Raw genomic sequence first — 57,671 nt, 5'->3', positions numbered from 1 at the left:
CGGTAGGCCGGAAATATCTCGGGTCTATTTCGATGACCGGCTTCCCGGAATTCGTATCGATCGCTTTCTCATTCACTCCGTCGCCTCTCCACGCGATCTCCATCCCTGCTGCGCGGAACGCCTTCTCGCAGAACTCGCGCACGGTGTGTGTTTCCCCGGTTGCAAGGACAAAGTCGTCGGGGGTATCCTGCTGCAGCATAAGCCACATACCTTCGATGAAATCTTTCGCATAGCCCCAGTCCCGCTTTGCATCGAGATTGCCGAGGAATATCTTATCTTGTTTACCCTTCTTGATACGTGCGACCGCGGTCGTTATTTTCCTCGTAACGAACGTCTTACCGCGCCGGGGGGATTCGTGATTGAACAGTATGCCGTTACAGGCGTACATATTGTATGCCTCGCGGTAATTCACCGTTACCCAGTAGGCATAAAGCTTTGCCACCGCATACGGAGAACGGGGATAGAACGGTGTCGTCTCTTTCTGCGGAGTTTCCTGCACCTTGCCGTAAAGCTCGGATGTGGATGCCTGATAGAATTTCGTCTTTATGCCGACCTCTTTTATCGCGTCCAGAAGCCGTAATGTCCCGACAGCATCGACCTCGGCCGTGTATTCAGGCACTTCGAAGGAAACCTGCACATGGGACTGTGCGCCGAGATTATATATCTCATTTGGCTCGACCTTCTCTATGATCCGGTTCAAATTGCTCGAATCGGTCAGGTCTCCGTAATGAAGCTTCATCACTACATTCTTATTATGCGGGTCCCGGTACAGATGCTCTATCCGTTCAGTGTTGAATACCGATGCACGGCGGACTATGCCGTGAACCTCATAGCCCTTTTCGATGAGAAGTTCCGCGAGATATGAGCCGTCCTGCCCCGTTATTCCGGTTATAAGTGCTTTCTTCATTGCAGCTCCTTCGGCATCATATTATAAGTAAATGTGTACTGTGTCAATTGGAACGGGATTTTGATGTGATGATCCGTTCGAATACTGCCCTGTACGAGGAAAGCATGGTGCGGACATCAAGCTCGGATACCGCCAGCGCTCTTGCGCATGCACGCATCAAAGTGCGCCGATCCGCATCGTTCATGATGGAGCGTATCGCATTGATGAAACCATTTGTGTCTTCTGCATCGCAGAGAATGCCGTTCTCACCGTCATGGATCATTTCCGGTACACCGCCAATGCGCGATGCGACGACGGGAACCCCCATGGAGAGCGCTTCAAGCACGATATTCGGTCTGCCGTCTATACGCGATGGAAGCACCAATATATCGGTGACTGCAAGTGCGCTTTTTACATCGATGAACCCGGGCAGATGCAGCCGATTATGCAGGCCATATTTCTCTCTCAGCGCTGCGATATGATCTGCGAGCGGGCCTTCGCCGCCCATGAGGAATGCGTATTCCGCTTCTTTCGAAAGGCTCCGCGCGATCGTGACGAATTGATCAGGGGCTTTCTCTTCTGAAAATCGCCCTAAGAATGAGATGACGAATTTATCCTTCAGGTAGGGGAACTTCGTTGCGATGACATTCGCTCGATCGAACAAAGCCGGGGAAAACGAATCGGCATCAACGCCATTGGGAATAAGGAGCACCTTCTCTTTGGTCTCATGATACCGTTCAAGGAGCGTTCGCTCTATCGTCCTGTTCTCAACGATGTTTATATCGATCAGATGAGAGTATTTCCGGTTGTTCGTTATATGTCCGTAGTCATTGTAGAGCTGGTCGACAATGGCGATATCGGGGAAGCGCGTTCTGATCTCGGGAAGGATATGATACATGAACTCGCACCCAACGATATAGATCACTTTGATCTGCCGTGTCTCAAGGAGGTACAGCACGAAATCCCGCCACATCTCCTCGTGCGCAAGCAGTGTATGAAGGTCATAGATCGCGCGGGTTATCGTCTTGTAAGAACCGCTCGTATCGGTACAGCCGGGTTCGATCGGTTGAGTGGTGATGATAGTAAGCCCAAACCCGTTCGACGAAAGATGCTCTGCGATCGTATGGAGAACGGTATCTGCACCGCCTTTGACGCAGTAGGGAAGCGCGAACAATATTCCCCGTGTGCCGGTGCTCGGCGGCTTATTCGCCGCCGTGATATTCATATTGGGATTATGCACTCGGTACTGCGCGCGCTGCTTCCTCTGTATCGCATTTGCCAAGGAACGGTCGCTGAAAAGCATCCCATGATTCTCCTTGAGCATGCCGAAAACGATATCGTGCTTTTTCTGGGATTCATCGATCATCGATACGCCGTGCTTGCGGTAGAGAAAAAGGTCCTCGTCGATCTTCGCCCCCCGTGCACCTGCTTCGCATAACTTCAGCCAGAAGTCCCAATCCTCATACCCCATGACCATATGCTCATTATACCCGCCGACCGCCTCCCATACGCTGCGGCGAAATACCGATGCAACGGTCGCCGCATTCGCACGCATGAGGGTCTTTACCAGGAAACGGTCGCTTGTCCGCCAGACGGCATCATCGTCGCCGAACATTTTGAGGTTCGAATAGCATACATCAAGATGTTCGTACTCCATCTTCACGATGCATTTTTCAAGATAACTCGGCGCAAGGATGTCATCTGCGTCAAGGCAGCAGATATATTTTCCGGCAGCAGTTTTTATTCCGTTATTCCGGGCCGCCGGCAGTTTTTTATTCTGCTGATAGATGATCCTTGTTTTCGGACGGTCCAACCGCGAGAGCACATCACGGGTATGCGCATCGGTCGAACCGTCGTCGACGATAATGATCTCAAGATCCATCCACGTCTGGGCGAGAACGGAATCGACCGCCTCCTCGATGTACTTGCCGTAGTTGAAGCAGGGGATGATAACGCTCATCAATGGATGCGTTCTGTCCCAAGGCTCGCTCTCTGTTTCTTGTAAGGTTATTGCTTTGATCGCCTTATTGAACTGTTTCAACCCCCGCAGCACCACGACGCGGCGTGCAGTGCCTCGTGGGAAGAGCGATTTGCCCAAGCGCATCAGCGGGTGGGCGCTGGAACGGTTCGCGGCATCGTTCTTTCGTACCGATCGCATCGCATTCCAGATGTTTTCTGCGATCGCATACCGCAGACTCCCCTGCGGCGCCAGCACGCCTGCCATTTTCTTGATCACGTTCGCGAGCTTCCAGTATGGTGATGCATGTATCGCCGCGATCTCTTTCGCCATTGCCTGTGCATCGGCATACGTTGAATGGAACAGCCGGCTTGTCTGTTCATACAATTCCCAATCGATCGGCAATTCCTGCCCCATGGCGAAGAACCACCGCTTGTAATCATCCATTGTTAACCGCGCTGCCAGCCTGTCGTTCTGGGCGATGACGGCGAAGGCAGCGGCAAGACGCTTCTGCCATGTATGGTCGCTCTGCGCGCGTTCGTATCCGGCCTTCCGGATCCGCTCTCGCTCGCTTTCATGGGCGAGGTAGTATTTCACTTTTTCAATAAGATCGTCGGTTCCGCGGTAGCAGACGATCTCTGTGCCGATCTTAAAGAATTCCTCCAGGTCCTCCATGTATTCCACCATGTAGAACCCGCCGCTCATCGGTATCTCAAAATCCCTGAGCCGTATCTGCAGAATGCGCTGTGGAAGGCTCTGCGTCTCCCCGCAGGTTGAGAAACCGACGTTCACCTTTGAACGGCTGTATACTTTTACCATATCTTCATCAGAGAGCACGCCGCCATAAGCGGATGCCGGGATGATGTTCGAATGATGGTTCCATCCTGGACCGAATACCGTTACGTTGACCCCTGCCGACCTCATCGTTTGAATTATCGAAGGGCGATCGCCGTATGCCTGACCAACGAAGGAAACGTCCAAGTCCTTCGCGGCATTATAAGGTTTATAGATGGCGGGGTTTGCCGCTTCCTGACAATAGAGGGGATTAGCCCCGATGGCTATATAGTCTTTAATGCGGAATTTCTCCGGGAACAGGAACCAGTCATAATGCGGCGCTATCTCCCGGACGAGCCGGAGCTGGTACGAACTGTTGCAGAACCAGTTCACGGTCACTATGCCCATGGATTTTATCTCATCTACGACTTCAGGCGTTATGCACGCATCGTAGAAATAGCTGAAGAACATATCAAGCGGCTTTGCCGAATGAGCTGCCCGGATCTGCCGCAGAAGTTCTGCCGACAGCACTGGACGATTCTTTTCGATGAACGCCTTTTGCAGATGATGCGCGGTGTCAAGATGCGCGAACGTCGCTGTGAGATCATAGGCGAACTCGATCACATCATGCCCGAGATCCACGAGCGGAAGATAGAGATTGTTCCGCCAGACGTTCGACGCTATGCCGGGAATAGCGGTCGTATCGGAGGCGTAGAATATCCTCATGCAGGCTGCCTGTGCTCGCTCGTCATTACTTTTTCCCGGTACCGGCCGTGCCGCGTACATAGTAGATGGGCTTTTCCTGCGACTCATGATAGATTCGCATGAGTATCTCCGCGAGGAGTCCGGTGAGGAGCGTCTGGAAACCGATCACGAATATTATCGCGGTGAGCAGGAGGAGCGGTGAACGGACGAACGACGCATCGAAATAGAATTTGTGTACGAGAAGTCCCGCGAACGAGCATGTTCCGAGCACAAAGAATGCGGTTGCCAGTTTGCCGAAGAAGTATATCGGCTTCGTCGCATAATCGAGCAGATATTTCAATGTTATCAGGTCAAGAAGCACCTTGAATATCCGGTTCAGCCCGTACTTCGACACGCCGTATTTTCGGGCATGATGCGTCACCTCCACCTCATCGACGCGCCCTCCGATCATACTGGCATAGATGGCGATGAACCGGTGCATCTCCCCGTAGAGACGTACGCTCTTTATCACATCACGGCGGTACGCCTTCAGTGAACAGCCGAGATCATGTATCTTAAGGCCAGAAACCTTCTTGATGAGACGATTGGCCACCCAGGAGGGGAGATTACGCACGATGGCATTATCCTTCCTTTGCTTCCGCCAGCCGCTCACCACATCGGCGCCATCCTGTATCTTCCCAATGAGCTTTGGGATATCGTTCGGATCGTTCTGCAGATCGCTGTCCATGATAACGATGATGTCGCCCAACGCCCTGTCGATCCCTGCAGCTGTCGCTGCGCTCTGCCCGAAATTCCTGCGCAGGAAAACGCCTTTTACATGCTTGTTCTTTTCCGCAAGCGATGTTATCACCTTTGCCGACCCATCACTTGAACCGTCATCGATATAGATCACCTCATAGTGATAGTTATGCTTTTTCAGCACGCGCACTATGCTTTCGTTCAGTACGGGGAGCGATTCCTCCTCATTGTATACCGGCAGTACAATAGAGATCGTATCCATGGCAATACCTCCATCAGGCATGTTCTTTCTTCACAATACCGTTCGTTTATAAATATCTTCAATGTCGTCCTTGCGCTGGGCTACGATCAGGAAATTATACGAGAATAATGTCGGCCATATCGCAGCAAGGAATGAACTGAGAGAGTCGATAATGGATAATATCCAGTTCCCCCCTATCATGTCGACGATCGGCGGTCCAAAATGCGCCTTTCGCTTTATGATGAATCCATTTTGGGTCAATAATTTACAGAATGAATATCGAGTGAACAAACGCTTATGCGTCATATCCAGAATGCCGCGTTTCCCATAATTGAACATGCCGGCCATGTGCGAGAATCTGTTCACAAAATATCCGATATTCGCCGTACTTGCATAGAGATAGCCCCCCGGCTTCACTATGGTGAATATTTTCTTTATGCCGCTTTCAGGGGATTTCAGATGTTCTATCACATCGAGTGCCAGCACAAGATCGAATGCTTCTCTCTTCAATGCAGCATCAAATGGGCCGTCGAGATCAAGCGCTTTCGCCTTCGCCCTGCCGGCATGCTTCGGCATGTGAATATCCACAGCGGTCACGTGGCCGACCTTTTCTGCAAGTGCGGCGCTCAATACGCCGTCATTCGCGCCGAGATCCGCCAACGATGCATGCTTTGGGAGTTTTTCCCGCAGAATATACTGATGGAGCGAATTGTGAGCTTTCTTAAAATTATACGCGGATGTCTCGAAAAGCTTGAAATCGAAATTCGGTTCGTAAAAAAGCCCCCATTGCGTGAGCCGGTACTTTATCACTGACTTCGTACAGTTCATGGCATACTGCACGCCGTTCACATGACAGGTTTCGTCCCCGTAGAACGTCGGAATGGCTATCTCCTTCATATGCTGTTTCGTCGCGATCGCCTGTATCAATATCTCCGTGTCAAAATGAAAGTCATCGCTGTTCAATTCAAAGGGAACGGACCGCAGGAATTGTACTGCATACCCGCGGTATCCGGTGTGGAATTCCGACAGCCGTGTCTTAAGTATCGCATTCTCAAAAGCGGTCAACACCTGATTTCCCACCCATTTATACAACGGCATACCGCCCTTGAGGGCGTTTGTTTTCACCAGCATCCGAGACCCCAGCACGACCGAAACGCTCGTATCGGCGAATGCGTTCACCATATGAGGCAGATGTTCAGGCGCATACTGCCCGTCGCCATGGAGCAGTATTACCGCATCGAATTTTTTTCTCACGGCATACAGATAACCAAGCTTCTGATTCCCGCCGTATCCGCGATTGAACGGGGTGCGCATAACACGCAGATTTTTATACCCCAGTTCCGTTCCGGCACGCATGGCTTCCTGAAAGCTGGTATCACGCGAAGAATCATCGATGATATATATTTCAGCGAATTTATTCCTGAGGGCATCGGGTATCCGTGCCAGGACCCGTGCGATATACTTCTCGGCATTGTACATCACGATGAAGACCGCGATCTTTTTTTTCAAAAGCAATGCCGCAGCTTTCTCGATAGCGGCATTGTCCGGGGCGATAATCGTAGATCTCTTCGTCTTCACATCACACCATCTCAATTCTTATTGCTATAGATACGTTCATCGAGCAGTACCGGCGGTGCCGTGCTGAAGCGGTACAATGACACCTTATACGCATCCGCCGGCAGTACCTTCTTTAATATGATCGAATACGTCGTTACCGCCCCGCTGTCACGATGGGGCAGACTGATCGGTACGATCGCGGTCCTATCGATGAGAGAATAGACATTGATATCATTCGTCCGAAAAGGCACCGGTGCTGAAAAGACCCGAAAGCTCGCTCCTTTATCATGCGATTCACATAACAGAATACCCAGTTGCTCGCCCTTATTGCTTATGCACCCTGTTGTATCGATCGAAATGTGAAGAACGGGCAGGGTGTTCACTGTGGAGAAACTGCCAGCATGCAGGCGGGTATTCCTTGCGGAAGAGTCTCGGGGTCCCGTGCCTGTTTCGCTGACGGCATAGTAATTATCGGCATAGAAATTATATGATGCAGCAGCATCGGTCAATGGAAAATAGCTGAAATGATATCGGTCCTTGTATCCGGCAAAGATCAATTTCAGTACTTTGCCCTTTTCAAAATAGCGTATCCCGCTGATGCCGTGTTTCCACTCGGAGATGAATGCATAATGCCCGGTCTTGGTGTCAAGTGAACAGGTCTCAAATCCCAAGGGAAGTATATCCCGTCCCGTAAAATAGCGTATGGCATCACCGTTCTCATAATCAAAGAGCGGGACGTTCTTATGCACCCGCGGAAAATTATGGAGTGCCAGGAAATCGATATGGGCAAGGTCATAATGCGATGCTATATCGGTGTATAAATTCTTTTTCAGCTGATATGCCTCAATCCATTCATTCTTATGCGTATATGTCTGAATGAAAAAGTAGGACATCAGTAACGATAGAATGACCGTAAGCCCATATTGTGCTGCATAATAGGCAATGTGCCCGACAGATCTTGCGGCATGGTGTATCAAAGCGGCGATCGATGCGAGAATGATCGTAATGCCGAGTGATGGTAAGTAATTATGGCGGGGTGCTATGGACCAGAACAAATTCGGCAGATAGGCCAGAATGCATATACACGCCCCCAGCGCAGCAATGAAGACAAAGCGAAGGACGGTGTTCTTGCTGCGTTCACTCGGCACAGGACCATCGTTCTTTTGAAGCAGCATCATAACAATGGACAGGACCACTGACGCAGCAAGAATAGTACAGGCGGCGAGCACATGCTTCGGGTCCGCCCAGAAATCTGCCCGGAATAAACGCGCATTGGCTTCGGTAAATGGCTGGAACATATTGTTGAGCGCAACGAACAGATTTGTCCGCACGGTATGAAAACTGAATTGTATCGACGGCCCCGTGACCACAGCCATGGCCGAGACGTTCATTTTTAAGAATACATAACCGGCGGCAACGAATGAATACGGTACTGCAGCGATAATGAGCGTTCCTCGGGGGGTGTTGACGCGAAGCAGCGCAAATTGAAGGATACAGATGGAAAAAATAAGGAAGAACATCTGTTCATAAGTAAAAAGCGCGCAGAAGAACAGTACGAATTGAATACCAAGCAGCACCCGGAACGCTGCGTTGTTCTTCACCATGTTCCCCGCTGAGATTATTTTCATGCTGAGCAGCAGGAAAGCGAGGAAGAACATGGTCGAAACAAGGTTCATTGGCAGCGACGAGATCCAGAAATGTGTCTCCATGTGATTCGGGAAAAAAGCAAAAACAAATGACAGCAATACCGACCAAAGCCGCGGAATGCTTGCTGTGCGCAGCACCCCGAAGACGAGGACTACGTTCATAGCATCGACTATGGCCTGAAGGAAATGGATATTCCCTAAGGCTCGCGGCTCGCTCCCCCCGCAGATGAAAAAAACGAGCTGCTGCCAGACGATATGGAGATTCCTCCCCGGAACATAAGAAAATGCCTTTTCGACCATTTGAGGGATGCTATAGCTGCCTTGCAGGAACGCTACGTCATCACTGTAAAACCCTAGGGATCTGCTGCCCCATGAAAAGACCAGCAGCACGGAGAGAAACATGAAAATTCCTAAGCCATGGTCGATTGTTGTTCTTTTTCTAAGCGCAGAAAAAAGAACAGGAACAGATCTCATTCTTGTTTCTCTCAATGGATATGCATTCATACTACAGGAGCAGTAGTGCTTTGTCAAGACAACGCATTACTGCTGTGTTCCCATCACAAAAACACGATCATCGAGCAATACCGGTGGATCGGGGCCGAATCGATAAAGAGATAATCTGTATTTCTTCATCTGAGTACGATCTTTCACTATCAATGAATAATGAATGACTGGGCTGGTCGCTAACGGTGGCAATTGTATCGGAAGGATAGCCTTTCTATCGATCTCTGCGTATATCCCGATATCATTTGTCCTCAGGGGAACATCAGCCGAATGAACAGTACCATATCCGTTCGGTGTATCATAGTCCCATAATATCATCCCCAGCACTTCACCAGGTCGCATGCGTATGCTGTTCACGTCGACGGATAACCGTAATTCCATGCCGCCGCGGGCATGATGAACGGAGCTCTGCAGAATATGTCTATTGGTCATCGAAGCAGTTCGTTCTCCTGCAGCGATGGAAAGCACCGTATAATAATGTCCCGAATAGAAGTTCTGCGGCTCTGAAAAGTTCGTCACTCGGTAATATGAGAAATGGAACCGGTCCTTGTATCCGGTAAAAAAGAGCTTGAGCACCGAACCCCTCGGTAGATAGCGGATCCGTCCAAGCCCGTCTTTCCATTGCGATATGCAGAAAAAGTGCCCCTCCGGTGTATCGAGTGAACAAGTCTCAAATCCGTCGGGGAGTATATTCGTCTGCATCAAATAGTTTATTGCATTACCGTTTTCATAATCAAAGAACGGAACGTGCTTATAGCCCCGGGGGAAATTGTGAATGGCGGCGAATCGTACTGCGCTGATAGTGTAATTCGTCGCTATATCGGTATAAAGATTTTTTTTCAGCTGATACGCTTCTATCCACTCCTGTTTCTGCTCATTCGTTCTCATGAAAAAGAATACTATCACGGGGAATACAAGTATCAAAAGTGCGCCATTCGTCACTATGAAGAGCATGCGCCGCTTTGAATGTATAATGGCATACGGGATCGACATGAGCGCAGCAAAGAATAGGAATAACCCGACCGATGGAAGATAATTATGCCGAGGCGCCAGCCCCCAAAGATAATTCGGCAGATATCCTGAAAAGCATAGGAAAAGAGAAACAAGAACGAGCAGTATCGATCTGCGCCAACCATGAAAAGCCAAGTCGCCGGTCGTTTCTTCCTTACGGGAATTGAAGGCGGAATACACAAGCGATGCTATGCTGCCGCAGCACACGAGACTTGCGGCGATGACCGACACCGCATGGTCGATACCAGGAACAAACAATGTCCCTGAAAAAAAAGCACTATAAGCATCGGTGAATGGATTCAGCATGTACTGCAATGAATTTAAGAATTGTATAGCGATATTCTTTGATGAAAAAATGGCGGATGGACCGCCGGCGGACCCGCCGCGGGCAAGGGCCAATTTCATGAATGCGTATGCAAGACCGATGATCAGGAACGGCACAACCGCGAGAACACATTTTTTCAGCGGAAAGCCATTTCGGAACAGAATGTACAGCTGCAGTGCAAGTACAAGGAATAGGATAAAAAATGTCTGATCATAGGTGAACAATGCACCGAGAAAGCACAGAAATTGCGAAGCAAAGAAAAGTATGGTCGAACGCGCCCCTGTTATACGCGTACTGTTCTTAATTGCAACGACAGCCAGCAGCATGAATATGAGCAGGAACATCGTCGATATGATGTTCATCGGCGCCGATGAGAGCCAAAAATGCGTCTCGGCATGGTTCGGGAACGCCCCGAACAGCATTGCTGCAATGAATGCCCAGAGAAGCGGCACTTTCAGCGAACGCATGATAATAAAGACCAGAGTTACATTCAGCGCATCGAGGATCGATTGGATGAGATGAAGACTGGCAATATGTTCAGGTGTGCTCCCGCCGCAGATGAAGAACAGCAATTGCTGCCAGATGATATGCAGATTCCTGCCGGGTACATAACGCAGGGCGGATGAAATGATCTGAGGAAGTGTCTGGTTCTGATACAGGAACGCGACATCATCACTGTAAAACCCGAGGGAGCCGAAATCCCATGCATACGCAACAAGTAACGCGATGAACACAAATACGCCGAATACATGGTCTTGCGTGATTTTCGCTGCAACGAGAGCGAACTTTGAGATGATCGTCTTGATCGTTTTATCCATCTGCTGGAATATCATTGTATAGTGCGGTCAATATATTTTCAACGCAACGACGGTTTTTTCCGCATGGCCGCCGTTACCTCGGCTGGAGGATCGAATGAATTCCCTTTTGGCAGCCGCTCAAGAATCTTCTTTACGGCGATCGGGGTATGATCGACATTGAAACCGTTCCTTTTTAGGAATCCCCATAATGCATCATCCGTCGGTCGTACGCCATCAAATACGATCACCTTGGACTCGTTTTCTTTCAGCATCTTTACGAACGACCACATATTGCCGACATAGGTGTCTCCATACCAATCGACGATGAATCCGTGCTTATCAACTCCATAACGCCCAAGGTTCATCATGTCAGTTTTTGATGGAAGTTCGATGGGCCTGAAAAAGTAGTACTTCGTCCGAGGGAAATTCAGCCAGATTATGATCGGATCTGCTGATATAACGACCGTATCACGATCTATCACCCGTGCAAGTTTATCGATCTGTCCCTGTATTTCCTTTTTCGGCTGAAGATACAGAAAGCCCGGGATTTGATCGATCTTTTCGCGATAGCAATAGGAAAAAGCTACGAGCGCCGCAAAAAATAAACCCGTTTTTTTCAATGGGATCGTTGGCAGCCGCTCAGATAGGAATTGTACAAAATTCGAGAGCAGAACTGCCGCGATAATAAGCCAGCCTACATGGAAGAAAAACGTATACCTCGTGGGATGTGAAAGCGTGGTTTCTCCACCGCTTATCGACAGTACGGCAAGTGCAGTAGTCACAAAGCCGACCGCAGTCAGAAGCAGTCCCCTTTCATACGGATCCATCCTCTTAGCTCGAAATACAGCGGCAGCAATGAGTAAAGCAACGGCTATGAGGCTTTTTACGCCGTTATTTATGCTCCATTGAAAGAAATGAGGGATGACCTTCATATTATTGATGTTGATGTACAAATGTCCGCCAAGAATATTTTTTCCTATTACAAATTTAAGGATCAGGAATCCGGCACCTGCAGTAAGCAATGTTGCGCCTGCTGCAATGGCGATCCCTTTTAACAATGCCTGTATGCCATTCTGTTGATATGCTGCCCGTAACCGGCGCAGTGAGATGAATATTATCCAAAAAACCAGATAGGTTGCGTTCAATAAGTTAAACAGTAACGGGATGGCCGCGACAAGGATGATCAATATGTCCTTTTTTGTATCACTCGCCTTTGAATGCGTCATGATGTAGTTTGCATAAAAATGACATACAACAATGCTGATGACAGTAAAAGAGTAGTGTCGGATATAGTGGAACGACTGCCCTGACCAGCGCCAGAGGAATACTATACAGATAAGAAAGCCCACAGAAAGCGGGGACAAACTCATGCTTCGGGAACGTGCGTAATATATGATGAGCGCAATGAGCAGCATGAATACCGGGACCAGATTCGATGCTACCGACCAGTTCCAGCCCATAGGATCATTTTGTCCGAGAATTTTCGAGAAGAAAAAGTATACCGGGTAACGGAACAGGTACAATTCTGCCGAATATTCCCAGTATACATACGGCTTCATAGGAAGCTTCTTGTAATTAGGACTATACGTCCCGGGAGCGTAGAGCGGGATAATGTTCTTATCGAGATATTTTACAGTAACGATGTTTGATAGCTCATCAGATACTGGAGCAAATTGAGCAAGTTCATTGACTCGCGTATAAAGAAAGAATACCCCGAGCACAATTGCTGCGAAAATGGCCGCTTTCCGGTCGATCTTTTCTACTACATGTGCCCATGCGCTCTTCTTCTCAGCCATTATTCTGTCCCTTTGGTTTAGGAATCTATTGCAGCATTCTGCGGACCGTGTTTATTACAAATAACTGTTCGCTGTCATTCATTGGTACATACAACGGCAAAACAATACTGCGATCAGCAAGGTCCTCGCTTCGCGGCAGAGGTGCGCATGGTCGTCCTGCATATGCTTTTTCACGATGTGCTGTCATAACACCGCGACGGGTCGATATGCCCTCATCAAGCAATTTCTGCATAAGCTCATCACGACCTATCGGCGCATTCTCATTCAGATATACACTGTACGTTTGATAATTCGATCGATATCCATCCCGCTCAAGAGGAAGCCGCAGACATTCGATATTCCTAAACGCATCATGATACCGTAATGCGATCTTCCTTCGTTCTTCAATTATCCGATCAAGCTTTTTCAGCTGAGTTATGCCCACTGCAGCCTGTATGTCAGTCATCCTGAAATTATAACCGACTTCGAGATACTCCTCGAAAACGATCTTTGCAGATGCATGCCGCTCCCGATCGTTTACCGACATGCCGTGCTGACGAAGAAGCCGCAGCCTTCGTGCGTGCTCACTGTCTTTGACCGTTATCATACCGCCATCGCCGGTTGTAATGACCTTGCGTGGATGGAACGAAAAGCACACAAAGTCCGAGTGTGAGCCGACCTTTTGGCCTTTATATTCAGACCCTGCAGCGCATGCCGCATCCTCGATGAGCAGAATTTTACGCCGGTCGCACAATTCCCGGAATGCATCGATGTCGGCAGGCATTCCGAGCTGGTGAACGAGGAGGACCGCCTTCGTTCTTTTCGTAATGACCGTCGAAACATGCGCAACATCAAGATTGTAATCATCACCGACCTCGGCAAAAACCGCTATCGCGCCGGCATGCACGATAGCGTTCGCGGTCGCGATGAAGCTCATCGATGGGCAGATGACTTCATCGCCGGGACCCACGCCCGCAACGACTAAAGCGAGATGTAATGCGGTCGTACAACTGGAAACCGCGACCGCATTTGATGCACCGATATACATGGCGAATTCATTCTCAAACGTCTCCACCTTTGGGCCTTGCGTCACCCAACCCGAAAGAATGACATCATGCGCGGCCTGCGCATCTTCCTCGATGAGATATGGTTTCGCTACTGGGATTTTCATGGTCTATTCCCGCTCCCAATTCTTCAGTGGGATCGACGAATACAGCTCTTTCCGATTCGTAAGCGCCTCGTAATATGCTATCGTTTCGCGAAGTCCATCTTCAAATGAAAACTGTGATTTAAATTGCGTCAATGCCTTGAATTTCCCTGCATCCACCCATAGCCGAGGGACATCGGCAGGCCTATCATCCTCATGTCGTATGCCGATCGCCGTACGCCCCATGAGCGAAAGCATGGTTTCAATCAGTGTCTTCATGGTTATCTCGACGCCGGTACCGATATTCATCGTAACGCCGGATATCCCGTCTATATCCAACAGAGACGCAAGTGCGCGAGCGGTATCTTTGACATAAAAAAAGTCGCGTGTTATCTTTCCGTCGCCGAATATGACCGGCTGCTTCCCGGCAAGCGCTGCTATGATGCTTCTCGGGATTATTTCCCCGGCATCGCCTTCATAATGCGCACGCGGACCGAAATTGTTGAAGATCCTCAGCACTGTCGTTTCGAGTCCGAAACATACGCGAAACGCATTGGCGTAATGTTCGCCGGCAAGTTTGCTTGCGCCATAAACGGTGAACGGCTGCGGCAGGGCATGTTCAGTGATCGGGAATGACTGCACGCCCCCGTATATCTCGGATGTCGAAATATAGAAAAACTTTTCCACGGCGTACTGCCGCGCGGCCTCCAGCACCCGTAATGTCCCCTCGGCATTCACTCGGTGGTTTTCAAAAGGGCTGTGCAGTGAATGGCGGACACCAAGACAGGCGAGGTGAAATATCGCATCAATACCCTGCACTGCTTTTTTACAATGGTGGGGATTAAGGACGTCGCCTTTGAGGAACGTAAAACGTGTCGACTTTCGAGCGGCTGCCAAATTATCGAGTGAGCCGTTTGCCAGATTGTCGAGGGCAATGACGGAATTCCCCCGGGCAAGCAGCTCATCAACAAGATGGGAGCCGATGAATCCAGCCCCGCCCGTGACCAATATCCTCTTGCTCATTGCATCATCCTCATATTCCGCTTTGAGACGCGCGTCATGCTGCCGGCTGCATGCTCATGAATACTATCCCTAACAGTATTAACGAGATCCCGAGAAAAGAAAGAAGTGAAAGGCGGTCCCCGAACAGTATTGCCCCGGCTGCGACCGTAAGTATGAAATTTATCCCGACCGCTACCGGCATTACATAGGAAAATCTTCCGGATGAAAGCCCCTTGAAAATGATGAGCGCTGAAACACCGATGAGCAGGAACCCGCTGATCACTCTCCCGGTGAACAGGAACTGCATGTATTCACGCACGCCGTCAAGCGTTCTGTTCTTCAATTCCATTTTTATCAGCACCGCTCCGCTCACATTGAACACCGCATAGAGCGTACAGAAGATGATAATGCGCACTATGGTGATCACTTCGCTTTCCCCGAAAGGTCGTATACGCGGTCTATGATGAACGTTTTCCTGCCGCGGGCAGAATCAAATGTCCTCCAAAGATATTCCGCGATGATCCCGAGCGAAATGTTTGTAACGCCGAAACCAAGCATGAGCACCGCGATGAGCGTCGGCCAGCCCTGAGAGAGGTCCCTGAGCAGGATAGCGCGGAGCACGATAGTAAGAGCCCAGATGAAACCGGCTATTGACAACAGTACTCCCATGATACTGACAAGTCGGATTGGAAAGTATGAGAAAGCGACGAATGAATCGATGAAAAGTTTTATTTTTTTTGAAAACGTCCATTTCGATCGTCCGCGGACCCGGGGTGATTTTTCATAGGAAAGGGATGTCTGCCGAAAACCCATGGTCATTATTTGAAGGAATAGAGAAGAGTTTGATTCTATGTTCTCATTGAGTTCGCGCTTGACCTTTCCGCCGAAAAGTACGATATCGAACCCCTGTTCCGGGAAATCTTTCACTGCGAATCGCCGCATGAGCGCTGCATACATGCTGGAAAATATCCCGCTGGATGGCCGTTGAAACCGCCGCTGCGCCCAGACAATATCGAATCCCCGGCGTGCTTTTTCATACATTTGCTCAATGAGTATCAATGGATCCTGGAGATCAGCATACATGAACGTAATATATGCGCCCTGTGCATGCTGAATGCCTGCCCTGAGCGCAGCATGTGATCCGAAATTCCTGGACAGCCGTACGATACGTGCCGTATATCCGGAATGTGAGATCCCTTCAAGAGTATCTGAAGAACCGTCAGTGGATCCATCATCCACGAACAACACCTCGATCCGCTTGCCGCGAAATCCCGAGAAGTACTTGTGCAATGCATCGACAAGCCGGCCGATATTTTCCTTTTCATTCAGGAATGGGATAATGACGGTTAGATCGATCTTCATGCCGGACCGCCTATGCTTCTTGCGGGAACACCCGCCATTTTCGTGCCGGGCGCAACGTCACGCAGAACGACGGCACCCATGCCGATGAGCGTCCCATCACCGACGGTAATACCGTTGATCATGCTCGTTCCGCTGCCGATATAGCAGTTCATTCCGATAGTAGTGCCGCCTGCAACGGTCACATTCGAACCTACCAGAGTAAAGTCACCGACGCGGCTGTCATGATGGACCACTGAATTGGGAAGGATGCATACATGGTCGCCTACGCGAGCATTGCTCGTTAGGACCACTCCGGCCATGATGAGAACATTCCGACCGATAACAGCTTTTGAAGATACATTCGCACGTGTATGTATAATGGTCGCGAATCTGTCATGCGCGATCGAAAGCCCCTCAAGTACAGCACGTCTCCCCCGGAAAGTAACAGGACTGCCGGGGACGGCAAGCACCTTCGCCTCAGGATATCGATCAAAAATATCTCGTGAGAACACTTCGTGTCCCGAATCTGTCTTTCCTTGCTTTTCTATCGCATCATCGGCAAAACCGATGCATTCAAATTCCGCTGAGATGCAGTCCAGCGCCTCTCTCCCATTACCGTTATAGGGGAATATGATGAGTTTTTGCATCGGTATCGTTTTAGAACGTATTCACCGTATCAATAACACGGGACACTTCTTCGTCGGTCAGCTCCGGATACATCGGCAGTGACAGACATGATGCTGCGAGACGTTCAGCATTCGGAAGATCTCCGGACGTATGGCCGAGATGGCGGTAAGCCTTCTGCAGATGACACGGTACAGGATAATGCTGCCCCGGAAAAATGTTGTGCGTGTTCAAGTGCCGTAACAGAGCCTCATGCCCATCGACCATTATTACAAATAGGTGATACACCGATTCCCTGTCCGAAGGCTCACGCTGCATGCGAATTTTCTTGTTCGTTATCCCTTTCCGATACATCCCGGCGATCGCGCGGCGGCGCTTGTTCCATCCGTCAAGATGTTTCAGCTTCACACCCAGTATTGCCGCCTGCACGCCATCCATCCGCTCATTGTACCCGATGACCTCATGGTAGTAACGCACCTTCGACCCTTGATTCCGCATCATGGCTATATGCTCGACGTATGCGGGATTATCCGCAGTAACAGCACCGGCTTCCCCGTATGCTCCGAGATTCTTGCCGGGGTAGAAGCTGAAGCAGCCCATCGCGCCGAATCCGCCGACACGCTTGCCGCGGAACGTGGCGCCGTGAGCCTGTGCGCAATCCTCGACGAAGAACAATTCGTTCTTTTCGGCTATCTCTGCAATTGCATCCACATCACATGGCTGACCGTAGAGATGTACCCCTATTATCGCTTTCGTCTTTTTCGTCACCTTTGCCTGTATGCCTGCAGGATCAATGGTCCACGTATCCGCATCGCAGTCGACAAATACAGGGGTCGCGCCTGAATGCGTAACGCCCCACGCCGTCGCAATGAACGTATTGGCGGGGACTATAACCTCATCCCCCGGACCGATACCGAGAGCGTTCATGGCGAAATGAAGCGCTACGGTGCCGCTGTTCAATCCGGCGCAGAAGCGCGTGCCGCAATACTGAGCGAAAGCCTTTTCGAACGCTTCGACGAACGGGCCGCCGGCAAACGCGGTCTGCTCGCATACTGCCCGAAATGCCGGCTCTATCTCATCGGCGAGCGATGCCTGCTGCCGTTTTAGGTCAAAAAATGGGATGGGGTTATGCATGGAGCATTATTATATCAAAACATCGTAAAATGCAAATTCGCATGCGGGCAGTGAGACCAGGACACGTCCGCCGTCAGATCCGCCCCTATTTTTTTATAGGTTTTGCCGGATTCCCTGCGACAACAGCACCCGGCGGCACATCCTTCGTCACCACCGATCCGGCGCCTATGACCGCCTTTGTACCGACAGTGATCCCGCACAATATCGTTGCGCTCGAACCGACGGATGCACCTTCCTCGATGACCGTTTCAATGACTTTCCAGTCACTCTCGGACTGCATCGTACCGTCGGGATTGACCGCTTTCGGGTATTTATCGTTGATGAACGTGACGTTGTGCCCGATGAACACATTATCCTTGATCCGAACGCCTTCACAGATGAACGTATGGCTCGATATCTTGCAGTTCTTTCCGATAATAGCGTTCTTCTGTATCTCAACGAACGAACCGACCTTCGTTCCGTCGTCGATGGTACAGCCGTAGGCGTTCACGAAGTTGAATATTTTCACATTCTCGCCGACCATTACATTCTTAAGTACTTGCCGGTCGCTGTCGACATTGAGCGTTTTCATCACAGAACGACCTCCATCCCGTTGTTCTTGATCGACTTTTCCGCCGCCTCGAGAATACGCGCTACAAAGAATCCGCTTTCCCCGTCGGCAACCGGCGTCGATCCATTGCGTATCGCATTGACGAAATCCGTGGCCACGCCGAAAAGCGCTTCGCTCTGGTCTATTTTTGGGATGTAAATATCCCCGACCCGATAATCCACGAGCACTCGGCTCTCATCTTCCTTTGAAACGACACGATACCCCGTATCGTATATCTTGACCTTCTCCGTCGGCGCAAGGTCATCAAATTCGATCATCTTTTTCGTGCCGCCGATGAGTATGCGGCGTATCTTGACCGGCGACGTCCATGAACAATTGAAATGTGCTATTTTCCTTGACGGGAATGAAAGATAGAGATACGCGATGTTCTCGATGCCGTTATTAAGATGTGACATGCCGCGTGCCGATACCTTTTCTGGTTCTTCGCCGATGAGATAGTGCAATATGGAAAGATCATGCGGCGCGAGGTCCCATATTACATTGACATCATGCTGGAAAAGCCCAAGATTGATGCGTACTGAATCGAAATACTGTATATCGCCGATATCTCCTTTTGCAATAAGTTCCTTCATCTTCCGCACTGCGCCAGTATACAGGAATGTATGATCGACCATGAGCGTTCTTTTTTGCTCTTTTGCCAGATCGATGAGCTTTCTTGCATGGGACGCGGAGCTCGTCATCGGCTTCTCAACGAGTACATGCTTGCCGCTCATGAGCGCCTTCTGTGCAAGCTCAAAATGGGTTGACACCGGTGTGGCGATCACTACCGCATCGATCGACGCATCGGCAAGGACCTCGTCCGCGGACGCGATCACGTTCATCTGCGGATACAGCCGCTTCACGTTCGCACGCCGCGTTTCATTCGCATCGACGACCGTCTTTACGGTGCATCCCTCGACACGAGAGAAGTTCCGAACAAGGTTCGGGCCCCAGTAGCCAAATCCGATAACAGCTGCATGTATCATAGTCATTCCAAGTGATCATTTCTCTGCTGGAACAAATGCATTTTACCGCGGCTGAGCATATATTGCAAGAAAAGGGGCGGCATGCTCTGCCGCCTTTCCATCAAATTGCAGCCGCTGAACCTGCATACACTTCATCAGGGCCGCATTCGATATGGTCGATCCTCAGTGCCTTTCTTTGCCGAATGTATGGAATAGGAACCAGAAAATGATCATTGTCGCTGCGATACATACCGTCTGGATGATGTACATCTGGTTCGACATGTATATCCCCATGTTCATAAAATATTTTTGCCAGGGAAATTCAAGAAAACTGCCGCTCAGCACGGTATTCGTATGCAATAGAGATGAGTTAATGAACAGCCATACTTTCGAATAAAAAAACGACAAGCACCCGAGCAGAACGATCATCCAGTTGGCAACACGTTTTTCACCGAGCACCTTCGCCGTGAAAAAAATGAGAACGGGGTAAAAATGAGCTGAATGCCGTGATTCACTGTTAAAAAGGAATATCGCACCGAATGAGATAAATAGTATCATCCCCAATCCGTATGATCTCACTTGTTGGAAAAATTGCTTCCAGAATATAATGGTCATAAGCAGTACTGGTCCGAAAAAAACAATTGCAGAAACCATGAAAAGCAATGGCATCCTGTTCCCGGCGATGAACAGAGACTGGAGCACAAGCCGGGTAGAATCGGCACTCTGTGAAATATGGCTGCCGGGAAGCGCGGCCAGTGTCGCCGCGAAACCTGCTTTTACGATTATGAACAGCATTATTCCTAAAAGCAGATTACGGATCGATAGTGCATCCAGCCACGATCGCAGACGAAATAATCTGCCATCGTTCAGCAGCTCCCGAAAAGAAAAGAACAAATAGGCGCATGCCAGTAAAATACTGATCGGCAGAACTGCACGCATCGATGGAACACCAAGGTAATCGATATGCTTCACAATGGCAGTGTACGATGCAATGGCTGCATATGCTATAACCCCTGTGATCACAACAATATACTTGAAGTATGCGGGGGCAGGCTTCTCTCCGTCTTTCCGTACCGGGAACATGAATAATGGCATGAACATGAAAATAAAACTTGCCCATGTTACACTGGCGAGCAGCATGCAGACGAACATTCCTGCGGTGTTCCGTTTTATGTAAAAGTAAAAAAAGAGAATGCCGAGGAAGAACGCACTTGTATCTGTCAGAACGGGGTAGTAAAAACTCCACTTCATCATCGCGAAATTCATGAATAACCCGAAAAAGCCTGCCCATTTCCCGAAATGACCGATCTTCATTTCTTTTATGATCACGCCCCAAAGCAGCACTGCGGTAACGATCAACAGAAGATTATATATCTCGAATGCTCCTTTGACCATGTGGGGTGTCAATGGCAACTGCAAGTAAACCAGAGTATAATGTATGATCGCGCTGGGAAGTATCTTCTGAATGCTGTAGTCAGTGATCCCGCCGCCGGAAAATACGCGCTGAAAGTTTTGCGCAAGATTTCCATATAATTCCCCGTCCCATCCATACTGATTTACGGGGATCATCTCATGGAATACAAGCGCGTTAATGATCGATATGGCGCCAATGACAGCAACGATGATGCACTGCAAGAGCACAGGGCTTTTATTCCACTCTGTTCGTATTGAAGTTACACCGAGTGATACGCTGACTGCATGGGGCAAAGAACGCAATATCGGAGCACAGAAGGCCGCAACTATCAGAGAAGCGAGCACTCGTATGCCGAAAGTGTGAAGGGAATTATAAAAAAATCCAACCGCACATTGATATACGAGCAATATGCCGAGAGTAACTAAAAATATCGGGAACAGCCTGATCAGATTGTATTGAATTGAACTTCTATCCATAGGTCACTCGCTGTTGCGAAGAATTATTCAACCCTTTTTCACAATAAAATTGAATTCTATCTCCTCAAAACCGCCAACCCAGAAACACCACAGCCGAGAACATAGCACAGGGGAACAATTTGCCAAGAACGAAAATATGCCCCCGAGTGCCGCTGAGATAAGATACACCGGGAACGGAAGCACCTGTTTCTTGAGGTACGGCTGGGCGAACCAGGTGAGTTTCACTTTCCTGATCATAAGCGGTACTCCCTGATATCCGCCGGGGAAATCCGGTTTAAAATAGTAGGGAAAAGTGATATCAAATCCGCGTTTGTGCTCTGGGTGGGTGAAGCCGCGCGAAAAATGGGGGACTTTGATAAGTATCCTGCAGTTGTCGGCAGCGATCCGGTAAAGCTCTTTCATCACCGCGAACGGATTTTCCAGATGTTCAAGCACATGGTCCGCTTCTATAAGCTCGAATGAATCATTTTTAAATGGATATGGTACTGCATTGAGATTGTGTTTCACATCGGGCTTTGAAACCGAGTAATAATCCACGTTGACATAGCCCTCTTTTTTGAACTCGCCGCATCCAAGATTCAGATTTTTGTACTTCATGCACTTCTCCCTTGAAGCCACTGTGAAAGCAGATAGGTGTTCCATAGGAACAGCCGATTATCGCCACGTTTTTCGGAATGCAGCTTCATTTTTTCCTGTACGAATGCTTGCTTCATTGGGGCTGGCATTATTGCTGGATCGATCGCTTTTTGATTTCGATAGAACCAGTCAGCGATCGGAATGCCGAACCCCTTCTTTTTCCTGTATATTATTTCCTCCGGCAGACACGGTTCAAGCGCTTTTTTCAGGATATATTTTGTTCTGCCGTTCCTGAATTTGAGCGTATGGGGGAGCGAACGGGCGAATTCGGCGATCTCAACATCGAGGAGCGGCGAACGCACCTCGAGAGAATTCATCATCCCGGCTCGGTCAACCTTGACGAGAATATCATCCTGAAGATATAGGTTTGTAAAAAACTCAAGCGTCCGATCGCATACATGCTTCCCCTTCGAGCCATCCCAAAGATCGATAGCCTCCGAATATATCTCTTCTTCACTGAATGCCTTGTCAAAACATTCAGGGAATTCCTTAGGCTCTATCGTGCCCATCCATACGGGAAGCCAAAGCCGCGACGAATAGGAAAGCCCCTGAAGGGTTTTCTTGATCTTAAAATCCGTGCTGATGTTCCCGAATGAAACCGGCAATCTGGATGCAATGAGCCGTATCGCAGTATGTAACGGCCGCGGCACAAGCCGCTGATACCATTGTGCATATGCCAGCGCTTTGTAGGGATCATACCCGGCGAAGATCTCATCACCGCCGTCGCCGCTCAACGCGACCGTCACTTCCCGTCTTGTCTGCTTGCAAAGCATGTATGTGGGCAGCAGGGAACTGTCACCCATCGGTTCATCAAGTTTTTCGATGATATCATGAATGTTCCTGAGACTTTCATCCAGATCGAATTCGTAGGTGAAATGACGGGTATGAAAAATATCGGCGATCATGCTTGCAAAATGCCTTTCATCGAATGAACTTTCAGCGAAACCGATGCAGAACGTCTTCAACTCGGTATCGCCGAGGGCACGAGTGGCGAATGCGGCGATAAGGGATGAATCGATGCCGCCGCTTAAGAACACCCCGAGCGGAACATCGGAGATGAGCCGGCGTCGTACCGCGCGATCGAGCAGGCTGCGCAATTCCTCTGCGTAATCCTCGTCGGTACGGCGGCTTTGGATGTTCGGCTCGATGCGGAACTTCCAATACTCATGAATGCGTATCGTCCCGTCCGGAATGGAAAATACCAGCGAATGCCCGCCTTTCAATTTTGCAACGGCGTTGTAGATGGTATGCGGTCCGGGGATATATCCGTATGCGAAGTACTTTTGAAGCGCTATGGATGAAATATCGAACTGCAGCGATGGGTGACAGCGAAGCGCGGACAACTCGGACCCGAACACGAAATTGCCGTTCTGAAGCGAATAAAAGAACGGCTTTTTACCGAATCTGTCCCGACTGCAGAAAATGACCTGTTTTTCAATATCATAGATGACGAATGCCCACATGCCGTTGAGCCGATTGACAAAGTCATTACCCCATTCACGGTACGCGTACAGAAGGACTTCTGTGTCCGAATGGTGGGAGCGAAATATATGCCCCTTCTGCTCAAGCTCGGCGCGAAGCTCACGGAAATTATAGATCTCGCCGTTGAACACTATCCATAGCTTTTCATCCGCAGTGGACATAGGCTGCCGGCCGCCCGCGATATCGATGATCGACAACCGACGATGGCCGAGGTTTACATGCTTTTTCTCATCGTTATAATACCCTTCGTTGTCCGGTCCGCGATGCGTCAGGACTCGGGTCATCCTGATAAGATCGTTTTTATCGCCTTTACCGACGAAACCAGCAAGTCCACACATTGTGAATCACATCACCTGTTTCTTTTTCATGGATGTTGGACACATTGAAGTGCTCCACTCGTTGTTTTATATTTGCACACTATTCGCATTCGATACTATATCATCTGCCTTTTTCTGCAAGCTTTATGCGGGCGCCATGAATAACAACATCAATGATTCCTCCTGCGGCCGCATCAAGAATCTGTAATCCGAAGATGGCGAACGATAAAGCCAATGCATATTCGTTTTGGACCCCAAACCATGCTAGAAATCCGACAATGCTCGCTTCACGAACCCCAATCCCTCCAATTGTTATCGGAAGAAGAAGGACGATCGTAACCCCCGAAAGGACCAGACACCAGTCGAAGCATGACAACACGATACCGAAGTCCGATGCAAACAGCATTACCATGCATATCCCCAGACATTGAAATACTACTCCTAATAGTATATTGAAAATGATTATTTCCCATCTTTTCCCATATGTTCGCCATGCCTCTATAAATGTAACGAGCTGCCGGATATTTTTCCGTATAAGTGAATGTTTTTTTGCCGCTGCATTTATTATATTCATTACCGCACGATATAGAAAGGGGATCATGATGCTGAACAGTACACATACACCGAAAAAAATTAATAGCAATACAATCACTGGAACGAACCATGGTATTCGCTTGTTTGACAAAAATAGCCCCGCGACACCGACAATAAAAATACCGATGGTACCGGTAATTCGATCAACGATGACTGATAACGCGATTTGGCTGCCATTTTTTTTGCCTTGTGCAAGGCGAAACGATTTTACCACCTCGCCGGCAATTTGACCCGGCAATACAAGAGAATAGAATCTGCCGATCATGCCGAGGTTTATGAGCACGGCGAGAGAATATCGCGGCAGTAATAGGTTCCACTTCATTGCGCTCACAGTAATGGCAGCCATGTCAATTACGATGACGAACAAGCATGTGCGGAACGAAAGTGAATGGAAGGCTCCCAGTATCTTCCGCATATCGGAATGTACGATGAACCAAACAAGAAGGCAGACCGCAATGCATATCTTAATTGCCGTGCTGTACCGAGCTGCCAGTGATCCGATTTTTTTTAACATCCCGACATATCGGGGGAACGTTTTTTTTCGTGCAGGATCTCCACCTGTCCCCCCCGCTCGATCAATATCTCAAATGCAACAGCGATCTTCTTAGCGAGCGATGCAGGTGCATTCATCAATAATCGATCGATTAGAACGAGGATCATATCGCCAATTGTGGTGCGGGCACGAATAACATCTAGTAGAAAAAATGAGTAGTATTTTAAGTGCACGCGATCTTTCTCTCCACTATATGTATGCAACGCGTCTCGGGCGGTCCAGTATTTTTTTCCTTTCCCCATCACAAATCGCCTGCCGATAACATCTTGGTTCAAAAAGAGGTTGACAAAACCACCATCCTTTATCATTCCCCATGTATTTGCGACTGCTTGTGTAAATTTATCATCGCTATGGTAATGCTCCATTGGTCCCAATACCAAAAAAAGGACATGTTTCGACTTTAACTTGTACTTGTCAATGATCTTTTGGTGGTCAATGGAAAAATCAGCGACAACAAATTCTATGTTCTTAGAGCAGTATTTTACTTTCCCTATTTTGACCAGTTCTGGACTGATGTCTATCCCAACAAATTTCACGTTCGGATATTCAGCAGCAAGACGCCGTATTACCGCCCCTGAGCCGCAGCCAACGTCTATCACAACATCGACTGCATGCGATTTCAAATATTTCGATGCTGCGGCAGAATGGCATGTCATTTGATAATGACTTTCCTCGAGCTGTATGTATTGCTGCGCGGTACTATCATATTTTTCCTTGACCGTATTACTATCCATGTCTTATTCCTTTCTTGTTCTTATGCTGCCGTTTTCAACACTATCGTACCGCCATAAAATCAATCAAGATAACTTTCGAAACCGAGACAAAAGTGCGTGTGAAATATCCTGTTAAAAAACCGCAATGAGAGTAAAAACAATATCGCTTCAATAGGGAACATTAATAAATTGAACTTAAATCGAAGATAGGCGATGGGCCCAAACAATTTATTTACAAGATACGCGATCGGGCGCACGCTTTTCGGGGCCATTCTGTAATAATTCGGATTGACCAATGGCAAATAGAAATTGGCGAATATCTCAAGCTGCCAGCGATAATCACGGGTCCACCAGGGCGCATGGAATTTCCGCAATGTGTGGGTAGCCCAATCTTCCAGTCTTCCAGGCGGCAAAAATCCCTTCTTCACAGCTTCATCATATAGTTCCGTTCCGGGATATGGAGTGTAAAAAAATATCCGCGAGCGAAGCGAACGATCGATCAGTTTCGCCTTTCGTATCATATCAAGTGTTAATTGCATGTCCTTTCCCGGGTCCATCGGCAGACAGATCATCGTTGAGAACAATGGTGTTATATGGTGCCGATTCAGCACCTCGACGAATTTATAATTGTCATCGACTGTTGCATCTTTTGCTACTCGATCGAGTACCGCTTGGTCCCCGGATTCAGCACCGATATAGATCTGTCTGCATCCGGCTTGATGAAAAAGCCCGACTTCATTGTCCGAGAACAACCGCAAAAACAGACCCGCATGTGCGCTTGTATCCCATAGTACACGGACATCAGACTGAACGAATGTGCGGCAGAGCTCGATGGTAAAACCCTTATTCACAAAAAAGTTATCGTCATCGAATGAAACGCTGTCGACCCCGGCTGCTTTTTTAAAATAGGCGATGTCTTCAATAATGGTGTCGATCGATTTATGGTACCATCGTCGCCCATAGACTTCGGCTACACAGCAGAATGCGCAATTATATGGACATCCATGGCTGGTGAAATAACCAATACATCGTTCCGCATAAGCGCTTTTATAGACATAGTTATTGATATCGATCAACCGGTAATCGACTCGCGGGAAATTATTCATATCGACGAACTTTTCAATGGGATTTACTACTATGCTCCCGTCTTTCTTAAACCCCAAACCCTTTATTTGAGTGATATCGCTTCCCTGTAGCATCCCATCTACTAGTTTTTGGAAGGGGATCTCACCTTGCCCCATGATTATCATGTCGATATATGCCTCAGCAAGGACTTGCTCGGGCAGAAGTGTTGCCTGCCAGCCGCCCCATACCACCGGTATATCGTGCAAAGATTTTATATATTTTGAGAATGCTATTCCGCCGATGATCTGATGCCCGGTCATAGCGCTTATGCCGGCAAGCAGTATCCGATCTTGTATCGGCTCAATGATCGAACGATACTCCCGTTGTACCTGTTCATCGATAAGAACGACTTCAACAGCAAGGTCGCGGAGCATACGTTCGAGATAGAGCAATGCGTATGGTATCCTTCCCCGCTGTTCGCCATCCCATGGTGATGGATAGAACAAAACAACTACGTTCTTTTTCATACCGTTGTCTTTCTCACTTCGGATCCGTGCGGGCTGTCACTATCATCCGTCCAGCCTTGAGCGGAGAAAGTAAAATACACACGATCTGCGCAAATACCAATTTGAATGCCGACGGCATATGGGTAAAAAGCAGGCCGAATATGTTCCGGATCGATGGCCCCTTGGAATGGTAACGGTAGCCAATGCTGCGAATAAGATCAGCAGGGACTATCTCCTGCTGTGCAGACTCCGTACTGAAACCGAGATCGTGAAGGGTGCTCACGATCCCTCGTAAGGAAAAATGGACCCGATGCCTCGGGGTATCATATCCGCTCCAGAATTTCCGATAGTACCGGGCTTCCCATGAGTCCATACGCGGCAGCTTCAGGAAGAGGATCCCGTTCGGCAGCAAGCCGTTCCGAGCGATATTTTTTAAGCACTGCTGAAAATCGTTGACATGCTCAAGGACATGACGCATGACGATCACGTCATATCTTCCTGAAAAATGAGCATTCTCCGCGAATCCTTTCCGAACGCTGATCCCAAAATGGTCCTGTGCGAATTTTCTGCCGCTTGCGGAAGGCTCAATCCCCTCGACGGAAAAGCCGTGTTTCTGCGCTTCGAATAGGAATTCGCCTCGTCCGCAGCCGATTTCGAGCATTCGACCGCCGCGGACATGTTTTTTTATCATGCTGATATCAGATGCGTATTTCCAAGTCTGAAGCATAGCGGAGAACGATCGTTTGGGAACATATGCTTCATAGTCATCAGGGTAGTAATGTGAAAGTTCTTCATCGGTCATCGGCGGGAACGTAAAACCGAGACCGCATGCATCGCAGAGATCGATGCCGAAGTCAGGAGACTTCCCTTGCAGAATAAAATAGTCCTTCCCGTCTGAAAACAGGGGTTTTACAGCCCCATGACAGACCGGGCAACGGTGTTTTCGCATCGCTGGTTTTCTCTTTTTCATAATCGTCGATAAACCTCGTCGATACGCTTGCCCACAGCATCCCACGAAAGGTTCGCCACGGCACGTGTACGCGCCCGCGCGCCCAATTTTTTACAGGCTGAGGGGTGTTGTATCGCCCATAGTATTTTCTCAGCGAGATCGGCGGCATCATTGAATTTCGCGTAGATACCGGTATCGCCGAGGATCTCCCGCGATACGCTTCGGTCGAAAGCCACCGTCGCCATGCCCATCGCCATGTAGTTATATATCTTGCCGTCACCCTCGGTCGGTGATATTTTCGGCGCAACCGCGATATCAGCGAGAGAAAGATAGCGGGGAAGATCGAGATAATCGATACGCCCGAGGAATTTCACCTGTCCCCCGATGCCCTTGGAATCACACAATGCCTGATACTTCTCAATGTTCGGAAAACCGATGACGATGAACTGAATATCATGCATCTTTTTTGCGGCCTTTGCAAAAGCTTCGATCATGACATCTGCACCCTGATACGTCACCAATAATCCCATAAAAAGTACGCGCGGCCTCTTCTTTTCTATTCCATATCGTAATGCAAGTTCATTATTCATTCGCATCGGCCTGAATATCCCTGTATCAACGCCGTCATGGACATTCGTACGTCGCGTTTCCGGTACACCGAACGATGAAAGTTCTTTCATCATGCTGTCGGACTGTGTAATGACATGGAAGTAGTTCGCTATTCGCCGCTCAATGAAAGAAAGCAGTTTATGACGCAAGCTGTTGCGGTTCACAAAACCGTGCGCGATGGATTCCCCGGTAAGCGAACCTTGCATGTCGAAAAGATATTTCTTCTTGCGGAAGAAGAATTGCAGCGCACGCGCGATAAGAGCGCCCTCATGCAGATGTCCATGGATGATGTCTGGGCGGAAGCTGAGCGCGGTTGCGAATGCGGTTATCGTAAGGAATGGGAGCAGCAGTATCTTCGTATAGGACGGCCCTGCTGCTATTTTTTTATACCAGGGAGGGTTCAATGTTCGTACGATCTTCACGCCCGGCACGTCGCGTCCGAGGCCGTATGTGCAGAGAACGATTGAATGCCCTAGCTTCTGCAGCGCCTTGATCTCCTCGTATATCTGTGTATGACAGCCGCGGTCCGCAAAAAAAGGCGTCGGAGCGATCATGAGTATCTTCATGCGTTCTCTGTCAGTGCTCGAGGAATGCGAGGAGTGTATTTGAAACATGCCGGACGTCGTCCTCGGTCATGCGCATGTGAAGCGGAAGGCTTATTATCTCGCGCGATGCCTTCTCCGCCCGAGGACAGCTTCCCAGACCGTAGCGATACATCTTGTATTCAGTGTTCACGCGATAATGGACGCCGGGGAAAACATCGTTCGTGTTCAGGTGTACTATCGCCTCATTGCGCTTCTCCTCCGGCACCATCACCTGGAATAAATGCCGGGACGAAATGCAGTCGTCAAGCTGTTTCACGAACCGCACCGCACTGCTTTTAGAAAGACATTCCTGATACAGCAAAGAAAGCTTCCGTCGGTGCACATTGTGCTCATCGAGATATTTGAGCTGCACGAGCGCAATGGCTGCAATGACCGAATTACCGTGCGCTTTGTACCCTACATAGTCTACATCGTACAGCCACTTATAATTCCCGCCTTTCAGGGAGGAACGCGCGTACGTATCCTGATTGATGCCGAGCCAGCTCCACTGGCGCGCCTTTTTATCGAGCTCCGGGTCATTGAAGCATATCATCCCGGAATCGGCGGTCGGAAGGTTCTTTACCGCCTGATACGAGAAGACCGAGCAGTCAAGTCCGAGCCCCGCCTGCTTCCCGTTGTATTTCGTCCCCGACATATGCGCCGCATCGATGATGAGCTCAAGGCCTTTCTTTTTGCAGAGCGCCGCAATATCGTTCAAGCGCCCGGCATTCCCGCCGAACCCGACATACATTACCGCGCGTGTTTTTTTTGAGATCTTTGAATCTACGGAATCCGGGTCGAGGCACAGGGTGTCATCGACATCGGCGAACACCGGTTTCAGCCGTTCATACATGATGGCATGATTCGTGGAAACGAATGTCAGCGGTGTTGATATGACCTCGTCGCCGTCCTTCCATCCCCGCTCCTGTTTATAGAGCGACATGGCAAGGGCAAGCCCCGCGGTATTCGAATTGAGAAAATGGGCGTTCGGGAAACCGGAATATGCTTTCCACGCCTCTTCGAATTTTGCTGTTTTGAACCCGATGCCTGTCCAGCCGACCTCGAGGCATTCGCGTATCTCCGCAAGGCATTCGTCAATGCTGTATGTCGGCAGAAAAAGCTGTATTTTTTTACCCATGATCAATTCCTCGCCTGTCGTATACCTGAACTCGGAAAGAATATTCCTTTGGACATAACGATCCGGGTAGACGCAGTGCCGTACACTATAAACGTTTCAGCGCAATTTGTAAATACCCTCGTCCACTTTCTCAAAATACCGTTTCATTGTCTGTGCCGGTTCGCCGAGAAGGTATCGTATCTCCTTCTGACGGTAAAGCGCCACGTCCTTCTCGTTCTCCGGGGGAGTGCAATACAGCCGATCAGTATAGAAAACTATGAACGTCCCTCGGCTCATCACGACCTCTCCTGGTGCGGTAAGCTTCGTTAGCTTTTTCGCTGTCTCCACCATAGGCGGGAAAACTTTCCCGAAATAACTGTGATACCAGTACATATCGTACGCATTCTTGAACGCAGTGCTGATGAACAAGAAGCCGATCACTGCGACACAGAGAAGGAACGGAACATTCGCCGATGCCGAACCGTTCCGCCGTCGAAGAATGCGATTGATAAGTACAGCGATGCCGAAAAGAACGCCGATACTGAATGCAGTAAGTGCCGCGAGCAGCGGATATCCGGCTTTTGTTGAGAACGCATCGAGTGAAGATATGGTGTGAAGTATCCAGTGTCCGAAATTCGTTCGCCCATCGATAGCTGCCGATACAGCTGCGCCTCGTATCAGCTGAAGTGAAAAGAACGACCTTGCCTCCGACAACAGCGGGTAAAGCGCTGTCACAGATAGACATGACGCAAGCGCAAAAATATAGACCTTTTTACTTGCATTATTCCGAAGTGCTTCCCATCCGGCTTTTACCGCGATGACCGCGGCGAGAATAAACAGCGGAAAAACTGAGAACAAGTAATAATTATGCGCGGCATAGATATTTTTTAAGAAAAAATAGTTAACGCAATGTCCTGCCATGAGAATGAAAAGTGCAGCGTTATACCGGTCATTCCCTTCTGCCCCGGCTCCGCCATTCGATAGTATTCGAATAAATCTGCGTGCAAGCACCATGAATCCGACGACGCCGCCGGTGAACAGTAGAAGACCGAAATCGCCGATCGTACGGTTGATGATGAATATCATATTCTTCGGATGGAATGTACCGAATAAACTCCCGATGACCTTCATTGGCCCGTAGTAGTTATGATCCCCCGTTACCATGAAATTGATAAAAAACAGGAAATCGAATTTCATGCATGCCAATACAGCGACCGGCACGACAAGTGCTATCAATGCGGTCAGATAGTATTTGATTTTACTGCCGGCCGCCCTCATTGATCCGTCAATGAATGGATACAGCACCACGGCAGGAGCTGCAATAAAAAAGTAATTCATTTTCCCGGCGATACAGAGGAGCAATGAAAGACCGATGACAAGAACGCTTTTCAGTACCGCTCTGCCCTCAATTGCTGCGAGATGAATAAGCGAGACGAGGAACACCGCCTGATACAGTACGGAAAATGATTCGGCGAATGGGCGAGTGGAATGGAATAATGCGAAGAACGAAAATATATAAAAAAGAGAGAATAGGAGATATTCCGTCATACTCTTACGTATCCGTAGAAAAACAAAGATCGAGAGCAGTATATAAGCGGCAAGATAATGCATGAATGAATACCATCGTGCAGCGATCGATCTCGCTTCAAACCCCGACACCCCTGTTATTCGGTATAGAACTGCCGCCATGAGCGCATTGATCGGCGATTCATATCCGGTAAATATATTCCGCTCGTGCCCATATGTGTGCAGCCCGTCTGTAGATTTCGCACGAGGATTATAATCTTCAAGATAGACAAATTCATCGACTGTATTTTGGGGTGAGCCGTCATTTCCACTTTTCCTTGCAAATCCATAACGGGTATGAGCGTGAGCAGGATCACCGTGGCGGGCTATATCGGAACTCAGGTCCATGAATATCATCGGTTTAAGATCATGGCCGAAGTTCATTGGCACACGAATACTCATCGCTGCCAGTACGATCATAGTCGCAGCACAAGCAGCCATGATCGCCAAATATACGATGAGCGAACGGCTATCTGCACTCAACGAACGAACGATCTCTTTTTCTCGCATAGTGTTTCTTGTAGCCATAATATCATAGGCTTATCAGGAAAGCAATAAATATACGTGCACTTCCTCAACGTCTGTCCGAGACTCCACGTTCATCAACAAGGCCACAATATAATCTTTCATATTCCTTTGTGATGCTTTCCCAAGTGAAACGCGCCTTCCATGCGGCATATCCTGCATCCTGCATTCTGCGACGCATATCATCGTCTTTATAGAGCGATACAAGTGCCCGGGCGGCGGCGGATACATCGACATGCGAAAACCCATTATCGTCTTTCTCCGTTGGGAGCACGATCCCCGCATTCGACCACGATGCTATCTCGTCAGCATTGCCGACATCTGCAGCAATGAACGGCGTACGTGAAGCCATGCACTCGAACAGCACTATCGGAGAACATTCAATATTCGATGGAAACAGAAAAAGATCGGCCGCAAGATAGGCTGCTACCGTTTCCTCACGGGTAAGACTTCGAACGATTAGCCGTTTCCCGCATCGCTCGCGCTTCCATTTAGTTCTATACCGTTTTTCAGCAGACGAACAGAGTTCCGCACATCCAACATGCTGTCGTACCGGACGCGGATATAGGCCAAAGATCGATAGCACAGCCTTGATCATGTTTTTAATACGGCGCTTCAACGATATCGTCCCGGCAGGACCTTCACCGATAAAATTTCCGACCATAAGGAGTACCCCATTGTGAATATCCGCAGCATCGAACATCTCATAACATTCCTTATGCCCTTTCACGCCGGTATGAGAACCGACATGAAGGATAAGGAATGTATCTTTGCCGATCTTCAGCTTCTTCCGGATATCGATGTTCGGCTTCGCTGTGAACTCCTCTTCGCTCGCGCCGTTCGGTATAAGTACGCGCTTTTCAATGCCGTTCTCACGGGCGAAATTCACATCGCGGTAATCATCCGAAAGGAATACAGTGGCGTCATATTCTTTCATCCACGACTTCATCTTTTCAAAGTAGTCGCGGTATTCCGGCCAGTGCAGCCCTGAGAACCCGGTCGGCACAAATACCTTTTTCGCTGTTATCTTTCTCAAGATTGGGAGCATTGCATCGGTAGCCCATTGCTGTGCGGCAAAATTCGTTACCACGTCGAAATTCGAATGCTGAAGGAAATCTTGGTACGAAGCAATATCACCTTCCATCCCTTGAGCGGCATTCCCGCGAACATTGAATTCCACGATGTTCACACCATTGATCTTTCTCTCATGGCGATCCGGGTGAGTATTTGTTGCAACGGTCACACGGTGGCCGAGATCCACCAAACCCTCAGAAAGTCTCTTTACCACCTCATACATACCGCCCATGCTCGAATGATAATTCTCCAGTGTGTGTAATATACGAAGCTTCTGTATCCGCTCGATGAATGCTTCTGATCCGGACTGTTTTAGCGCCCACGGGAGAAATGTTCTCACCAACTCACGCCACTGCTTTTGAACAGAGACGGCCGGGCGCGTGGTGCGTACAGAATGTGCGGCATCATCTGAATAACGAACAAGCGGCTCAGAAAGGAATATGACATTTGTCTGTGTCGAAAGCCTCATCCAAAGCGAATAGTCTTCTGCAGTGCAATATTCTTCTTCCGGAAAACCTTCGATAATGTCGAACAATGATCGATGCACTATGATCGAACTGCAGATTATTGGATTTATCCTCTCATTCAAAACATCAAAGGTGATGGGCGAACGCTGCCAGTCAAGCAAATTCCCGGCCTCGCTTTTATCCGGGAGAATGCGAATGGCGTTTGTCGAGCATGCCTTCTCATTGCATCCCTTGAGTGCGGAAAGCTGCTTTTCCAGCTTATCCGGCATCCACTCGTCATCGCTGTCGAGGAATGCTATCCACTCTCCGCGAGCGAGCGCGATACCGCGATTGCGGGGGATAGCGGGCCGACCGCCGCGTGGCCCCTGGATGAAACGAACACGAACATCATTGATGCCGCGTACAATATCCATCGTGGTGTCGGTCGATCCGTCATCACACACGAGCACTTCCAGGTCTGTGAATGTCTGACAAAGTACGCTGCGCACGGCATTCCCGATAGTAAGTGCCCGGTTCCAAGTTGGAATAATAACGGATACGTACGGCATACAATCCCAGTGTTATTGCTGTTTTTTTGTCCCGAAAAGATAGAAATTCCCCGGAATATGTTCTATTTCACAATTGACCCAGCGTATATTCGGTGCGTTTTTCTGCATGTCCCTGAAATAACTTGTGTTGTCCCGCCCGTCAAAAGCATCCTGATAAGCGATAAGGACATGATCGAATCGCCCGATCACGGATGAGAACATCTGCCGCAGATCATCGGTCGCTTCGCTCAATGACCACGTTGCAACGAATATTGACGGAGATGCATTGTGCACCTCGGTCAATACGGGGGCGAGCTGTGTCGCATCAAAAAATGAGTGAACACCGGGCTGTGTACCGCCGAGTGGAACACCGGTAGGAATACCGAGGGAACGAAGATAAAAATTCTGAAGATACACAAGCTCCGGCAGATCAAATATCGAATAATATCCGTGATAACCGACTGCATGAAATACACGGCACAGTGAACCATACCCGCCGCCGAACTCAAACACTGCCCCGGTTTTCGGCAGAGCAATACCGAGGCACTCTTCAAATCGCGCCAAATGATATACATGGTGTATCAAATTTGCACTGCTCCGTGAGTATGCAGCATACCTGGCGGGATTTCCAGTGTAATGTTCGCGCAGCACCCGTCCCCATCGCGCCCATTCGCTCCGCTTAAGGAACGCCAGCTCAATTTCCGTCCAAGCCATCGTTTCAATGAACATTGTGCTTTTAATGACATCCCATTGGAGAAAATTCCTGACATCATCATTTGCGACAAGATGTTTTAGTCGATCTGAATATTTTTTCCACGAACCAGTCGCTGCCGTTGCCATCGGAAGTGCTGCGTACTGCTGCTTGATCTCAGCGATCGCTTTTTTTGAGATACAAAGGCGGGACGCTAAACCTGCCAGCGCTTTCCGGAAAGTGCACAGTAGTTCCATCATGAAGCCATTCCTAAATAACAACCTGAATTGTCTTGTATTGCATGGTCAGAAATATACTGCAGTGATGGTATCATTTCAGTATTGAATTATCAAGCGCTCGTTTGACGACAAATCTTTTGAAATATACCGTATAATATCGGATATCTGCTTTTGTTAGCAACTCATTCACGTCGTTGACGATGTTGTATCGTATGCAATTCTTCCATTCATGTCCGGTAATGAAAAAATCTGCGAAGTCCGCGATCAAAGTCTGTCTATTCCTGCCGTATGCATGCTCCAACAGCAGAAAAAAAACATCCTGCATAGGATAGTATGAAATACTTTTTTTATTGAGCATCACCCAGGAATTATTCCGGTAATGAAGCAGCCAATGATGCACCGGTATATTAAAAAGGAATTCATAGAAACAGCTGGGAGCTTCAAGGTATCCGCGTTTCCCAACCCGCTGCATCTCGCTCAGGAAAAGCGGTAATTCCTCCGCAGGGACATGCTCAATGACATGCGAGCAGATAATATAATCGAATTCATTGTCTTTGAACGGAAAGGTACTTCCCCCATAAAAGAATACTGGCTTATCGTACTTTACCGGTTTCGCACTGCCGCGCTGCCATCGCGCTTCTTTTCTGCTTGTAAACCGCCTTTCCAAGAACGCGTCTGCACGAGGATGCGGAGAGCCGCCGGGGCCTATCTCAAGTACCCGGTCACCCGGACGGATATTTTTGATTCGCTCTGGAAAAAACACGCGCGCTCCTTCATCGCACTCGTTCAGCGATCGATAATGCAGGGCTCCATTCCCATCGGGGAAATGGATTTATCAGCCCGTATGATGTCGATCCTGCCGGCGATACTGAAAAGGTGAAGCAGTTCTCAAGCCAGTCAAGGACATCTGAGATCTGCCCGTTCTCGGTGAAGGTGATGGTGACGGAATATTTTCCGGGGGCCAGCGGCAGGCGCTCAATGATAAAGTCGATATAGCCCTCACCATCGATCGATCTCCGTTTACTCCCGTCAAAATTCGTATAATTCGAGATGAGCATCGCGCCATTCTCAGTAGTAATACTCATTGTTACGACCGGGTCACGTACGATCCGTGTACACGCATAGCGGATCCTACATCGGAATGGCTCTCCGTGCACTGTCGTGCTGCGGTGAACGCCATCGCTGCCGACGATATCGACAGAAACTATCCGTGCCATTGGATCATTATTTACGCGCGTGCCAACTGCCTCCCTGCTTCCTTGATTCGTGAAGACCTTTGTCTCATAACGTCCGCATACGTCAACAGCAGTGCCATCAAGCGCAACCGCCCCGTGCTGTACCCAGAGAGCGCGCTGACATGAATTCTTGACCAGCTGCATCGAATGACTGACAAGGATTATGGTACCGCCGTTCTTCTGGAACTCGGCGATCTTGCGAAAGCACCGCAGCGCGAACTCAAGATCACCGACCGCAAGCACTTCATCGGCCAGTAGAATGCTCGGATGTGAATGAATAGCAATGGAAAAACCTAGCCGTACCGTCATCCCCGATGAATACGTGGATACCGGAGCATCGATGAATTCACCGATATCGGCAAATGATACGATATTATCGAATTGCGCATTCACTTCCTGCCGCGTCATACCGAGAATGGTCCCGTTGAGATAGATATTCTCACGTCCCGTCATATGCGGATGGAACCCCGCACCGACGGCAATAAGCGCGCCGATGCGTCCGCGAATGCTGATACGTCCCTTGTCGGGAGGAAAAATACCCGTAAGCAGGCGCAGGAGCGTCGATTTCCCCGAGCCGTTGGCGCCGATGAGCCCGAGCGTCTCCCCGCGTTTGAGCGAGAAGCTCACATTGTCAAGCGCCCAGAATTCCCCCGGACGAAGCTTCTCCCGGGAATAGGGAATACCGACCATGCTTCTCCCGATATCGAGCGCACCGTAGAACATACTGCGTTTTACGCTGCGGCAGAACTTCTTTGAAAGCCCCTCGACTTCAATTACAGTATCGGTATCCATGCTGTCTCTTGCCTGTGGCCCGTCAGATCATTTTCTCTATCACTTTATCCTCGGAAACGTAGAAGAGGTTCCACGCTGCGAGAAAAAGGACAAGTGAAGCGAGTGATGCTATGAGATATCGGTCAAAATGCTCCGCTTTGCCGTACACGATCATATCGCGTGCAAAACCGACGAAATACGTGAGCGGATTATAGGCAATGATCTTTTGCAATACCGGGTTCTCGACCGACGGCGCATAGATGACCGGTGTTATGTAGATGATAAGCCCGAGCACTATGTTCATCACACGCGTCGCCTCAACGGCCACCACGTTCACCACCGTCATGACAAGCCCGATCGCCGAACCGAGCAGGAAGAACGGCAGCATGAACAGCGGGAAGAATATTATCTGCCAATGCGGTATGATGCGGAAGATGAGAAGCGCTGCGATGGCAACGGCGAATGACATGATGAAATTCGCCAGATACTGCGCCACCTGTTTAATGAGGAATGCCTCATGCGGATATTTCACCTGCATGATGAACCCAGCCCCGGCATCGAGCGTACCGAGCGCTGCCATATAAAATCCCATGAACATGCCGTAAATGGTCGAGCTCAGAAGCACATACGCAGGGTAGGGAATACCGACGTCACCGGGTTTCAGTATGCCGGTAGCGTTCATGATGAGCCAGGAGACAATAGCCAGGAGCGGTGTGATGAATACCCAGGCAATGCCGAGGAACGATTTCTTGTATACGCCGAAAAAATCCCGCTTGAACATCTGGGCAATGAGGTCGCGCGAGGTATAGATATCGGCCGCCATGGTGCGCCATACACCGAACAGACCGAGCCGCGAGCGCGAATTCGGTTCATAGATGATCATGCCGTCAGTTCGCTTGTTCGTACGGAACTCCTTATCGGTGCTCGCGAATATCATATTTCGCATCCATGGAATTGTCAAACCGCTCACCACTTCGTATAGCGGATTGCTGCATCATCAAATTGCATTTTCCTGGATTTCAACTATCATCCCTCCCGAAAACGAAGGGGGGCTCATGGCACTCGTTAAACTGACTGCGATCATCGATGAGGCAGAATTGCGCACCTGGAACGATGCCGCCCGTGACCTTCCGATGTCCGGGTATAATCTGTGCGCACCTCGAAATACTCGAATTTGCGGCAAGCAAATTCGAGTATTGTCATCAAAATGTGCGCAAAGGGTGGTCGAGAAAAACGGGTTTTTCGAGGCCCCCTGTTCCTGAGCGTGAATATACACCGGCAGAAGCGGGAAGCGGCCCCCGTCCGCCTTTATACCGGGGATGGGATCCTCATGGGAACGCATTAGATACATCCCGGATCCATACCACGTCCGTATCACCTTCGTTTCAGAGTCGTTTTGGAACCGTTTGGAAGTCGTCCACACATCGCTTTTGAGTATACCGTTCAAGCGGGAGGGGGTTCGCGCTTTGAGATCATGCTGCACCATGGTGCGAATCATGGACCAGAGCGTTTCCATGCACTGATATCACTCATTTATTCTGGAAGAATGACCAAACCGGGGACGGCTTGAAAATGTGCATCGGTAGACAACAGCATCGCCCCGCATTCGAACGTTATCGCGGCTATCCAAAGGTCGTTCGCTGGAATAGGCGAGCCCGCCTTCTTCAATTGATGATATATCCGGGCGTAGAAATCCGCGGTATCTTCCGAAACAATAGCAACATTCACTCGTGGTGAGGACAGGAACTGATCAAGCTCGTGTATATTAGTACGCTCCCGGCGTCCGCCCTTGAACCCTGCTTTGAGTTCGCCAAGCACTATCGAGGGGATGAATATCGCTGAGGCGCGGGCGATCATGTCCACGATACGCTCATCGCCCCTTTTGAACTCAGAGTATGCGGATGTATCGCATACGATCTTCATTTCCAAAGATCCTTGTCGATCGCATTAAGATCCGCTGTAGCGCTCTTGAATTCCTCAAGATCCTCATCGCTCCATGTCCCCGCCAAAGCGCTCAGATCGTCATACCGGCGTTCTTTCCCCGATGGAAGCAGTTCTTTTCTAAGACTTTCAATGATGACCTTATTTACGCTGGTTTTATCGCTCAGCGCCTTCTTTTTAAGCGCTTTTTCAAGCTGCGGCTCGATGTTCCTGAGACTTATTGCATGCATACAATACCCAATATTTATGATACAACAATGATATCATGATTTGATAGCATGTCAAGCGTAGCGACGGCATCCATTCACATATTTTCCGTATCATGATATACCATAATCTCGGGAGTGCCTGCATGACCATACTCGTCACCGGCGGCGCCGGTTTCATCGGTTCTCATACCGTACGCGCCCTCCTTGCGCGCGGGGAACGCGTCGTTTGTATCGATAATTTCAACGATTACTACGATGTCCGGATCAAAGAGGCTAATACCGCCTCATTCGCCGGGAACGCATCGTTCTCCCTGCACCGCGCCGACATCTGCGATCGTGAATTCATGACAGCGCTCTTCAAGCAGTATAAATTCGATGCAGTATGCCATCTCGCCGCACGCGCCGGTGTGCGCCCGAGCATTGCCGATCCATTCATATATCAGCGAACGAATATCGAAGGGACTTTGACACTGCTTGATCGTGCCCGTCAATACGATGTGAAGAATTTCGTCTTTGCATCATCGTCATCTGTTTACGGTAATAGTCAGAAAATACCGTTCTCCGAAACGGATAATGTCGATAAACCAATAAGTCCGTACGCAGCGACGAAACGCGCGACCGAGATCATTGCATACACCTACCATCATCTCTACGGCCTGCCCATCACCGCGCTCAGGTTCTTCACCGTATACGGCCCCTCGGGGCGCCCCGACATGGCGCCGTATCTCTTCACCGACGCCATCGCCAATGGCCGCACGATAACGCGCTTCGGCGACGGCACGAGCAAGCGCGATTACACCTATGTCGATGACATCGTACAAGGGATACTTGCGGCTATCGATACGGCACTGCCGTATGAGATAATGAATCTCGGCAACAACAGCCCCGTAGCGCTCAACGACTTCATCGCGACGATAGAGCGCCATCTCGGGAAGAAAGCCGTCATACAGGAAAAGCCCGTGCAGCCGGGCGATGTCGACATCACTTACGCCGATATTTCAAAAGCGCAGAAACTGCTCGGATACAGACCGACGACATCCATCGACGAAGGCCTCGGGCGATTTATTGACTGGTATAAGGGCGCCTCCAGAAACTCACTTTCGCGTACCAAATAGCTTCGGGTAAATACGATTTTCTATCGTTTTCTGGCGTCCTTGTGGCCGAGTAAAGATTAAAAACTCGCCTGCGGCGAGTTTTTAGAGGATTGCCATAAGAAGTCGCGATCGTCATGAATCCCTGAAAAGCGGCTACGGGACTTTTACCATTTCACGAATGATACGCGCCAATGACCGATCAGCGTCCTCTGCGGACATTATCTTCCCTTCGGCCCATCGTATCTGAGCAAGCCACTCGCGGGGAAACGATTCAAGGCGAGTCAAGGTCGTCAGAATACCGGTGATGATAGTAACAGCGGGAAAGCGCGGTACCGCCGGTCAGGTAGAACGGCGTACCGCTCTCCTCAACGAGACGGCATACCTTATTTTGCAGCGGATAGAGCGTATTTTCGTACTGCATAATCGAGTCCTTCACGTATTGCGCGTATATGTATGCGCTCGCGCACCTTCGGCCATTCCTCCGCAAGCAATGGCAATGGGACGATCGATAGAAGCTCATAATAGCTGAGTCGTTCTATCGCACGGATAAGTGCCCATTCATGGGTAGGCCAGCCGGAGGTTTTTCCCGTCAGGGCGTTATAAAGATCATCCGCGCTGATGTCGTAATCCCAGACGGTCTTTTTGAGCAGTTCTTCCCTTGTCATATCAGTACTATACCCGTTTGCCGATGTACTGTCAATCAATGAGACGTCAATATCGCCCTTGAGTAACACCCCGAGATCGGCCCCGAAGACACTTAATTGCTTATCCCCCACGACACATCGCCCGGGTCCTCAAGCTCGCTCTCGCTCGCAAGGTAGAAGGCAAGCGCTTTCTGTCCGAGAACACGCGCCAGGGAGAAACGGAACGCATCGTTGATGGGTTCGTGATACTTCTCATGCATCACCTTTATCGCATAGCGGGCTATGTTCACGCCGTCGCGTACGGAATACGCCGAGCCGTGTCGATGGCCCTTCTGCAGAAAGCCCACGGTGAGATTGAGTATGTCGTCGGTGGCGAACGGGATGTTTATCTTCAATATCTCGAATTCCTCTTCCGCGCCGGGGAAGCCTATCTCTATCGTCGGCTGCAGCCGCGAATGGATGTACTCGGGTATCTCATACGTGCTCGCATCATCGTTCATCGTCACCGCGATGCGGAAATCTTCATGCGCCTTTATCTTTATCCCGGCGATGATGCTTTCTACATATTTGCGGTCATCAAGGAGCGGCGCCAGGGACGCCCACGCCTTCTCGTTCATGCGATTGCCCTCATCGAGTATCGCAACACCGCCCTGTATCATCGCTGTCGCGAGCGGGGAAGCGTGATAGGTGATGCGATTATTATCCCCGATGACCGGCGTTATGATGAGGTCTTCCGGTCGCATGTCCATGGTGCACTGCATGATGTACACGGGGCGTTTCAATATATTTTTCGCCGCATGATACGCGAGCGTCGTCTTCCCGGTGCCGGGTTTGCCGACAAGCCGCGGATTGAGCGGTTTATCGTCCTTCGCCACCGTTATCCACGCAGCGGTGATCTGACGCAAAAGGTCCACACCGCCCACCCATTGCACGGCTATCTCGTCCACGGGGGACAAGGTAAGCTCTACTCCGTCGATAGTTATTTTTTCCATTGTGCGCTCAAAGCCTTTTGATCATTTTTTTCATGCCGTTGATCGCAAATTCGATATCCGTGAGCGATACGGCGTAGCAGCAGCGTATATTGTCCTTGCCTTCTACACCGAAGGCTTCGCCCGGAACGACGGCGATATTCTCCTCGTTGAGAAGCTTTAGTGCAAATTCCTTACCGGAGAGACCTGTCTTTTTCACCGACGGAAAAACGTAAAACGCGCCTTTGGGCAGGAAGCAATCGAGACCGATGTCCTTAAGGCCCGCGTAGATGAAATTCCTGCGCTGTTCATATTCACGGCGCATCTTCTCGCGCTCTTCGCCGCCGTTCCTGAGCGCCTCGATAGCCGCTTCCTGTGCGATCACCGATGCGCACATCATCGTGTACTGATGTATCTTCATCATCGATTCTATCACGGGCGGTGTCCCGCAGGCATAGCCGAGCCGATAGCCGGTCATCGCATACGATTTCGAGAAGCCGTTGAGATAGATGAGGTTCTCTTTGGGCAGATGCCTCGCTATCGATTCGAATGTATCGTAGATGAGCTCGCTGTATATCTCATCGACGATGACATAGATGCCGTGCTTTGCGGCAAGCTCAGCGATGCGTTTGAGCTCATCGATGTTGCCGGTGGCGCCGGTGGGATTGTTCGGGAAGCAGATGATGATGGCCTTCGTCTTCGGCGTTATCGCCTTGGCGAGATCGTCCGCAAGGAGATCGAAATTGTTGGCGAGGTATGTCGGCACCGCCTTCGGTACGCCGTGGCACATGCGCACGATGTTCCCATACGAGACGAATGCCGGCGAATGGTATATCACTTCATCGCCCGGTTCTATGAGCGCGCGGAGCGCAAGATCGAAGGCCTCGCTCACACCGACGGTGACGAGCACCTCGTTGGACGGCGCATACGTGTGCCCTATGCGCGGCGCAAGATAGGTCGATATCTCCTCGCGGAGGGAAAGGAGGCCGAAGTTCGATGTATACATCGTCTTCCCGCGTTCGATCGCGAATATGCTCGCCTCGCGTATATGCCAGGGCGTCACGAAATCCGGTTCGCCCACGCCGAGCGATACCACATCGTCGCGTCCAATGACAAGTTCGAAAAAATCGCGTATGCCCGAGCGCGGGAGCTCGACGATATGCGGTGCAAGACGTTTCATCGATTATTCCTTATCCTCCGCTTCAGGGCGATACCTTGAGGCGTTCCACGGTCTCAGCCTCATCGAGGAGTATCCCATCCTCTTTGTACGTCTTCAGCACAAAGTGCGTTGCCGTATGGAGGATGCGGTCTATCGTGGAAAGCTTTGTCGATACGAAGCTCGCTATCTCCTTCAGGTTCTTCCCCTCGACGAAGATGAGGAGGTCATAATTCCCCGACATGAGATAGAGCGATCGTACTTCGGGAAATTGATAGATGCGCTTGCTGATGCGGTCGAAACCGCCCTCGCGCTCAGGCGACATGCGCACCTCGATGACGGCGAACACCTTGTCCTCGAACACTTTTTCTTTATTAATGATGGCCTTGTAGCCAAGTATCATCTTCGTATGTTCGAGCTCACGCACAATGACGCTCACTTCATCCGCCTTGATGTTGAGAAGTGTTGCGATGTAGTCGTGCGTCGCATGCGCGTTCTGCGCGAGTATCTGAAGTACGCTGAGATACCGGTCGTTCATGGGTTCTCCTTGCACCGCGGCATGCCATGGATGCACACAGTGTAAGGATTATACAGCGACGCGATGCAATATCAATATCAAGCACGAGACCGTCGCGAAAATAGAGAACAGCGGGTTGCAACCCGCTGTTCTCATCGATCCTGATAAAAATTTGGCGCTTATTATTCTTCGTTATGGTCGAATAGCATTTTCGCGACAGTCGGTGGGGGTTTTAAGTCATTCTTTCGGCAATGTGAACGAGTCCCCTGTCTCCCGTATCCAGCGCTCAAGTCGTGCGAGAAGCTCCTTTCGCCGTTTCTCGTATGCTTTGTTATGCGCAATATTCATCTGCTCGTAGGGATCGATCGTAAGATCGAAAAGCAGCCACGATAGACCCTCGAAACAGACGTATTTCCAGCCGTCGCGTGTTATGACGCCGCGCCACGGTTTGTCGATGGAATGCCCGTGCCCGGTAGCTGTCACCGATTGTATAAATGCGCTGTCAGGTTCATCAGGCGAAGCGGCGTTCTCACGCAGGCGATAATGCGACATATCGCAGCCCTGCATCCACGCCGGTTTCGCTATGCCGCAGAGGCCGAGCGTCGTCGGCGCGATGTCGACATGGTTCATCATTCCCGGAACGTTCCCCGCGCCGTGGTTATCGTACCGCATGGGCGATTCGCCGCTCACGATGAACGGTATGCGTATCGATTCCTCGTACGGATTGGTCTTCCTGAACATGCCGTGCGAGCCGTGCATATCCCCGTGATCGCTGAAGAAGATGATATGTGTTTCCTTATCGATGCCCGCACGCCGAAGCGCCGATATCACCCTGCCGACATTCGCGTCGATGTTCTCTATCATACCGTACGCGCCGGCAAGATCACGCCGCGCCGTCTCGATGATGCCCGGTATGGCAGGAACGTTCGGCCGCATCGTTATCGTCGCCGGATTATGCCGCGCCATGTATTCCGGGGGTGCGATATACGGGTCATGCGGCGGCTGCACCGAAAGCACGGCGAAGAACGGCTTCGATCGCTCCAGCGCACCCGCCTCCGCACGTTCATCGATGTGTTCGATGAGCATATCGGTGAGCACATCGGTCTCATAGCCGGGGAGGCGATAGAGGTCGATATTCGCATCGCCTCGATGGCCGTGTACCCAGGTATCCCATTGGCTGTTATTGTTCTCATAACCGATCCACGTATGGAATCCGCCGCGGCGTTCTTTATCGATATGATGCATGGTCGCGCGTCCCTCGCGCTCGTGGAAACCGTCCAGATGCCATTTGCCGAAATACGCGGTGTCGTAGCCTGCGTCATTGAACACATGCGCGAGCGTCTTCTGGCCGGCAGGCAGCGGATACTCGTGGCCCACAACGCATTTGTGCGGGTACATGCCGGTAAGCATCGAGCCGCGGAACGGACAGCAGAGCGGGAATCCGCCGACAGCATTGGTGAAATTGACGCCGGTAGCTGCAAGCATATCGATGTTCGGCGTGTTCACATTGGGGTCACCGTTACAGGAAAGCGCTACGGCTCTCAGCTGATCGGTAACTATCCAGATTACGTTCGGGCGATCCATAGGTACTCCTTATCCATATCAAATATACTTAGTGAAGGACACGATGTACATGGAATGGATTGAACGGTATGGAGATAATTGCTGTCGCTGCGCGCAGCATCGTATCATGCCGTTGTTGTCATCCCTGCAGAACATTCCCTCACGCAGGCGTTCATCGCCGCATCCATGTTCCTATCGCTCGTGCCGCGACCCGGGTAGAGCTGAATGTGAGCGGCGCCGCTGCCGGCGAATTCACGTATCCTGTCGTCGATACGCTCGGGCGTAAGCTCGTTCATCTCCTGCGGCGTAAGCTGCGTCCAGAAATTTCGCCCCATGATGGAATTCATTTCCACAAGTGACAGGTTCACGCATCCGGCCCCGTGAAAATCGGTTATGCCGACCTCATCCCGTGCAATGCGAAGATGCTCGGTGCGCAGAAGTTCGCTGTGCATGAAGCGATGCTTCTGCCCGGCGTAGAGACGTCGATAGTACGGTACGGCGAATTCGCGGTACATCTGGGGGGAAAGCAGTCCGGAAAAGTCATCCCCGGTATAGCCGTGTCCGGTGTACGTGCTTCCATCGATCGCAGCCCCGATGCGGGATGCTTCTTCCATAACGTCGGTCACGAGCGCAAGCAGGCGATGCGCCGCAGAAGGACATTCCGCCATCCAGGTGAATATCGCGCTGTCGCTTATCTCCACCGCGGTGCTAATCACCGAGCCGCTGTGCCAGAACGGTGCGTCGAAGCCGTGTGCACGATAATATTCCCAGAAACGCCGCCGTTCCCGGAATAGACCGCTTCCGGCAATGTCGATGGGCGAAAGACCGTCGATGTCGTTCGGCGATGACACGACGGGCGAAGAGGTATCAAGATAGGGTATCTCATCCTCACTTGTCTCCCGCATGGTCATGCCGAAAAACCGTGAAGCACCGCCACGACCGTCCGAATCCGGCGCAATACGTACGGAACGGACCGCCTCTTCGCCGAAACGCCGTCTGACATGTTCTTGTGCGGCGAGCTGTGCACGGAGCATGGATTCCGGCGACCTGTAGTATTCCCGATATGTCATGCCCGCATACTCGGTATACGTGACATTGCAGAACGCGATATGCCATTCCGGATGTGATTCGCTCATAACAGCCTCCCACGCGTATGCTTTTTTATAATCGAGATCCATGGTACACTGCACTGCCATGGACTCGGTACAAGAATACCTGCATCCGGCATGGACGACCATGCACGAATCGGACAAAAACGTGCACTGCCGCGAATGTGTACGTCGACACGTCCCGAACGGGGGCTGATGATGCGCCTGCTCTTTCCGCGATTTGAAAGCACCGCAGCAATGCTCGATCTTTCTATACTGAAATGCGGATTTTCCGTCTCGCCGGGCTGGCATTACCCCGATACGAATGTCCCCTTCAACCGCCTCTACATAAACACCGGCGGCGATGCCTTCGTCTCAGTGAGCGGGCGCGTCACGCGTTTCCGGAAGCATTGGGCGTATGTTCTTCCGCTCAACCGGACCATATCGCTTTCATGCAAAAAGGGGATATCGATATTCTATGTCCATTTCACACTGCCTATGGGTGTGTTCGATATCTTTGAAGGCGATGTCGTACGCGGACACCCGATCGACGTCGACATACAACGCCTCATCGCGCAAGCGCGTTCGGCGAACATCGGCGATCATCTGTCGCTCCGCTCCGAGCTCGGGTCCATCATCGGCCCGTTCATTCATACCACCGGCGGCAGCATACGGAAGAGAATGATCATTGCCGAGCGCTATGCCGGCATCGTCGAATACGTGCGCACGAATACCTCGGCGAAGCTTGGCATCGGCACGCTTGCGGACATCGCCGGGACGACACGTGAAGCGCTCATGAAAAGGTTCAAACGCGATACGGGCATTACGCTCAAGCACTATATCGTGACAGCGCTCATCGAAGCGGCGAAAAAGCGCGTGCTCCTCGGAACGGGAGCGATACGCGTAATCGCGGACGAGCTCGGGTTCTCCGATGAACACTATTTTTCGCGCTTTTTCAAGAAGCACACGGGTTCGTCGCCGCGCGATTATCGCCGTGTCAATGCAGGATGACAGGGATCGCCTTGTAAGTTTCGATAGAAAGCTATTGACATCTGGTATAACTATTGTTATACTTTGTGCATGAAGACTGCAGTATCACTCCCCGATGCCCTCTATGCGAAAGCGGAAAAGACGGCAAAGCGTCTTGGCATGACGCGCAGTGGTCTTTTCGCGAAAGCGATAGAGGAATTCGTCGGCACCCATAATCCCGCCGATATCACAGAACGCCTGAATACTGTTTTCTCATCGCATGACAGCACTATCGATGGACCGATCCACGCCATGCAGTCGCGTGTTCTTAAAAAGGAGTCGTGGTAGTGACGCGTGGTGAGTTGTGGTGGGCGGATATACCCGAGCCGGAAGGATCAGCACCGGGATTTCGCAGGCCGGTATTGGTAGTGCAAGCGGATGCATTCACACAAAGCCGCATAAAAACGGTGATATGCGCCGTCATAACATCGAATTGTGCTCTTGCGGATGCCCCCGGAAATGTTTTTATTGACCGCTCCGAAAGCGGGCTCCCCAAGGATTCCGTTGTCAATGCTTCGCAGATCGTAACGCTTGATAAAACGATGCTTACAGAACGCATCGGCAGTATCGCACGGAAAACGATGCATCGTATCGATGATGGAATACGGCTTGTTCTCGATATCACGTGACTTGCCGTAGTGTTGTCTTTTCTTGACATTCCCCGTCAAAAAAATCCCAGGGACATCCTCCGTAACCCCCTCGTTTCAGAGTCGTCCCAAAGCCATTCCCGTTTTTGAGCACGCAATGTGCACTATATTGACATTTCAGGTACTGGTGTCAGGACTTTGCGATAGCCCCGACAACCGTGCGTATTGCACCGACCTTCCACGTAATAGTGTCCTCGCGCACGGGCATGACGAGCTGATTCAAGTCCTTCTTGTCAGGATATACGCCGCTGCCGGTGGTCGATGACAGCCTTTTCATCTTCCCATGGTCCACGCGGGAGTAATCATTGCACTTGATATAGAGATTGTAATCGCCCTCGATGACCGAGACTATCTTATACCGTTTGAGGAACGCCTTAAGCCGCGCTATCTCGAAGAGATGCGTTATCGCCTCCGGCACTTTCCCGTACCGGTCGACGAGCGAAGCGTGCACCGCATCGATGTCCTCTTCGTTCTCCACGCGGAGAATGTTCTTGTATATCTCTATCTTCTGCTTGGGCTCGTTCACATACGTGTCGGGGATGAATATATCATTACGCAGATCGATGACGGTATCGAATGTCACCTCGCGTATCTCGCCTTTCATCTTCGACACCGACTCTTCGAGGAGCTGCGTATAGAGTTCGTATCCCACCGCATGGATATTACCCGACTGCTCGCGCCCGAGTACATTGCCCGCGCCGCGTATCTCAAGGTCGCGCATGGCTATCTTGAACCCGCTCCCGAGGTCGGTATGTTCTGCTATGGCGGTAAGGCGCTTATACGCATCCTCGGATATGACGCGATTGCCCGGAAAGAAGAAGAACGCGTACGCCTCGCGGTCGCTACGCCCCACGCGTCCGCGGAGCTGATAGAGCTCGGCGAGCCCGAAGAGGTCCGCACGATAGATGATTATCGTGTTGCAGTTGGCGATATCGATGCCGTTCTCGATTATCGACGTCGACACAAGGACATTATATTCGCCCTCGACGAATGAGTTCATGATGTCCTCAAGCTCATGTCCTTCCATCTGCCCGTGGCCGATGCCGATGACGGCTTCCGGCACGAGCTTCCCCAGCATGACGGCGAACTCGTTTATCGACTGTACGCGGTTGTAGACGACGAAGACCTGGCCTCCGCGTGCAAGTTCGCGGCGTATCGCCTTCGCCATCGTCTCCTCGTCGAATTCGATGACATACGTCTGTATCGGGAGGCGATTGAGCGGCGGCGTTTCTATCACGCTGATGTCGCGTATCTGCGTGAGCGCGAGATTGAGCGTTCTCGGTATCGGCGTTGCCGTCATCGTAAGCACATCGACGAGCACCTTGTAGCGCTTAAGCGCCTCTTTCTGCTTCACCCCGAATCGCTGCTCCTCATCGACGATGACAAGACCAAGGTCCTTGAACACGACATCCTCGGCGAGAATGCGATGCGTGCCGATGAGAAGATCTACCTCTCCTTTTTTCAATGCGAGCACCGTGTCGCGCGTTTCCTTCGGTGCGCGGAAGCGATTGAGAAGACCGATGCGCACCGGATATTCCCTGAAACGCTCGCGGGCCGTTCTGAAATGCTGCTGCGAGAGCACCGTCGTCGGACAGAGAAGCGCCACCTGCTTTCCGGCCATGATGGACTTGAACGCCGCGCGCAATGCTACCTCGGTCTTCCCGAAGCCCACGTCGCCGCAGACGAGACGGTCCATGACCTTGGGTGTTTCCATATCGGATTTGATATCTGCTACCGCGCGCAGCTGATCGGGGGTTTCCTGGTAGGGGAAGGCCGCTTCAAAATCGTCCTGCCATGCCGTGTCCTTCGGGAAACCGTAGCCCTCGAGGGCATGCCGTATCGTGTATATCTTTATGAGCTCGGCTGCTATCTTCTCCGCGCTCTTACGCGCACGCTCTCGCACCTTATCCCACGCCTTGCCGCCAAGAATATCGAGCTTAGGGTCGGCCTTCGCCCCCGCCGACATGTATTTTTGTATGAAGTTTATCTGCTCGACGGGTATATAGAGCTTGTCATCCTTCGCGTATTCGATGAGGAGATAATCCTTCTCCTTGCCCGCCGCCGTGAGCCGTGTAAGCCCCTGATACCGTCCGATGCCGTGATTGACATGGACGACATAATCGCCGGGCGACAGATCGACGAAACTTTCGATGACGCTCTTGCGTGCTGACGGCGTTCGCTTGTATGTCTTCTTCCTCCGCCCGAACACCTCGCGGTCGACCATGAGCGTATAGTTCATCTCCCGGGAGATGAAGCCCTCGCTGAGATTTCCCACGGTAATGAAGAATGTCTTATCGGTACTTTCATCCGGTCCCAGTATCGGCGGGGCGAATTCGGCGAGCATCTGCACGAAGCGGTCGGCCTGCTCGCGATGGCTCGTGACGAGATTGACCGTTTGCCCCTCAGCCATGCGCTCACGGATATGGTCGGTGAACCCTTTGATATTTGCCTTAAAGCTCGCCCCCGCGCCAAAGGACAAGCGCACCTCGCCGTCCCTACCTGTACCGAACACGGCGAGTCGTACATCGGAACGCATGCGCGCCTTGATCTCATCATCCGAAAGATAGAGCGCGTCACTGCTGCCGGTCACCGCATATCGCGCATCCTGCTTGAAAAGAAAATCGATCTCCTTGCGATATTTCTCGGATGCGGCAAGCGATCGCTCACCCTCGTACCAGTACACGCGGGCATCCTTCTGCCAGGAGAACAGGGAGTCGGCCATATGGAAGAGCGGGAGATAATTCTCCGCCCCGCCGAAATAGGGGTCGCGGGCGAAATGTTCGCGTATCGTATCGGGAACGGTTTTTTCCGTGAATGCACGCTGTATCGTCGCGGCATCGTATATCGCCTCATGCGCGGGTATGATGAACGCACGGTCGAGCACGGTCGCTGACCGCTGGTCCTCGGCGGAGAAGAGCCGAACGCTTTCGACGACATCGTCGAAGAATTCGATGCGCACCGGGAGATGATGCGCGGGGGAATAGATATCGACTATGCCGCCGCGCACCGCGAACTCGCATTCAGCTTCTATCTCGTTCACTGACACATAGCCGAGACCCGTGAGGAGAAACCGAAGCGCATCCCGGTCCATCTTCATGCCCGGCGTTATCTCCGTTACATACTGCATGAACGTCTCGCGGGCGATGGTGCGGCGCATCAGAGCGCGTATCGAGGTAACGATAAGCGGCGTGCCGGCAGCAAGATGCCAGAGCACGGAAAGCCGCGACGATGCCACATCGCGCGAGGGCGACACCGGTGAGTACGGCAGGGTATCGAATGCGGGGAAGCGTTCTGCATCGGACCGAAAATAGGAGATCGCCTGATGCATCTCTTCGGCGGCTTCTTCGCTCTCCATGACGACAATGGACGTTCTTTTCTCGCGCTCGTGAAGCACATGCATGAGGAGCGGAAGCACCGCTATCGATACGCCCGCGATGGAAGTCGTTCGCGGCATTATCGCCGCGAATTCGGGGAGCGCGGAAAATCGTTGTTGCAGGTCTTGTACGGGTGACGGCATGGGATCCTATCGTTGATCCCGATGAGTATATGGCATATCGCTTATTATGGCAAAATGTGCGCCCCGGGCAAAATGTACCGCAAATGCAGTGAATTTTCGCAGCTATCTGCTTGACAGGGATACGCCGTATGCTATAATCGCGCCTCACGTTCCGCCGAGGTAGCTCAGTCGGTAGAGCAACGGACTGAAAATCCGTGTGTCGGGGGTTCAATTCCCTCTCTCGGCAAAACAATGCAGGCCTCTACAGCGTAATGGACCAAACGATAAAGACCGGCGACGGAAGCATCACCTGCTATTCGGAAGCATACGGTGAGCATTTCCACTCGCTTTCCGGGGCGGCAACCGAGGCGCGTGAGAAATTCACAGTCCCCGCGCTTATCACGACCGACATCATCAAACGGCCGACGATAGCCGTGCTCGACATCGGCTTCGGCCTCGGCTACAATGCAGCCGCGGCGTATACTGCCGTACGTACCGAAGCCCCCGCCGCGCATCTCTCTCTTGATTCGATCGAGCGCGACGCGGCAACGCTTGCCATGGCGCAGAGGCTGCATCTGAACGATCCTGTTGCCGCAACGCTCATCGCATCGCTCTCTGAAGCGCATTTCTATTCGGGCAACAACACCGATGCGCTTCTCTATATCGGCGATGCACGCTCCGTCGTGCAGACGCTTGACCGCCTCTATGATGCGATATTTCTCGATGCCTTCTCCACGAAAAAGAACACCGAGCTCTGGACATACGATCTCTTCCTGCGCCTCAAGGACCGTCTTCTGCCGCACGGCGTCATCGTCACCTACAGCGCGGCATATCCTGTCATAAGCGCGTTCATGAAGGCGGGCTTCATCGTAAAGCAGACAAAGCCCGTCGGGCGCACGACGGGGGGCACCATTGCATCGCTCACGGACTATGCCGCGTTCCACCCCATCGATGCGGTACGCGACAATGAACGCCTGGCAACGACCGGGGTGCTCTGCTATCGGGACGAGACGCTCACGGCATCCGCGGCGGACATCGGAGCGCGGTATGAGTCGGAGAAAAAAGCGCTCATCGCATCCGGCGTGTCGTCGATAAAACGATATCGAAAGCGCCTTTCCTCCGGGGGGCTTGACGATGGAAGCTGACTGGAATATACTGGCGTAATGATGTACTCAAAAATTCTCGGCACCGGCTCGTATCTCCCTGAAGACATCGTCACGAATGAAAAACTGCTCGGGAAAATATCGAATTTCGATTCTGAGAAAGCGCGCGCGTCGCTCACGAAAGGCGGCACCGATGCGAGCAAATTCACCATCAGCGATGTGTTCAAAACATGGGTGAAAGGCGTAAGCGGCATCATGCGCCGGCACTTCTCGAAGATATCCACGGAGGAAATGGCAGCCGTTGCATCGCGCGAAGCGATCGCTGCCGCCGGCATTCAGACGGGCGTCATCGACTACATCATCTTCGCGAGCTTCACCCCGCACTTCGAGATACCCAACCCCGCATGTTCGCTCGCCGGAGCCCTCGGCATCAACGCCGGGGGTATTCAGACGAACACCGCCTGCTGCGGCTTCGTCGATGCGCTCATAACCGCGGATGCATATATCAAGTCCGGAAAATATCGGACGGTGCTCGTCGTCGCCTCCGAAGCGCTCACGAAAAAAGTGAATTATAATGACCCGACGACCGCGATCCTTTTCGGCGACGGTGCGGGTGCGGCGATCCTTCAGGCGAGCGATGAGCCCGGCATCATCGATACGTTCCAGAGATCGAACTATGACCCCACGAACATAACGCTTGAGGACGGCGGTACGATAAAGATGGGCGGCGGACCGCTCGTGCTGAAACGCGCGGTCAATGCCATGAAGGAGGCGGCGCTCTCCGTGCTCGCCAAGGTCGCCCATGCGAAGGGTTCCACTGCCGAAGCGGTGTTTCGCACCGATGTAGACTTCATCATCCCGCATCAGGCGAACGAACGCATCATCGACAGTCTCGTCGATAATCTTGCGCTTCCCAAAGAGAAATTCTGCAAGACCATAACCGATATAGGCAATGTCTCCGGCGCATCGGGGGCTATCACGCTCGATAGGCTCGTGCGCGGCAAACTCGACGGACAGACGGTCAGTCGCGGGAGCAGGCTTCTGTTCACCTCGGTCGGCGGCGGCTACACGCTGGCCTCGCTCTACCTGATCTACTGAGGAACGACCCCGTTCACGACGTTCTGCGGTCTCCCCGCGAGAAATGCACGCACGTTCTCCGTCACAACACCGATAAGCCGTCCGCGCGCGGCATTCGTAGCCCAGGCGATATGCGGCGTGATGACGGCGTTCTTCGCGCCGATGAGGGGATTATCCTTTGACGGCGGTTCGGTCGAGAGTACATCGATCCCTGCCCCGGCGATTCTCCCGCTGTTGAGCGCATCGGCAAGCGCCTTCTCATCGACGAGCGGACCGCGCCCGGTATTTATCAGATACGCCGTCCGTTTCATACGCGCGATGAACCCGCCGTTCACGAGATGCTCTGTCTCATCGGTAAGCGGGCAATGAAGCGAAATGCAATCGCTTTCGGCGGCAAGCGTATCAAGGGATACGAAACGCATCGGCACATCGCTTTGTTTCTCCGAGCGGTTGTACGCGATGATGTTCATACCGAACGCATGCGCAATGCGCGCCACCGCCTGCCCGATGGCGCCGTAGCCGATGACTCCCATCGTCAGGCCCGATAATTCGACGAGCGGGAAATCCCAATAGCAGAAATCCTTCGACGCCGTCCATACACCTTCGTGTACGCCGTCCGAGTGATGCCCCGTCCTGTTCGTAAGCTCAATGAGGAGCGCGAACACCTGCTGAGCGACCGACATCGTGCCATAGGCGGGCACATTGCAGAGCGGTATCTTCCGCTCCGCGAGGGCTTTTCCGTCGGCAGCATTGGTGCCTGTTGAAAGCAATCCTACATAGCGGAGCTTCGGGAGCGCATCGATGACGCTCTTGTCGAGTATAGTCTTATTGGTAATGACCACCTCCGCATCCTTCGCGCGTTCGATGATGCTCGCGCGCGGTGTGCGTTCATGCACCGTGAGCGTGCCGAGCGATGCGAGCGCGTCCCAGGAGAGATCCCCGGGATTGGCGGTGTGTCCGTCGAGTATTACGATGTTCATATGATTCCTTATCGGGCATGAGAATTGCTCAGTATATCTATTCCACCCGTTTTTTCCATCGGTACTACCGCCGGTATCGTCGGCTGCTTCCAATGGTTCTGGACAATGGAGACATTCGACACGAAGCGCAGCCGAATTCCCGACCGCATCGCGTCCTCGCCCGGTATTGGAACCGCTTCGATGCTGTTCCCGCGTATCACGATGTTCTGCGCGGAAACGATATCGAATAGAAGTCGGGCCGGGTGCAGGTTCACGAACGTATTGCTCTCATAGAGATGATCGGAGAATATATGATACGGTGTCGCTGTGCCTGCCGCAGTCACTGTGCGATAACTGATGAACGGGCAGTCCTCGAATTTATTATTACGAACAATGATATTCGTCACACCATATCCTTCCCGCCATCCGCTCGTGATGACCGTTTCCACGCTGAGAGCAGCGCCGGTGTGACGCGCGAAATGATTACTTTCGATGATACCGCCGGAACCCTCAAGCAGTATGCCGCGGCCGCGATTGTCATGAAAATAGTTATTTCGTATGATGAAATTGTCGGTGAAATAACGCCGATTGAAGAGTATCCCGTTCACCGCAGCGAAAGCCGGCAGGGGGTCCTTGAACCGTATTGTTGCACTTCGCACAGCGCCTGCCTCATTATATTCCGTGTGCACCGCCGTGAGCATGGCCCCCGCTGGCGCGTAATCAGGCATACGCAATTCGATGAGATCACCGGTGCGTATGAGCGTCGGTCCGTTCACACGGGCTTCAAGCGTGTGAGGATCGAGTATCTTCGTGATGAGCGCCGCGGTCGTGTGTATATTGATGATATCGTCCCCGCCGTACGCGAACTCGCATCCATCGATTACGAAATTCCCCTGCGCGCTCGTCATGTGGAAATGATCGGCCGCGCTCGATATCGGGCGTTTCGACCCCGGCGGAACGGTCACGCGACAGCCATTGAACCTGAAATGATGGACATCCCCTGCCACATGAAAGCCGAACCCCATGCATCCGTGCACCGTCACATTCGATATCGTGAGATCTGAACTGTCATTGATACGGACACCGCCGCCGCCGTACTGATAATGACGGATACGGTATACGGCATTCGTCCGTATACGAGAAAACTCAGCGAGCGCCGGAGATGCGGTCAGGCGCAGTACGTTCGGCGACACCCATTTTTTTTCGGTGAATCCCTTCGGTCCCATGCCGGGAAGTATCACGAAAAAACGCTGGTCGGGCGTCATTCGTTCGGGGTGAAGCGGTTCAAGATCAGTTAGCACTATGTCATCGCCAAGCGACGGATGCTTATCCTGAAAAAGAAGATCAACGGAACGTGAACCTGCATCGACAGCGGTAACAGAAACAATACTTGCTATCGGCTCAACGCTCCAATCCCAATCGAGGGCTAGGTCTTCCAGTGCAAAACGAACACAAGCTGAGATCTGAACATATTGTTTTTTCACCGGCGTCGGCGTGAAGATAAAAGTAGAGCCGTGTGCATTGATCCGGAAATTGGTGAACCCATATAGTGTTATGACATTGGACATGCTGAAGCGGTATGTCCCTTTCGGTATATCGAGTCGTCGTACATCGTTCGAACGACAATATTCGATCGCCCGCATTATCGCTTCATGATTGTCAGTAGCATCCGTACGCATGCTGAACGTATCGGCCGATACCTTGCTGCCGATTTCCGGATATGCGATAACTATCTTCTTGCTCTGCCCCGGCGGCGCGGACACCGCGGGGCCTGGCATATCGACCGTCATATGCGCCCTTTCTTCGGCTATGCCGCACACGATGGGGAAGAAAGAGAACACGAAGATGCAAAGTAATGTCCTGGTCTTCTTCATTACACATCACTCCTGTTGATGATCGCACCGTGATGTTTCAACGTATCTCGTACCGATGCTATGGATACATCCCTGAACGCAGCGTCATTGATCTGAGCGGCGGCGATCCCCGCGGCTTCACCCATGGCCATGACGGGAGCCATGACACGCAGCGGTCCGAGGACATGGCGTTCAACACTCACTGCCCGGCCGGGGCAGATGACGTTCGACGCGCCTTTTGGGATCATAATGCGGTACGGTATGGCCGTCAATTCCGGTTTCGGCGTAGTATATCCGTTCACCGCCGTTTCCCCTGGTCTCGGGTGCAGATCCCATCCGTACGCGGAAAACCCTATGGTATCGGGGAAATCTTTTCCCGTTACAAGATCATCGACCGTGAGCCGGTATTCACCGTTGATGCGCCGCGTTTCGCGAACACCGAGGTCAGCGGCCACGGCTTTGATCTCCGCATGAGCCATGCCCGGGAAATATTTCCTGA

At 51.0% G+C, this 57,671-nt stretch carries 49 protein-coding genes and 1 tRNA gene (1 of these 50 running past the window's edge); 7 read left to right on the top strand and 43 right to left on the bottom strand.

Features of this window, described 5'->3' with window-relative positions; genetic code table 11:
• From gmd to AABZ39_09305, 32 genes are all read right to left on the bottom strand, one after another.
• Positions 1 to 907, bottom strand: the 5' portion of a protein-coding gene (gene gmd / locus AABZ39_09460) for a GDP-mannose 4,6-dehydratase (protein ID MEK6794992.1). Its footprint begins 119 nt before the window's first position; only the first 907 of its 1,026 coding nucleotides appear in the window; the start codon lies at positions 905 to 907; the stop codon falls past the left edge of the window.
• 43 nt (positions 908 to 950) lie between these two features.
• Positions 951 to 4,343, bottom strand: a complete 3,393-nt coding sequence (locus AABZ39_09455; protein MEK6794991.1) for a glycosyltransferase — start codon at positions 4,341 to 4,343, stop codon at positions 951 to 953.
• A 25-nt stretch (positions 4,344 to 4,368) separates the two neighbouring features.
• Positions 4,369 to 5,322: a glycosyltransferase family 2 protein gene (locus tag AABZ39_09450; protein ID MEK6794990.1), complete on the bottom strand. Its 954-nt coding sequence runs from the start codon at positions 5,320 to 5,322 to the stop codon at positions 4,369 to 4,371.
• Between the two features lie 30 nt (positions 5,323 to 5,352).
• A complete protein-coding gene (locus AABZ39_09445) occupies positions 5,353 to 6,879 on the bottom strand; it encodes a bifunctional glycosyltransferase/class I SAM-dependent methyltransferase (GenBank protein MEK6794989.1) in 1,527 nt (508 codons plus the stop codon).
• Between the two features lie 11 nt (positions 6,880 to 6,890).
• Positions 6,891 to 8,804, bottom strand: coding sequence for a hypothetical protein (locus tag AABZ39_09440; protein ID MEK6794988.1), 1,914 nt, complete (start codon positions 8,802 to 8,804; stop codon positions 6,891 to 6,893).
• 240 nt (positions 8,805 to 9,044) lie between these two features.
• Positions 9,045 to 11,162: a hypothetical protein gene (locus AABZ39_09435; protein MEK6794987.1), complete on the bottom strand. Its 2,118-nt coding sequence runs from the start codon at positions 11,160 to 11,162 to the stop codon at positions 9,045 to 9,047.
• A gap of 38 nt (positions 11,163 to 11,200) precedes the next feature.
• Positions 11,201 to 12,937 carry a hypothetical protein gene (locus tag AABZ39_09430; protein MEK6794986.1) on the bottom strand — a complete coding sequence of 579 codons (1,737 nt, stop codon included), beginning with the start codon at positions 12,935 to 12,937 and terminating at the stop codon, positions 11,201 to 11,203.
• A gap of 25 nt (positions 12,938 to 12,962) precedes the next feature.
• Positions 12,963 to 14,087 carry a DegT/DnrJ/EryC1/StrS family aminotransferase gene (locus AABZ39_09425; protein ID MEK6794985.1) on the bottom strand — a complete coding sequence of 375 codons (1,125 nt, stop codon included), beginning with the start codon at positions 14,085 to 14,087 and terminating at the stop codon, positions 12,963 to 12,965.
• A gap of 3 nt (positions 14,088 to 14,090) precedes the next feature.
• Positions 14,091 to 15,086, bottom strand: coding sequence for an SDR family NAD(P)-dependent oxidoreductase (locus tag AABZ39_09420; protein ID MEK6794984.1), 996 nt, complete (start codon positions 15,084 to 15,086; stop codon positions 14,091 to 14,093).
• A gap of 34 nt (positions 15,087 to 15,120) precedes the next feature.
• The gene (locus AABZ39_09415; protein ID MEK6794983.1) at positions 15,121 to 15,492 is read right to left on the bottom strand and encodes a hypothetical protein; all 372 of its coding nucleotides are present in this window, start codon (positions 15,490 to 15,492) and stop codon (positions 15,121 to 15,123) included.
• Positions 15,489 to 16,427 (bottom strand): glycosyltransferase, encoded by a 939-nt coding sequence (locus AABZ39_09410; GenBank protein MEK6794982.1) that lies wholly within the window; start codon positions 16,425 to 16,427, stop codon positions 15,489 to 15,491. The genes AABZ39_09415 and AABZ39_09410 overlap by 4 nt, the downstream gene beginning before the upstream one ends.
• Positions 16,424 to 17,053, bottom strand: coding sequence for a NeuD/PglB/VioB family sugar acetyltransferase (locus AABZ39_09405; protein MEK6794981.1), 630 nt, complete (start codon positions 17,051 to 17,053; stop codon positions 16,424 to 16,426). The genes AABZ39_09410 and AABZ39_09405 overlap by 4 nt, the downstream gene beginning before the upstream one ends.
• A 10-nt stretch (positions 17,054 to 17,063) precedes the next feature.
• A complete protein-coding gene (locus AABZ39_09400; protein MEK6794980.1) occupies positions 17,064 to 18,164 on the bottom strand; it encodes a DegT/DnrJ/EryC1/StrS family aminotransferase in 1,101 nt (366 codons plus the stop codon).
• Positions 18,165 to 18,249: 85 nt separating this feature from the next.
• Positions 18,250 to 18,735 carry an acyltransferase gene (locus tag AABZ39_09395; protein ID MEK6794979.1) on the bottom strand — a complete coding sequence of 162 codons (486 nt, stop codon included), beginning with the start codon at positions 18,733 to 18,735 and terminating at the stop codon, positions 18,250 to 18,252.
• The gene (locus tag AABZ39_09390) at positions 18,735 to 19,739 is read right to left on the bottom strand and encodes a Gfo/Idh/MocA family oxidoreductase (protein MEK6794978.1); all 1,005 of its coding nucleotides are present in this window, start codon (positions 19,737 to 19,739) and stop codon (positions 18,735 to 18,737) included. The genes AABZ39_09395 and AABZ39_09390 overlap by 1 nt, the downstream gene beginning before the upstream one ends.
• Before the next feature lie 162 nt (positions 19,740 to 19,901).
• Positions 19,902 to 21,608, bottom strand: coding sequence for a hypothetical protein (locus tag AABZ39_09385; GenBank protein ID MEK6794977.1), 1,707 nt, complete (start codon positions 21,606 to 21,608; stop codon positions 19,902 to 19,904).
• 27 nt (positions 21,609 to 21,635) lie between these two features.
• Complete coding sequence (locus tag AABZ39_09380; protein ID MEK6794976.1) at positions 21,636 to 22,250, bottom strand: methyltransferase domain-containing protein; 615 nt, start codon at positions 22,248 to 22,250, stop codon at positions 21,636 to 21,638.
• A complete protein-coding gene (asnB, locus tag AABZ39_09375; GenBank protein ID MEK6794975.1) occupies positions 22,202 to 24,064 on the bottom strand; it encodes an asparagine synthase (glutamine-hydrolyzing) in 1,863 nt (620 codons plus the stop codon). The genes AABZ39_09380 and asnB overlap by 49 nt, the downstream gene beginning before the upstream one ends.
• Before the next feature lie 100 nt (positions 24,065 to 24,164).
• Positions 24,165 to 25,151, bottom strand: a complete 987-nt coding sequence (locus AABZ39_09370; protein ID MEK6794974.1) for a lysylphosphatidylglycerol synthase transmembrane domain-containing protein — start codon at positions 25,149 to 25,151, stop codon at positions 24,165 to 24,167.
• Positions 25,145 to 25,924, bottom strand: a complete 780-nt coding sequence (locus tag AABZ39_09365; GenBank protein ID MEK6794973.1) for a class I SAM-dependent methyltransferase — start codon at positions 25,922 to 25,924, stop codon at positions 25,145 to 25,147. The genes AABZ39_09370 and AABZ39_09365 overlap by 7 nt, the downstream gene beginning before the upstream one ends.
• Before the next feature lie 59 nt (positions 25,925 to 25,983).
• The gene (locus tag AABZ39_09360) at positions 25,984 to 27,495 is read right to left on the bottom strand and encodes a radical SAM protein (GenBank protein MEK6794972.1); all 1,512 of its coding nucleotides are present in this window, start codon (positions 27,493 to 27,495) and stop codon (positions 25,984 to 25,986) included.
• 13 nt (positions 27,496 to 27,508) lie between these two features.
• Positions 27,509 to 28,423 carry a class I SAM-dependent methyltransferase gene (locus AABZ39_09355; GenBank protein ID MEK6794971.1) on the bottom strand — a complete coding sequence of 305 codons (915 nt, stop codon included), beginning with the start codon at positions 28,421 to 28,423 and terminating at the stop codon, positions 27,509 to 27,511.
• Between the two features lie 17 nt (positions 28,424 to 28,440).
• The gene (locus tag AABZ39_09350) at positions 28,441 to 29,598 is read right to left on the bottom strand and encodes a glycosyltransferase family 4 protein (GenBank protein MEK6794970.1); all 1,158 of its coding nucleotides are present in this window, start codon (positions 29,596 to 29,598) and stop codon (positions 28,441 to 28,443) included.
• Between the two features lie 10 nt (positions 29,599 to 29,608).
• Positions 29,609 to 30,754, bottom strand: coding sequence for a DegT/DnrJ/EryC1/StrS family aminotransferase (locus AABZ39_09345; GenBank protein MEK6794969.1), 1,146 nt, complete (start codon positions 30,752 to 30,754; stop codon positions 29,609 to 29,611).
• Positions 30,755 to 30,850: 96 nt separating this feature from the next.
• The gene (locus AABZ39_09340; GenBank protein ID MEK6794968.1) at positions 30,851 to 32,281 is read right to left on the bottom strand and encodes a hypothetical protein; all 1,431 of its coding nucleotides are present in this window, start codon (positions 32,279 to 32,281) and stop codon (positions 30,851 to 30,853) included.
• Between the two features lie 592 nt (positions 32,282 to 32,873).
• Positions 32,874 to 34,913, bottom strand: a complete 2,040-nt coding sequence (locus tag AABZ39_09335) for a glycosyltransferase (GenBank protein MEK6794967.1) — start codon at positions 34,911 to 34,913, stop codon at positions 32,874 to 32,876.
• A gap of 12 nt (positions 34,914 to 34,925) precedes the next feature.
• Positions 34,926 to 35,456 carry a hypothetical protein gene (locus AABZ39_09330; protein MEK6794966.1) on the bottom strand — a complete coding sequence of 177 codons (531 nt, stop codon included), beginning with the start codon at positions 35,454 to 35,456 and terminating at the stop codon, positions 34,926 to 34,928.
• 457 nt (positions 35,457 to 35,913) lie between these two features.
• Entirely contained in the window at positions 35,914 to 36,585 is a 672-nt protein-coding gene (locus AABZ39_09325) for a methyltransferase domain-containing protein (protein ID MEK6794965.1), read from the bottom strand.
• A 10-nt stretch (positions 36,586 to 36,595) separates the two neighbouring features.
• The gene (locus AABZ39_09320) at positions 36,596 to 37,849 is read right to left on the bottom strand and encodes an ABC transporter ATP-binding protein (GenBank protein ID MEK6794964.1); all 1,254 of its coding nucleotides are present in this window, start codon (positions 37,847 to 37,849) and stop codon (positions 36,596 to 36,598) included.
• A gap of 22 nt (positions 37,850 to 37,871) precedes the next feature.
• Complete coding sequence (locus AABZ39_09315) at positions 37,872 to 38,765, bottom strand: ABC transporter permease (GenBank protein MEK6794963.1); 894 nt, start codon at positions 38,763 to 38,765, stop codon at positions 37,872 to 37,874.
• Positions 38,766 to 39,361: 596 nt separating this feature from the next.
• Positions 39,362 to 39,751, bottom strand: a complete 390-nt coding sequence (locus tag AABZ39_09310) for a type II toxin-antitoxin system VapC family toxin (protein ID MEK6794962.1) — start codon at positions 39,749 to 39,751, stop codon at positions 39,362 to 39,364.
• Positions 39,748 to 39,999, bottom strand: coding sequence for a hypothetical protein (locus tag AABZ39_09305; protein ID MEK6794961.1), 252 nt, complete (start codon positions 39,997 to 39,999; stop codon positions 39,748 to 39,750). Before AABZ39_09305 ends, AABZ39_09310 begins: the two co-directional genes overlap by 4 nt.
• Positions 40,000 to 40,121: 122 nt before the next feature.
• Here AABZ39_09305 and AABZ39_09300 point away from each other — a divergent pair, with 122 nt between their 5' ends.
• Entirely contained in the window at positions 40,122 to 41,093 is a 972-nt protein-coding gene (locus AABZ39_09300; GenBank protein ID MEK6794960.1) for a GDP-mannose 4,6-dehydratase, read from the top strand.
• Positions 41,094 to 41,343: 250 nt separating this feature from the next.
• Here AABZ39_09300 and AABZ39_09295 read toward each other — a convergent pair whose 3' ends face one another.
• The 7 genes from AABZ39_09295 to AABZ39_09265 all read right to left on the bottom strand — a co-directional run bounded on the left by AABZ39_09295 (position 41,344) and on the right by AABZ39_09265 (position 47,056).
• On the bottom strand, positions 41,344 to 41,493 hold the full coding sequence (locus tag AABZ39_09295; GenBank protein MEK6794959.1) for a nucleotidyl transferase AbiEii/AbiGii toxin family protein: 150 nt from the start codon (positions 41,491 to 41,493) through the stop codon (positions 41,344 to 41,346).
• The gene (locus AABZ39_09290) at positions 41,456 to 41,737 is read right to left on the bottom strand and encodes a hypothetical protein (GenBank protein MEK6794958.1); all 282 of its coding nucleotides are present in this window, start codon (positions 41,735 to 41,737) and stop codon (positions 41,456 to 41,458) included. The genes AABZ39_09295 and AABZ39_09290 overlap by 38 nt, the downstream gene beginning before the upstream one ends.
• Before the next feature lie 92 nt (positions 41,738 to 41,829).
• Positions 41,830 to 42,708 (bottom strand): AAA family ATPase, encoded by an 879-nt coding sequence (locus tag AABZ39_09285; GenBank protein ID MEK6794957.1) that lies wholly within the window; start codon positions 42,706 to 42,708, stop codon positions 41,830 to 41,832.
• A 7-nt stretch (positions 42,709 to 42,715) separates the two neighbouring features.
• Positions 42,716 to 43,864: an aminotransferase class I/II-fold pyridoxal phosphate-dependent enzyme gene (locus AABZ39_09280; protein MEK6794956.1), complete on the bottom strand. Its 1,149-nt coding sequence runs from the start codon at positions 43,862 to 43,864 to the stop codon at positions 42,716 to 42,718.
• A 22-nt stretch (positions 43,865 to 43,886) separates the two neighbouring features.
• On the bottom strand, positions 43,887 to 44,378 hold the full coding sequence (locus AABZ39_09275) for an Lrp/AsnC family transcriptional regulator (protein MEK6794955.1): 492 nt from the start codon (positions 44,376 to 44,378) through the stop codon (positions 43,887 to 43,889).
• Between the two features lie 216 nt (positions 44,379 to 44,594).
• Positions 44,595 to 45,941, bottom strand: a complete 1,347-nt coding sequence (locus tag AABZ39_09270; protein ID MEK6794954.1) for a sulfatase — start codon at positions 45,939 to 45,941, stop codon at positions 44,595 to 44,597.
• A 104-nt stretch (positions 45,942 to 46,045) separates the two neighbouring features.
• Positions 46,046 to 47,056: a uroporphyrinogen decarboxylase family protein gene (locus tag AABZ39_09265; protein MEK6794953.1), complete on the bottom strand. Its 1,011-nt coding sequence runs from the start codon at positions 47,054 to 47,056 to the stop codon at positions 46,046 to 46,048.
• Positions 47,057 to 47,224: 168 nt separating this feature from the next.
• Here AABZ39_09265 and AABZ39_09260 point away from each other — a divergent pair, with 168 nt between their 5' ends.
• The 3 genes from AABZ39_09260 (at position 47,225) to AABZ39_09250 (ending at position 48,666) form a co-directional block, all read left to right on the top strand.
• Positions 47,225 to 48,019 (top strand): AraC family transcriptional regulator, encoded by a 795-nt coding sequence (locus tag AABZ39_09260; GenBank protein ID MEK6794952.1) that lies wholly within the window; start codon positions 47,225 to 47,227, stop codon positions 48,017 to 48,019.
• Positions 48,020 to 48,088: 69 nt separating this feature from the next.
• Positions 48,089 to 48,325, top strand: coding sequence for a hypothetical protein (locus tag AABZ39_09255; GenBank protein ID MEK6794951.1), 237 nt, complete (start codon positions 48,089 to 48,091; stop codon positions 48,323 to 48,325).
• Positions 48,319 to 48,666, top strand: a complete 348-nt coding sequence (locus AABZ39_09250) for a type II toxin-antitoxin system PemK/MazF family toxin (protein ID MEK6794950.1) — start codon at positions 48,319 to 48,321, stop codon at positions 48,664 to 48,666. The genes AABZ39_09255 and AABZ39_09250 overlap by 7 nt, the downstream gene beginning before the upstream one ends.
• Positions 48,667 to 48,814: 148 nt before the next feature.
• Here AABZ39_09250 and mfd read toward each other — a convergent pair whose 3' ends face one another.
• The gene (gene mfd, locus AABZ39_09245; protein ID MEK6794949.1) at positions 48,815 to 52,201 is read right to left on the bottom strand and encodes a transcription-repair coupling factor; all 3,387 of its coding nucleotides are present in this window, start codon (positions 52,199 to 52,201) and stop codon (positions 48,815 to 48,817) included.
• A 153-nt stretch (positions 52,202 to 52,354) separates the two neighbouring features.
• Between mfd and AABZ39_09240 the strand changes: the two genes are divergently transcribed.
• The 3 genes from AABZ39_09240 to AABZ39_09230 all read left to right on the top strand — a co-directional run bounded on the left by AABZ39_09240 (position 52,355) and on the right by AABZ39_09230 (position 54,381).
• Positions 52,355 to 52,427, top strand: a tRNA-Phe gene (locus tag AABZ39_09240).
• 25 nt (positions 52,428 to 52,452) lie between these two features.
• Positions 52,453 to 53,325 carry an MnmC family methyltransferase gene (locus AABZ39_09235; GenBank protein MEK6794948.1) on the top strand — a complete coding sequence of 291 codons (873 nt, stop codon included), beginning with the start codon at positions 52,453 to 52,455 and terminating at the stop codon, positions 53,323 to 53,325.
• A gap of 18 nt (positions 53,326 to 53,343) precedes the next feature.
• On the top strand, positions 53,344 to 54,381 hold the full coding sequence (locus AABZ39_09230; GenBank protein ID MEK6794947.1) for a 3-oxoacyl-[acyl-carrier-protein] synthase III C-terminal domain-containing protein: 1,038 nt from the start codon (positions 53,344 to 53,346) through the stop codon (positions 54,379 to 54,381).
• Here the strand turns inward: AABZ39_09230 and AABZ39_09225 are convergent.
• The 3 genes from AABZ39_09225 to AABZ39_09215 all read right to left on the bottom strand — a co-directional run.
• The gene (locus AABZ39_09225; protein MEK6794946.1) at positions 54,375 to 55,340 is read right to left on the bottom strand and encodes a D-2-hydroxyacid dehydrogenase; all 966 of its coding nucleotides are present in this window, start codon (positions 55,338 to 55,340) and stop codon (positions 54,375 to 54,377) included. The two genes, AABZ39_09230 and AABZ39_09225, sit on opposite strands and share 7 nt — an antisense overlap.
• Before the next feature lie 8 nt (positions 55,341 to 55,348).
• On the bottom strand, positions 55,349 to 57,193 hold the full coding sequence (locus AABZ39_09220; GenBank protein ID MEK6794945.1) for a right-handed parallel beta-helix repeat-containing protein: 1,845 nt from the start codon (positions 57,191 to 57,193) through the stop codon (positions 55,349 to 55,351).
• A partial coding sequence (locus AABZ39_09215; protein ID MEK6794944.1) for an FAD-dependent oxidoreductase occupies positions 57,193 to 57,671 on the bottom strand: 479 nt, incomplete at its 5' end. The genes AABZ39_09215 and AABZ39_09220, both read right to left, overlap by 1 nt.

The organism is Spirochaetota bacterium, from assembly GCA_038043445.1.
Classification (GTDB): Bacteria; Spirochaetota; Brachyspiria; order Brachyspirales; family JACRPF01; genus JBBTBY01.
The sequence above is the reverse complement of the archived record's forward strand: the minus strand, read 5'-3'. Positions and strand labels throughout refer to the sequence as shown.

Excerpts from the sequence above, each read along its gene's own strand:
- AABZ39_09260 (MEK6794952.1), top strand. The coding sequence starts at position 47,225 with ATGATGCGCCTGCTCTTTCCGCGATTTGAAAGCACCGCAGCAATGCTC.
- AABZ39_09435 (MEK6794987.1), bottom strand. The coding sequence starts at position 11,162 with ATGGATAAAACGATCAAGACGATCATCTCAAAGTTCGCTCTCGTTGCA.
- AABZ39_09455 (MEK6794991.1), bottom strand. The coding sequence starts at position 4,343 with ATGAGGATATTCTACGCCTCCGATACGACCGCTATTCCCGGCATAGCG.
- AABZ39_09440 (MEK6794988.1), bottom strand. The coding sequence starts at position 8,804 with ATGGTCGAAAAGGCATTTTCTTATGTTCCGGGGAGGAATCTCCATATC.
- AABZ39_09265 (MEK6794953.1), bottom strand. The coding sequence starts at position 47,056 with ATGAGCGAATCACATCCGGAATGGCATATCGCGTTCTGCAATGTCACG.
- AABZ39_09380 (MEK6794976.1), bottom strand. The coding sequence starts at position 22,250 with ATGGAACACCTATCTGCTTTCACAGTGGCTTCAAGGGAGAAGTGCATG.
- AABZ39_09300 (MEK6794960.1), top strand. The coding sequence starts at position 40,122 with ATGACCATACTCGTCACCGGCGGCGCCGGTTTCATCGGTTCTCATACC.
- AABZ39_09360 (MEK6794972.1), bottom strand. The coding sequence starts at position 27,495 with ATGAAAAAGAACGTAGTTGTTTTGTTCTATCCATCACCATGGGATGGC.
- AABZ39_09385 (MEK6794977.1), bottom strand. The coding sequence starts at position 21,608 with ATGGATAGAAGTTCAATTCAATACAATCTGATCAGGCTGTTCCCGATA.
- AABZ39_09290 (MEK6794958.1), bottom strand. The coding sequence starts at position 41,737 with ATGACAAGGGAAGAACTGCTCAAAAAGACCGTCTGGGATTACGACATC.
- AABZ39_09340 (MEK6794968.1), bottom strand. The coding sequence starts at position 32,281 with ATGACGGAATATCTCCTATTCTCTCTTTTTTATATATTTTCGTTCTTC.
- AABZ39_09275 (MEK6794955.1), bottom strand. The coding sequence starts at position 44,378 with ATGAACGACCGGTATCTCAGCGTACTTCAGATACTCGCGCAGAACGCG.
- AABZ39_09430 (MEK6794986.1), bottom strand. The coding sequence starts at position 12,937 with ATGGCTGAGAAGAAGAGCGCATGGGCACATGTAGTAGAAAAGATCGAC.
- AABZ39_09320 (MEK6794964.1), bottom strand. The coding sequence starts at position 37,849 with ATGGATACCGATACTGTAATTGAAGTCGAGGGGCTTTCAAAGAAGTTC.
- AABZ39_09405 (MEK6794981.1), bottom strand. The coding sequence starts at position 17,053 with ATGCAAAAACTCATCATATTCCCCTATAACGGTAATGGGAGAGAGGCG.
- AABZ39_09235 (MEK6794948.1), top strand. The coding sequence starts at position 52,453 with ATGGACCAAACGATAAAGACCGGCGACGGAAGCATCACCTGCTATTCG.
- AABZ39_09365 (MEK6794973.1), bottom strand. The coding sequence starts at position 25,924 with ATGGATAGTAATACGGTCAAGGAAAAATATGATAGTACCGCGCAGCAA.
- AABZ39_09255 (MEK6794951.1), top strand. The coding sequence starts at position 48,089 with ATGAAGACTGCAGTATCACTCCCCGATGCCCTCTATGCGAAAGCGGAA.
- AABZ39_09270 (MEK6794954.1), bottom strand. The coding sequence starts at position 45,941 with ATGGATCGCCCGAACGTAATCTGGATAGTTACCGATCAGCTGAGAGCC.
- AABZ39_09315 (MEK6794963.1), bottom strand. The coding sequence starts at position 38,765 with ATGATATTCGCGAGCACCGATAAGGAGTTCCGTACGAACAAGCGAACT.
- AABZ39_09390 (MEK6794978.1), bottom strand. The coding sequence starts at position 19,739 with ATGATACATGCAGCTGTTATCGGATTTGGCTACTGGGGCCCGAACCTT.
- AABZ39_09420 (MEK6794984.1), bottom strand. The coding sequence starts at position 15,086 with ATGAGCAAGAGGATATTGGTCACGGGCGGGGCTGGATTCATCGGCTCC.
- AABZ39_09280 (MEK6794956.1), bottom strand. The coding sequence starts at position 43,864 with ATGAAACGTCTTGCACCGCATATCGTCGAGCTCCCGCGCTCGGGCATA.
- AABZ39_09310 (MEK6794962.1), bottom strand. The coding sequence starts at position 39,751 with ATGAAGATCGTATGCGATACATCCGCATACTCTGAGTTCAAAAGGGGC.
- AABZ39_09400 (MEK6794980.1), bottom strand. The coding sequence starts at position 18,164 with ATGCATAACCCCATCCCATTTTTTGACCTAAAACGGCAGCAGGCATCG.
- AABZ39_09350 (MEK6794970.1), bottom strand. The coding sequence starts at position 29,598 with ATGAAGATACTCATGATCGCTCCGACGCCTTTTTTTGCGGACCGCGGC.
- AABZ39_09305 (MEK6794961.1), bottom strand. The coding sequence starts at position 39,999 with ATGCATGCAATAAGTCTCAGGAACATCGAGCCGCAGCTTGAAAAAGCG.
- AABZ39_09335 (MEK6794967.1), bottom strand. The coding sequence starts at position 34,913 with ATGCCGTACGTATCCGTTATTATTCCAACTTGGAACCGGGCACTTACT.
- AABZ39_09425 (MEK6794985.1), bottom strand. The coding sequence starts at position 14,087 with ATGAAAATCCCAGTAGCGAAACCATATCTCATCGAGGAAGATGCGCAG.
- AABZ39_09230 (MEK6794947.1), top strand. The coding sequence starts at position 53,344 with ATGATGTACTCAAAAATTCTCGGCACCGGCTCGTATCTCCCTGAAGAC.
- AABZ39_09285 (MEK6794957.1), bottom strand. The coding sequence starts at position 42,708 with ATGGAAAAAATAACTATCGACGGAGTAGAGCTTACCTTGTCCCCCGTG.
- AABZ39_09345 (MEK6794969.1), bottom strand. The coding sequence starts at position 30,754 with ATGGGTAAAAAAATACAGCTTTTTCTGCCGACATACAGCATTGACGAA.
- asnB (MEK6794975.1), bottom strand. The coding sequence starts at position 24,064 with ATGTGTGGACTTGCTGGTTTCGTCGGTAAAGGCGATAAAAACGATCTT.
- AABZ39_09355 (MEK6794971.1), bottom strand. The coding sequence starts at position 28,423 with ATGCGAAAACACCGTTGCCCGGTCTGTCATGGGGCTGTAAAACCCCTG.
- AABZ39_09370 (MEK6794974.1), bottom strand. The coding sequence starts at position 25,151 with ATGTTAAAAAAAATCGGATCACTGGCAGCTCGGTACAGCACGGCAATT.
- AABZ39_09410 (MEK6794982.1), bottom strand. The coding sequence starts at position 16,427 with ATGAAGATCGATCTAACCGTCATTATCCCATTCCTGAATGAAAAGGAA.
- AABZ39_09450 (MEK6794990.1), bottom strand. The coding sequence starts at position 5,322 with ATGGATACGATCTCTATTGTACTGCCGGTATACAATGAGGAGGAATCG.
- AABZ39_09295 (MEK6794959.1), bottom strand. The coding sequence starts at position 41,493 with ATGCAGTACGAAAATACGCTCTATCCGCTGCAAAATAAGGTATGCCGT.
- AABZ39_09395 (MEK6794979.1), bottom strand. The coding sequence starts at position 18,735 with ATGAAAACGCTCAATGTCGACAGCGACCGGCAAGTACTTAAGAATGTA.
- mfd (MEK6794949.1), bottom strand. The coding sequence starts at position 52,201 with ATGCCGTCACCCGTACAAGACCTGCAACAACGATTTTCCGCGCTCCCC.
- AABZ39_09225 (MEK6794946.1), bottom strand. The coding sequence starts at position 55,340 with ATGAACATCGTAATACTCGACGGACACACCGCCAATCCCGGGGATCTC.
- AABZ39_09220 (MEK6794945.1), bottom strand. The coding sequence starts at position 57,193 with ATGAAGAAGACCAGGACATTACTTTGCATCTTCGTGTTCTCTTTCTTC.